This window comes from Pseudomonas duriflava (assembly GCF_007830155.1).
GTDB classification, from domain to species: Bacteria; Pseudomonadota; Gammaproteobacteria; order Pseudomonadales; family Pseudomonadaceae; genus Chryseomonas; species Chryseomonas duriflava.
The window spans coordinates 173015-218282 of the sequence record NZ_VLKY01000010.1; the positions used below are offsets into that span (position 1 = coordinate 173015).

The following is a 45268-nucleotide window of genomic DNA, read 5'->3' on the forward strand; positions in this document are numbered from 1 at the left end:
AGAGCAGGAAGAGTTGTAATGATGGGTTTCCAGGGCCAAATGATTCTTGGCCTTGGGTTTTCCTGAAATTACTTGAGCTTTTTGAGTCGTTTCTTTGCCTTATCGACAACAGCCTTTCGCTCTTTGTCTTTCATGGCTTTCCAGCCCTTGATTTCTTCGCGGCTACGGCCGCATCCCTGACAAACTTCATCTTTAAGTTTGCACTGACTGACACAGGGGCTTTCAACCTTACCCACGTACGCACCTCATGATCTGAACGCAGCGGACAGTATATCCTCCACCCGCCACGTCCAGCACCGCTACCGGATCAGAAAACTGCTTGGACCTTTAAGCCGCCCACGATAGCGTTATCCACTTCTTTTACGCCGCCCGGATGACGCATGTACTGAATATTTGGACGTACGGTTAGCCAGTTAGTGACGTGTACGCCATAGTAAAGCTCGGCATCATATTCACTGTACTGCAGCGGAACATAGGCCGGATCATCATAATCCGTCGCGCCACTGGCCTCGTTGGCAGCACGCTGGGCGTCACGTGCATCCTCGTTGGTATGTATACGAGCAACGCCAAAACCAATGTCGTCCTTTGGACGTGCATCAAATGGCCCCTTATATACAACGCCCGCCTGGATGTAATTATCGACCTTATTGGTGTCCTTATCGTGTAGCGTGAAGTTAGCGAATACGCTTAGACCACGAGACGCGTCGCCATTACGAGTGGTCAATTGCTGCTTGGCCACGATCCAGTAACCGTGCTTACTGGAATGACTATCCTCGCCATTCACATCGTCAGCATCGGCTGTACTGTAGTAATAACCAAAGCGGTACTCGCCAGGCAGACTGTTGAACGTGGGTAACCAGACCAGCTCGACTGGCAAAATAGCGCCTTGTGATCCATGAGTATTCAGCTTGAAGCCATTTCCGGTTTCAAGCAGAGACGGATTTTGTTCGTAGGCACCAATTTGAGCGAACAACTCGGGGGTCAGGTTGTATTTGACACGCATTGCCCACTGACTGACCGGCCAGTTGTACCACTGATCGCCTACCCAGTTACCCACTTGGGAGCCGCAGAAGGCCAGGTTCTGGAAATCGCAATCAAACGAGTTGAAATCTTCACCTTCACCAAAACGACCAGCCTTGATGTCCAGTCGGCCGTCGAAAAAGCCTTTGCTCAACCATAACTGAGTCAACCGCCAGGTTTGGCCGCGCCCCCAAACTTCCTGTACCGAGGAGTATGTGCCTGAACGAGGGTCGCCGATGTTGTCGTTCGTAAGATTACGGCCGTCGCGTGAAGTGATGGCGACCTTGAATACCGAGTTCTCCCAGCCCAGGGTTTTGTTCATGTCAACCGCCAGGCCAAACATATACTGCGACGACCAGCGTGCCGTATGGTCTTTATCGTAGCCACCCCGAATATTGGTAGCGCCTTCCCCTACATACTCGAGCTTGATGTCATAACCTTTCTCAAGCAATTCGGTTCGCAATCCACCCCAATCACCCGTCATGGTATTGGATTCCGGATCAAAAGCATCAGCTGCATGCGCAGCGCTTATTCCACTTAGCGCCGTCAATGACAGGAACGGCAACAGCGCCAGGTGACGTGCTAGTTTGCCTTTGTGCTTATACATTTCCTCGTCCTTTATAGTTTTGATGGTTAACCCAGTCACACCCGGCGCCAATTAGTCATCAGCCAGACATCACGGCAGAACATTCAGCACCTCGTAACAGGCGCCCATGGTGTGGTAGTCGACCTTACCGGCCGGACTTTTTTCATCGGAGTACTTCCTGTTCCGACGGTCAAGAAGGCGCCACCAAGCGCCATATTCGTGATCAATGAAAAACTCCCAGCTGTACTGCCATAGCTGGTCGTAGTGTTTCCAGTAGCGCTCTTCTCCAGTACGTGCAGCCAGCAAAGCAGCAGCGGCAAGCGCCTCGGCTTGCACCCAGAAATATTTGTCCGGGTCGCATGGGCTGCCATCAGGTGCAAATCCATAGTACAAACCACCGTGCTCGATATCCCAGGCATTTTGCCAGGCAGCATCGAACAGTTCGGCAGCACGTGGTGCTAGCCAAGTCAGAGGGCGATGACGCTCAAGGATAAGAAGCAGCTTGGCCCACTCGACCTGATGGCCAGGCTGGAATCCCCACGGCCGGAAAAGATTGGCCGGGTCGTCGCGGTTGTAGTCCCAGTCGATGGACCAATCCGCATGATAGTGCTCCCAAATAAGCCCCTCAGGGACAGAGGCTGCGACAGGAGCCGTGCTCTTGGTCAGGGCTGCCTGCCGCTGGGTCATATTAAGGGCCAGGGTTTCGGCTCTATCCAGATAACGCTGCTCACCTGTCGCCTCGAAAGCAGCCAGCAGCGCCTCGCAGGCATGCATATTGGCATTTTGGCCTCGGTAAGAAGACACCTCGGACCAGTCAGGACTTATCTCATCACAATATAAGCCATCGGCCTCGCGCCAGAAATGCTGCTCGAACGTATCCCATGTTTCGGCTAACCATGCTCTAGCGTCTTCAACGCCGGCCATAACACCATGGGCATAGGCGAGGATGACGAAGGCCAGACCGTACGCATGATTGGTTCCGTCAAGTATTTCATCGCCCCGGAGCAGCCAGGCATAACTGCCATTAGGCTGCAAATGTTTCTCACGCAAGTAGCGCAAGCCGTGATACGTAGCATCTAGATATTCACGATTTCCAAACTGGCGGTACGCCATAGCGAAATTGAAAACAAACCGAGTACTAGAGACAAGATGGCGTGTCTCACGATCGTAAATGTCACCGTTATCGCGGAAAAAGTGAAAGAAGCCGCCTCGTTCATCGATGCAGCGCGGAACATAGAAAGCAAGCGTAGCGCGTATGTGATCAAGCAGCGTTTCACGCTGGTGAAAATCAGGAAAGCTCATATAAAACCTCAGGCAAGCAGTGAGGACGAGGCCATCATGGCGCGTACATCAGCCAATGTTGGGGCATAAGCACCTGCTACCAGGCAGGACACCGAAGCACACGCGGCCGCAAACAACAAACGCTCCTGGACAGTAGCTGTGGACAAAAGACCAGAGGCCAACCAACCCGCCATGCAAGCGTCCCCTGCGCCAACCGTATCCGTTACCCGAACTGGCAAGCCCGGCTGATTCCACTCCCCCTCGGCGTTAAATAAAGTAATACCGCGAGCGCCTTGGGTGTAGAGAAGATTTGCCGCTGGATTCAATGCTCTAAGCGTTGCCAGGCCTTTTTCTGGACTCACACCGGGATAGAGATGCCCCAAGTCTTCGTCAGAGAGTTTGATGTCGTCCGCTAACGTAACGAATGCAGGAAAGACCCGTTGGCGATAGTCGTCATTCATTAGATTGCGCCAATTAGGATCGTAACTGATGCGCTTTCCAGCTGCCTTAGCCTGCTCGGCCTGCTGAAGCAGACGCGTCGCCAGGGGCTCACGCGCCAGGCTGATACAACTGAAATGACAGAGTTCGGCCGCCTCCAGCCAGCCTTCAGGCAACTGATCCGGGTCAAAGGCCAGATCAGCTTCTCCGGCAAAGAAATAACGTGGCGGGCTGCTGGATGGAACCACCGCAACCAGCGGATCAGCGTCGACGCACTGGAGGAAGCGCAGATCCAAACCAGCCTCCCGGGTCTGTTGGTGAATATCATCACCCAATGAGTCTCGACTGATTGAACCAGCAAAACCACAAGAGACCCCCAACCGAGCCAAGGTTCTTGCCACGTTCCAAGGCGCGCCGCCTGGATAGCCGCGCCACTGACCAGGAGTATGCTGAACCAGATCAGTCAGGGCTTCGCCAAAAACCACCACGCGCGGCAATGTCATCTTGTTTCTCTCCTAAGCGATACGTGCGCCTGTTGTAGGATCAAATAATACGAGACGCTCTATATCAAGCTCCAGCAACATATTGGATCCAATGGCAGGCGTGTCGACTGGAGCAATTCGACAGCAAACCTGAACACCGTTCACCTCGACATAAACGAGCGTATCAGGCCCGGTGGGCTCGACGACCTGTACACGCGCTTCAAGCACCGGCCCTCCCGCCTCCTGGCCTCGCCCGAGACCGATCTGCTCAGGGCGCACGCCAAGAACTGCCTCTCGACCATCAGCCAGATTGGAAGCCAACTGAGGCAAGGGCAGACATACACTTCCACCAGCACTGTCCAGACGTACGCCGGGACGCCCTTCATGATTTTCCAGGGCCACAGGAATAAAATTCATGGGCGGCGAGCCAATAAAACTCGCCACAAAAAGGTTGGCCGGATTGTTATAAATCTCCTGCGGGGTACCAAACTGCTGCACGGCCCCATCTTTCATCACTGCCACCCGATCACCTAACGTCATGGCCTCAATCTGGTCATGGGTGACATAAACCGTGGTCGTCTTGAGCCGTTGGTGCATCAGCTTGATCTCGGTGCGCATCTCCACGCGAAGCTTGGCATCAAGGTTCGACAGCGGCTCATCAAACAGATAAAGCTTGGGCCGACGCGCCAGGGCGCGCCCCATGGCCACGCGTTGTTGTTGTCCGCCTGAAAGCTGGGACGGCTTGCGATCAAGCAAATGCTCGATTTGCAAAAGTTTGGCAACCCGATCGACCTCGGCCGCAATCTGTTCAGCTGGCGTCTTACGGATTTTCAGGCCAAACGCGATGTTCTCGCGTACGGTCATGGTGGGATATAGGGCGTAAGACTGGAACACCATGGCAATATCGCGATCTTTCGGCTCGACGCCGGTCAGGTCTTCACCGCCCAGTAAAATGGCTCCGCTGGAAATATCTTCCAATCCAGCGATAGCATTCATCAGGGTCGACTTGCCACAACCAGAGGGCCCGACGAGGATCAGAAATTGACCCGCCTCGATGCTGATATTGATGCCCTTGAGGGCCTCCTGAGCCGCGTTTCCATAAGTCTTGCGGACATTGCGTAGTTCGAGTGCAGCCATGATGCTTATCCTTTCACAACGCCCGAGGTAAGCCCACGGACGAAATACTTGCCAGCGAATATGTAAACGAGCAGGGTCGGCAACGCCGCGATCATGGCTGCTGCCATGTCAACGTTGTACTCCTTGGCTCCAGTACTGGTGTTAACCAGATTGTTGAGGGCTACAGTAATAGGCTGGGCCGAGCCGCTAGCGAATACTACGCCGAACAGGAAGTCGTTCCAGACCTGAGTGAACTGCCAGATCAGGCTGACCATTACAATGGGCGTGGATAGTGGCAAAAGAATCTTCCAGAAGATGGTAAAGAAACCAGCACCATCCAGACGCGCCGCCTTGATCAAGGCGTCAGGCACCCCTACGTAGTAGTTACGAAAGAACAACGTGGTAAAGGCCAGGCCGTAAATAACATGGACCAACACCAGACCGGCTGTAGTATTGGCCAGGCCCAGCTTGCCTAATGTGAATGACATAGGCAGCAGAATGACCTGAAATGGTATGAAACAGCCAAAGAGCAACAGGCTGAACAAAAGATTCGAGCCTTTGAAACTCCATTTCGACAGCGCGTAGCCGTTCAAGGCCCCAATGAAGGTAGAGATGATCACGGCTGGGACGGTAATCATGAACGAGTTCCAGAAGTAACTCTGAACCGTGTCCCATGCCTTGACCCAACCGATTAACGTCCACTCCACAGGCAACGTCAACAAATTACCGGCCCGCACATCATCGGGTGTTTTGAAGCTAGTAAGCAGCATGACGAGTAGCGGTACCAGATAAACCGCACAAGCCACCAGCAACGTGGCATGAATGGCGATACGGTTAAACGATAGGCGCTTGCGCGATAGGGAATCAGCCATGACGCTTACTCCGCAATTCGGAATAGAGATAAGGAACGAGCACCGCAAGCACGGCACCCAGCATTAGCACTGCACTGGCCGCACCCAGCCCCATTTGGCCGCGTGTGAACGTGTGCTGGTACATGAATACTGCGGGCAGATCCGACGCGTAACCGGGGCCGCCCGACGTCATGGCCATAACGAGATCGAAACTCTTGATTGCGATATGCGCCAGGATCATCACGGCGCTAAAGAAAACCGGACGCAGGCTTGGCAGGACGATCCGCCAGTAAATTGTAGGTAACGAAGCACCATCTACCTGTGCGGCTCGGATAATGGATGAGTCCACCCCTCTTAATCCTGCCAGAAACATGGCCATTACGAACCCAGAGGCCTGCCAAATTGCCGCGATCAGGAGGCAATAAATGACTCGATCCGGATCAACCAGCCAGTCGAAGCGGAAACCTTCCCAGCCCCAGTCGCGCAAGAGCTTGTCCAGCCCCAGCCCTGGATTGAGAAGCCATTTCCAAGCCGTGCCGGTCACGATCATCGACAGAGCCATGGGATATAGATAGATGGTGCGAATAAAGCCCTCACGGCGGATACGCTGATCCAGCAGAATGGCAAAGAACACACCAATCACCAGACAGAGCCCTATGAATAACCCGCCAAAAACAGCGAGGTTTTTGCACGCCATTAGCCAACGGTCGTTATTGAGGAGGCGCTCGTACTGGTCTAGCCCGGCAAACTTGTAAAGAGGCATGAAGCGGGACGACGTCAGCGATATGACTGCTGTCCACAGCATGTAGCCATACAAGCAGACAATCATCGCGACGGCAGTAGGTGCCAAAACCAGCTTTGGTAACCACCGTTGCAGGTGATCGGGCTTTCGGGTAGGCGTGACAGTACCTGTGCGCATAGTTTGCACTTCGCTCAAAGACATCGAGAACTCCTGATCCAACCGGGTCGGTTGGTCTTACTTCAGGGCAGGCGTGGCCAGTTCTGGGCCACTCTGCCCTTTACGGCGTTATTGGGCCGCCTTGATGGATGCGACCAGTTGCTCGGTTGCTTTTTTCGGGTCGGCGTTGGGATCGTTGAAGAAATTGGTTACCACATCAAAGATGGCGCCCTGAATGTAACTGGTATTCGCCATGCTATGCGCCAGGCTGGGCTCGGCCTTGCCTTCTTTATTGGCTGCTTGGAAGTCCTGCATGGACTGCTTGGCGCAGTCATCGAACTTGGCCATGTCGATATCATTCCGAGCCGGAATCGACCCCTTGTTCAAGTTGAAGACTTCTTGGAATGGCTTGTCGATGACGGTACGTGCCAGGTCATTCTGGGCCTTTTTGTTGGCTTCATCCTTGAGCTTGAACATTGCCAGAGAGTCGATGTTATAGATGAAGCTACCCTGCGTACCAGGCATCACAACACACAGATAGTCCTTGCCTGGTGTCTTGCCAGCTGCGGTGAATTCGGCCTTGGCCCAGTCGCCCATGATCTGCATGCCTGCCTTGCCGTTGATAACCATGGCCGTGGCCAGGTTCCAGTCGCGGCCAGCAAAATCAGGATCGACATAGCCGCGTATACGCTTGAGCGTCTTGAAGACCTCGACCATCTTGTCGCTGCGAATGGTGTTCTCATCCGTCTCGACAAAGACCTTGTCGAATGCTTCAGGCCCCATGATGGCCATGACTAAAGACTCGAAAATAGTGGTGTCCTGCCAGTTCTGTCCGCCATGGGCGATCGGGACGATGCCCGCCGCCTTAAGCTTGTCCGCAGCGGCAAAGAACTCATCGAGGGTGGTCGGTACCTTGGCACCAGCCTTCTGGAAGGCCTCTGGGTTTATCCAGAGCCAATTGATACGGTGAACGCCTGCCGGAACGGCTACGTAGTCACCGTCGTGCTTCATAGTGTCGGCGATCCGCTCGGGCAGAATGTCATTCCATTTGCCAGCTTCGGCAATACCGTTCAGGTCAGTCAGAAAGCCCATATCGGCCCACTCTTGAATATCAGGCCCCTTTAGCTGAGCTGCAGACGGTGGATTGCCGGAAACTGCCCGGGTTTTCAGTACGGTCATCGCGGCTTCGCCAGCACCTCCCGCTACAGCGAAATCCTTCCAGGTGTGCCCCTGTTTCTGCATCAACTGCTTAAGGGTGTCCACAGCACGCGCTTCACCACCGGAAGTCCACCAATGCAGGACTTCTACTTCCCCAGCCTGGGCGGCCAGAGGAACCTGACTCAGGCAGGACAAGGAAATGGCGAGGGCAAGACGATTCAATACTTTCATGATCGATGACCTTGTTGTTTTTATTGAGCTGGACGGAGTGTATGCCTCCGTTTCAAGCCATGGGTAACGAATAGAATCATGAATGTCACATACTCGTTACATTCACAGCTTCGATTCGTTACCTCATGCATGGAAATGTGATGAAGTCTTCAAGCCAGCGGACGCGGAAGGCTGAGCGTAGCTCTTAACCCTCCTTCGGCACGATTACGCAAGGAAACTTCACCACCATGGGCATGAGCAAGATTACGAGCAATGCCTAACCCCAGCCCATACCCTTGCTGCTGCGTAGTTAACCGGACATGAGGCTCGAACACCTGGACAAGATCTTTCTCTGGAACCCCAGGCCCTTCATCATCTACATGCAAGACAAAACAGCGCCCGTCATCTTCGACAGTAAGGTGCGCACGATGACCGTATTTCAGTGCGTTATCTAGAAGGTTTCCAATGCAACGTTTCAAAGCTAGAGGTTTGCCCAAAACAGGCCCCTGCGCTTCTCCAGACAGCGTCACACAAGGCGACCCGCCCGCCAGATAAGGCTCTACCAGATGTGCCAACAGCACGTTGAGATTAACCGGCTCGATGTTTTCATGAATATCAGTGTCCTTAACGCACTGTAAGGCACCCTTTACTAGCAGATCCAATTCATCCAGATCACGCGTGAAACGCTCCTGCAAGGCTTCATCTTCAAGAAGCTCAACTCGCAACCGCAGCCGGGTAATAGGCGTACGTAAATCATGGGAAATGGCACTGAATAATTGGCTACGTTCACTCAGATAGCGACTGATTCGCTCACGCATTGCATTGAAGGCCCGGGTTACCTCTTTAACCTCCGTCGCTCCATCCTCCGGTAAAGGTTGTGCATGTACATCCAAGGACAGATCGCGTGCCTCACGGGAGAGCTGCTTAAGAGGACGACTCTGCCAATGAATGAGTAGGCCAATGAACAAGAGCAAAAAAGCACTGCTGAACACGATGAACCACGCCTGCTGTAGCGGCAGGAAAGGCTGGTCGAGACTCAAATAAGGGGCAGGCATCAGGGTGCCGATGTAAACCCATTCTTCCGGCCCGATGCGAATCTGCGTTACTAAAATGGGAGGGTCCAAAGGCTCGAGACTAAGCACATAGTGCGCCCATGAACGCGGCAATTCACTTAATCCTAGATTGCCGTTGAACAACCTTAAATGCTCAGGGCTTACAAACTCCACATACATGGGCATGCTATTGCCTAGCCTTTCCCGTAATACAGCCTCTACGGTTTGTAGAACGGCCCGTTTGCTCGGTGAGTCTGGCAAAGGCTCCATGACCAGAGGCTTTTCATTCAAGGAAACGAAGAAGCGCGTCCCCCCCATGTTACGCAACTGTTCCAGCACCAACGGCCGATAACCAGGCGGTAGAAGACTGAAATAACGAACGCTGGCAGCAATGGAGTAGCCCAAGCTGCGCGATGCATTGAGCAAACCTTCCATCCGACTGGCGCGAAGGTGCGATAACCAGAACAGGCTCGATACCCCTTGAGCCAGTAGCACAGCCAATAAGGTAAGGAGCAACATACGGCCTAACAGCGAGCGCGGCACCACACGAGCGAGCAAGGTTTTAGAAAACATCGGCCATAGGCCCATGCACCTGCGCTGCTAGAAGATAACCACTGCCTCTAACTGTCCGAATCAAACGCGGTGACTTGCCTGTATCCCGCAGGCGCTGACGCAAGCGGCTAACACCCATATCGACAATACGATCTAATGGCATGACTTCACGGCCACGGGTCGCATTGGCAATAGTGTCGCGGTCGAGGATCTGCTGGGGATGATCGAGAAAAAGTTTGAGCAAGGCAAAGTCGGCACCAGACAGAACGACCTCTTCACCATCCTGATGAAACAGCCGATGACTAACTGTATCTAGACGCCATTCATCAAAGGCTACCATATGCCCTGAACGGGCCTCTCCAAAACTGGCACGTCGGAGAAGTGCCTTGACGCGCGCTTGAAGCTCGCGTGGGCTGAACGGCTTGCCGAGATAATCATCTGCACCCAGCTCAAGACCGATAACTCGGTCGGCCTCATCAGAACTGGCTGTTAGCATAATGATAGGGGTATGGGCTCGCTCGTTGGGAAGCGCTCTGACCCAGCGGCACAAGCTAAACCCGTCCTCATCGGGTAGCATGACATCAAGAATCAGCAGATCGGCTGGCTCATCCTGCAAGGCCAGGCGCAGGCTTTGCCCATCGGCTACGGCCCGCACGGTAAAGCCGGCACGTCGTAGGTAAGCATCAAGCAGCTCGCGGATTTCCTGGTCATCGTCGACCAGCAAAATAGATTTGCCCATCTGACCCATAGCGTCATTCCTTTTTATTATTGGAAGGATATCCCAGTGCCGAAGCATGCACGACACCGGGAAAGACGCCAAGTAGGCTAACGCGTTATCAACTGTCGATAGTCTGCTGAAGCGCTACACCTGCACCAAAGAGACCTGGATACTCAGCCGTTACGAGCCAGGCAGGAATATCCTTGAGGTAGGCACTGCTGGTTTTGCCCTTGTCAGCGAACGCCTGGGCAAAAGCGCCATTCTGGAAGCGCTCGACGAAGCGCGGCAGGATACCGCCAGCGATATAGACGCCCCCCAAAGCACCCAAAGTTAACGCTGCGTTGCCGGCGACTCGACCCAGCCAGACGAAGAATTGCTCCAGCACCTCATCGGCATAGGTGTCGCCTGATAGCGCGAGCTCGCAAATCTCGGCAGCCGTCACGCATTTCACATCCATACCGTCCAGTTCGCAGCTGGCCTTATACAGGTTAACCAGACCGTTGCCAGAAATGATGCGCTCGGCCGAGACATGATTGCCGTACTGGCGTTTGAGAATTTTCCATATCTCAAACTCACGAGGCGTACCGATAGGCAGATCCACATGACCGCCTTCACTGGATAATACCATCCAGCGCCCATTCTCAAGAGGCAACAGCCCCGCTACGCCCAGCCCGGTACCCGGACCGATAATCAAGCGAGCCCGATTGTCATGTGCCGTGCCGTTACGGACCTGTACACAATGCGCTTTGTCCAACTTGGCCACGGCCCAGGCCATGGAACTAAAGTCGTTGATCAGCAACAGGTGGGTCAGGCCTAGCTCTGAGCAAAAACGCTCGCGATTAATGACCCAGTGGTTATTGGTAAAGTGGAAATCACCCTCGCCTACCGGGCCTGCACAGGCCAGGCAAACAGAATGAATATCGTCAAGAGCGACACCGGTACGCTTCAGGTATTCCAGTACCGCCTCTTCGGGGCGCTCGAAGTCGGCACACGCCATAACTTCGATCGCGTCGAGCTGCTGGTCGCGCCACAACGCGAAGCGGGCATTAGTGCCCCCAATGTCCCCTACTAAAGCCAAACTCATTTCAGCGTCTCCAGGCTGGATGTAAATGCACTTGCGCCGGCCTCGGCAGTGCTCATTGCTTGACGCATAAACGCGAACAGCTCGCGTCCCGTTCCAATTCCCATTCCTTGCGGTGCGGAAGCCTTTTCACGTGCTTCCCACTCGGCATCGTCGACCAGAACGACGAACTCGCCGGTCTGACCGTTGACGCGAATGACATCGCCATCACGAACCTTTGCCAGCGGCCCACCATCGAGCGCTTCCGGGCACACATGGATAGCTGCCGGGACCTTTCCGGACGCGCCGGACATACGCCCGTCGGTTACCAGCGCGACTTTGAAGCCGCGGTCCTGCAACACGCCGAGGTAAGGTGTCAGCTTGTGCAGTTCCGGCATACCCAACGCCTTAGGTCCCTGAAAGCGCACCACGGCTACTACATCGCGGTCGAGCTCACCGGCCTTGAAAGCATCGGCCAGCTCAGACTGATCGGCAAATACCCGTGCAGGCGCCTCGACAACTTGGTGCTCTGGCGCAACAGCTGAAATCTTCATAACACCGCGCCCCAGGTTGCCGTCCATAACACGCAAGCCACCTTCAGGACGGAACGGACGTTCGACCGGGCGCAGAATGGTTTCATCCAGACTCGCTTCCGGTCCTTCGCGCCATGTCAGAGTGCCATTTTCCAAAAATGGCTCCATCAAGTAATGACGTAATCCACGACCCATGACGGTGTTCACATCTTCATGCAGCAAACCGGCATTCAGCAAAGTGCGAACAAGGAAATTAACCCCACCAGCTGCATGGAAATGATTCACATCGGCCTGTCCATTAGGATAGACCTGAGCCAAGGTTGGTACTACCGCCGACAAATCGGCCATGTCCTGCCACGTCAGTTGAATACCCGCTGCCTGGGCAATTGCAGGCAGGTGCAGGGTATGGTTGGTAGAGCCACCCGTGGCATGCAGGGCTACGACGGAATTGATAATCGCTTTCTCATCAACAATTTCACCCAGCGGAATGAAATTGCCGCTCTGCTTGGTAATCCGTGTCACCTGACGAGCGGCTTCACGCGTTAATTCGTCGCGCAGCGGCGTGTAAGGATTAACAAATGATGAGCCAGGCAGATGCAATCCCATGATTTCCATTACGACCTGGTTCGTATTGGCCGTACCGTAGAAGGTGCACGTACCTGGGCTGTGATAGGACTTCATTTCCGACTCCAGAAGCTCCTCACGCGTCGCCTTGCCTTCGGCGAAGCGCTGCCGCACACGAGCCTTTTCCTTGTTGGAAATGCCGGACGGCATCGGTCCGCCCGGAACAAATACGAATGGCAGGTGGCCAAAACGTAAGGAGCCAATCATCAGGCCGGGCACGATCTTGTCACAGATGCCCAGGCACAGGGCCGCATCAAACATATTGTGAGACAGAGCCACCGCCGTGGACATGGCAATGACTTCGCGACTGAGCAAACTTAGCTCCATGCCGGCTTCGCCTTGGGTAACGCCGTCGCACATGGCAGGCACCCCTCCAGCGAACTGCCCAACGGAGCCGATTTCTCGCAAGGCTTCCTTGATGATTTCAGGAAAATGCTCGTATGGCTGGTGAGCCGAGAGCATGTCGTTATAAGACGAGACGATGGCCACGTTGGCTTCGTCCATCAGGCGCAGGCGCTGTTTGTCAGTACCGCCACACCCGGCGACGCCGTGGGCAAAATTAGCGCATTGCAACTTGCCGCGCTGGGGACCGTCACTTGCAGCGGACCGGATCATGTCTAGGTAGCGCGCCCGCGTGGGGCGACTACGCTCAATCAGACGCTGTGTAACTTCAAGGACACGAGGATGCATGGTTCCGATTCTCCAGGCAGGCTAAATTTGTTGTTTTTTAGAACAAATTTGATCGAGGTGGGTATTATTCATCTCAAACTGAGCGATAGTGTAGTAGTTTTTACAACAAATCCTGCCAAAACGAGGTTTCACATATGAGCATTCGTATTGCCATCAATGGTTTCGGGCGTATCGGTCGCAATGTTCTTCGCGCGCTTTACACCGGGGACTATCGTCAACATATGCAGGTTGTCGCCATCAACGACTTGGGCGATGCGTCCATTAATGCCCACCTGTTGGAATTCGATAGTGTTCACGGCCGCTTCAATGCGGATGTTTCCATAGAAGACGGCAGCATTACCGTCAATGGCGACCGCATCGCCGTTTCTGCTATCCGTAATCCAGCGGAACTTCCCTGGAAAGACCTAAATGTAGACGTAGTGTTCGAGTGCACTGGTTTGTTCACTAGCCGCAGCAAGGCGGCTGCCCATCTAGACGCTGGCGCCTCTAAAGTGATCATTTCCGCTCCAGGCAAGGACGTGGATGCCACTATCGTGCATGGGGTTAACGACCACATTCTGCGTCAGTCGCACCAGATCATTTCCAATGCCTCTTGCACCACTAACTGTCTGGCTCCTGTTGCACAGGTATTGAACCGTGAGTTAGGTATCGAGAATGGCTTGATGACCACTATTCATGCCTATACTAACGATCAGAACCTGTCGGACGTGTATCACTCCGATCCCTTCCGGGCCCGTTCGGCCACTCAGTCCATGATTCCGACCAAAACCGGAGCTGCAGAGGCAGTTGGCTTAGTGCTGCCTGAACTGGTCGGCAAATTCAGCGGCATGGCCGTACGCGTTCCGACCATCAACGTGTCGCTGGTTGATCTAACAATCCAGGTCGCACGCGAGGCCGACGTGAATACGATCAACGCCTTTATGAAGGCGGCTAGTGAAAGCTCGCCGGTATTGGGCTATAACGATCGCCCTCTCGTTTCCATCGATTTCAACCATAATCCGCTGTCATCGATTTTTGATGCCAACCATACTAAGGTTAGCGGCAAACTGGTAAAAGTCATGGCATGGTATGACAATGAGTGGGGCTTCTCCAACCGTATGCTGGATACATGCAAGGCTTTGGTAAACGCCCCAGCTTGATCTATCGCTCCGCCTTCGAAACCGGTCGCTTATCCCGACCGGTTTCAGGGCTTTCCTGTTTAATGTCTGCCTGCATCGTCCACCGGATCGATGGCTTCCTCGGCTTCGTCTTCCCTATGTAAATCTTCAAAGTCCGTTTTCAAACCGGTCTCCATGGCATCCAATTCAGCCAGAAGTGTACGAAAGCTGGTTTCTTCGTGCGCAGTAACCGGAAGCTCCGGCACGACTGCTACAGTCTGCAAAAGCTCGTCTTCAGCCAGCTCCTGGTCCTCAAGCAAGGGCTCCGGCTCATAGTCCATTTCCTTGAGTGCAGCCAAAGGCGGCAATTCGTCCAGACTTTTCAAATTAAAATGATCGAGAAATCCACGTGTGGTCGCGAACATGGCTGGCCGTCCTGGCACATCACGATATCCAACCACACGAATCCACTCGCGCTCCATAAGGGTTTTGACGATCTGGCTGTTCACTGCGACACCGCGTACCTCTTCGATTTCCCCCCGTGTAATGGGTTGCCGGTAGGCGATCAAGGCCAGGGTTTCCAGTAGCGCACGGGAATAGCGCGGTGGGCGCTCATCCCAGAGGCGACCCACCCATGGAGCAAAACGCTCTTTAACTTGCAGGCGATAGCCACTAGCAACTTCTTTGAGCTCGAAGCCGCGCTTTTTGCAGGAACCGGCCAATACGGCCAAACCATCGCGCAGCTGCTTGGGCTCAGGACGCTCGTATTCGTCAAATAATTCGGCCAGGCGATCAAGGGAAAGCGGTCGGCCAGCGGCGAGGAGGATGGCTTCCAGCAAGGGGGCCAGTTCTTTAGGGTCGGCTACATTCATGGCGTGCATCTTAAAACGGTTCTATCCAGAGCTGAAGTGATGTCGATGACTTCCCGATGACAAGAAGTACTGTCTAGATCTGTGGGATTGATGTCATTGCTGCCATATGTAGCGATCTGCACACTAAAACAACTTTACCAAGGCCTATCGTTATGAACACCCTTCGAACCATTGCCAGCCTACTTTACCCGGACGTAATGAGTCTGGATGTAACAGGCCCGCTACAGGTATTCGCTTCGGCTAATGTCGAACGCCAGCGTCAGGGACTTGGCCCTGTCTACTGCCTCAAAATCCTGGGAGACGCCCCAGGCCCAATCGTGACATCTGCCGGGTTTCGCCTGCATGCTGACGAAGCATGGTGCGATACACCGGCGGGCATGCTAGACACTTTGCTGATTCCTGGTGGCGCTGGGGTGGAAGCGCAATGCCAGCATACCGCCTTGCTGAATTGGTTACGCGACAGTCAACCAACCATACGGCGATTAGGTTCGGTATGCTCGGGGGCTTTGATCCTGGCCGCAGTTGGACTGCTCAATGGCCGTCGCGCCACAACGCACTGGGCTGATGTAGGTGCACTGGCATGCCATGACAACGTCATTGTAGAGGGCGATCGCCTACACACTTACGATCCGTCAGGTAAAGATGGCTATCCAGATGTATTTACATCGGCTGGCGTGACGGCTGGCATCGATCTGGCTCTTGCACTAGTCGAGGCGGACCTGGGTCGGCCTATGGCATTACTGGTAGCACGACGGCTGGTCATGTTCTTGCGCCGCCCAGGCGGCCAAACCCAGTTCAGCGCCTGTCTTTCCCCTGATCCAAGCCATACGCCACGGCTGGCAATGCTGCTGGATTGGATTCCTGCGCATCTGAGCGAAACGCTCACACTAGAGCGCTTGGCCGAACAGGCGCACATGACGCCGCGTACACTTTCGCGTTTATTCATCCGTGAAGTTGGTATGGGGCCGGGCCGCTACATTGAACAGCTTCGCGTGGAAACGGCGCGTGCACTCCTTCACGACGCTCAGGCATCCATCTCGACCGTAGCCCGGCTGTGCGGCTTTGGACATCCGGAAAACCTGCGCCGTACGTTTCAAAAGCATCTTGCCGTCAGCCCACAGGCCTATATGGCGCGATTTGGCAGCTAAACCTTTTTTCACGATGAGGCTATCATCATGCTGGAGCTACGCCCTACGTGTGAATGTTGCGACAAGGATCTGCCTCCTCACTCTAGTGAGGCCATGATCTGCTCATTTGAATGCACCTTCTGCCAAACATGTGCACACGAGCGACTCGGCAACTGTTGCCCTAACTGCAGCGGAGAGCTAGTCCGCCGACCTATTCGGCCTGAGGCAGCCCTCATCCATACTCCTGCGTCAACGCAAAGGATCATCAAACCTTGCCCAGGAATTAATTGATGCTCCTGATCTAGAATTCGGCCTTGCGCTTGCTCTTTATCGGGCAAGCCCTTTACTGGTCCTGCTCGATGATCGGTATCACCCTGACCTCTCTGGTCGGTGCTCAGCTAACGTCAATCAAGGCCTTGGCCACCCTGCCTATGGCCTTATTGGTTGTTGGAAACCTAGGCGCTGTGCAGCCGTTATCGATGTTCATGCAGCGTCACGGCAGGCGTTTTGGCCTGATGCTGGGCGCGGCAGCAGGCATTGCGGGCGGCCTGATCTGTGCAGCAGGTGTCTGGTTAGCCGACTTCGTTGTTTTTTGTCTGGGCTCGCTGCCGATCGGCCTCTACATGGCATCCGTCATGTATTACCGGTTCGCGGCACAGGAAGCGGTAGGCCCCGAAGCCAAAGGGCGGGCAACGGCTTATGTCATCGGCGGAGGACTCCTTGCCGCTTTGATTGCACCTAGCTTGGCGCTTTGGTCTCAAAATGCATTGCCGATCCCCTTCTTGGGCGCCTATCTAGTTATCGCCCTGCTCGCCTTTATTGCACTGCTCTGCTTGGCTGGGCTACCTCAAGGTGTGTCAGCAGCCCCACGTACCGGCGGATGGCAGTCGGCTCGCAACTTGTTGGCTCGCCCGGCGATTCGGGTAGCCATGCTACTAACCGGTATCGGTCATGGCGTCATGCTGCTGGTAATGAATGCTACCCCCTTGGCTATGCAAATGTGTGGTTTTCCCTAACCCGTGCAGCAGGTGTCATTCAGCGGCATGTGCTGGGTATGTTTTTACCCGCTTTTATTGCAGGCCCTTTAGTCGATCGCTGGGGTAGCCGTCCGGTAGCCTGGCTGGGCTGTCTCCTTCTAACAACCAGCGCCACTATTGCCTTGAGCGGCCAGAGCGAAGTGTTTTTCCTGGTCAGCTCATTCTGCCTGGGACTCGGCTGGAACCTGATGTTGGTGGCTGGTACAACGCTGTTAAGCGAGGGGCATGAGGCTAGTGAGCGTGGGCAGGCACAGGCATTGATGGAATTAGGCAACGGTGGCCTGGCCGCTCTGATGACGTTTGCTTCAGGTGCCTTGTTAGTGAATATTGGGTGGTCGGCTGTCAATCTATTGGTTCTACCGATGTTGTTCATAGCCGCCTTGGCGCTCTGGAGTCTTCGTAAACCTCAGGCACAAACGGACTAGCACGGCAGTCGATGCTTTTTCCCAACCCTTATTCGACAGAATACCTTCCCTGCGGCCAGCCCTTTGTCAAGCGTCGACACACTGGCGTTGTCATTTACCACCAGAGCATATCCAGAGCGACTGTTCCAAAAACGACATTACCACTCAAAATAGTTGACCGAATGGTCAGATTTTTTGACTATTCTGGAAAGATGTCATTTTTGGAGAAGCCGCATGATTCGTTTTTTGCTCAATCGCGAGTTACGTGTCGAAGATCGGCTCGATCCTAACCTGACTGTACTGGACTACCTACGGCAACGGGCACGCAAGACCGGTACAAAAGAAGGCTGCGCTTCGGGCGATTGCGGCGCCTGTACTGTGGTAGTGGCTGAACCGCAGGGTGAAAAATTGCAATATCGCACGCTTAATGCCTGTCTGACGTTCGTCTCGGCGCTTAACGGCAAGCAGCTTATTACCGTTGAGGACTTGAAACAGGAAACGTTGCATCCTGTACAGCAGGCCATGGTGGATTGCCACGGCTCTCAGTGTGGTTATTGCACACCGGGTTTTGTCATGTCGCTGTTTGCCTTGCAAAAAAATACTTCAGGGCATGATCCTATAAAAACCCACGAGGCGTTGGCGGGCAACCTCTGTCGCTGTACAGGCTACCGCCCTATTCTGGCCGCAGCAGAGCAGGCCTGTGTTCAGCGTACGTCCGATCAGTTTGATGTAGCTGAAGCAGAAACATTGGCACGTCTTAAAGCTATTCAGCCAGAAACAACTGCCGAGTTAACGCATGATGAGAAAACAAGTTTTAGTCCGGTAACCGTAGCTGACCTTGCCAAGTTGTACGTAACCCATCCGCAGGCGCGTCTCCTGGCAGGCGGTACAGATCTCGCCTTGGAGGTCACGCAAGCGCACCGCCCTCTTCCAGTCATGATTTATGTTGGCCATATCGCAGCGATGAAAGGCATTGATGTCTTGGAAGACAGGCTGGAAATCGGCGCAGCTACGTCATTGTCCGACTGTATTGAGGCATTGAGTACGGAATACCTGGAATTCGGCGAGCTTTTGCACCGTTTCGCCTCCTTGCAGATTCGAAATCAGGCTACCTTGGGCGGCAATATCGGTAACGCCTCACCTATCGGCGATACCCCTCCACTTCTGCTCGCTCTTGGTGCACGCCTGCTCTTACGCAAAGGAGATAAAACACGCGTGTTGCCGCTGGAAGAATATTTCCTAGATTATCGTGTCACAGCGTGCCAACCGTCGGAATTCATTGAGCGAATCCTGATACCACGGGCTACGCCAGGACAACTATTCAAAGCCTACAAGGTGTCGAAACGACTGGATGATGACATTTCGGCTGTGTGCGCCGCCTTCAACCTTTGCATTGAAAATGGCGTCGTTACCCAGGCGCAGATCGCCTACGGTGGCATGGCGGCCATTCCCAAGCGCGCCGACGCTTGCGAAAAGGTCTTGCGCGGCGCTCAATGGAGTGAGGAAACAATTGAGCATGCTGCCGAAGCGCTGGCCTATGACTTCACGCCGCTAACAGACTTCCGTGCGAGCCGTGAATATCGCTTACTGACGGCACAAAACCTGCTACGCAAATGTTTTATCGAAACTACAGCCTCTGCTACTGAGACTCGGGTGACCGCTTATGTCTAATCATCTTCCGGTACGTACCCAAGCCGAGATGGCCGAACTGTTTGCGGCAGGCCTCACGACGGGCGTCGGCAAGCCGCTCAAGCATGAGAGTGCAGACAAACATGTCACCGGCGAGGCGATCTATATCGACGATCGCCTCGAATTTCCTAACCAACTTCATGTGTATACGCGCATGTCCGAACGCGCCCATGCTCGTATCATCCGTATAGACCTGTCGCCCTGCTATGCCATCCCTGGCGTAGCCCTTGCTATCTCCGCCCAAGACGTTCCGGGCCAATTGGACATCGGGGCGGTGATGCCCGGTGATCCACTGCTAGCGGAAAACGTAGTGGAGTATGTAGGTCAGCCTGTCATCGCTGTGGCGGCTAGCGATCTAGATACAGCCCGTCGTGCGGCGCTGGCAGCCATTATCGAGTATGAAGATCTCGAACCGGTATTGAGCGTGGAAGAGGCACTAAGCCGCGAACATTTTATTTCGCCCAGTCACCGGCATGTTATTGGCGACTCTACTACTGCGCTTGAAGCGGCACCTCATCGTCTGCAGGGTGAACTGCATATCGGCGGGCAGGAACATTTTTATCTGGAAACCCAGGTCGCCTCGGTAATGCCTACCGAAGACGGCGGCATGTTGGTCTACTCCTCAACACAAAACCCCACTGAAGTGCAAAAGCAGGTTGCCGAGGTGCTGGGTGTGCCGATGAACAAGGTCACTGTCGACATGCGGCGCATGGGCGGTGGGTTCGGCGGCAAGGAAAGTCAGGCGGGAATGCCGGCAGCCCTGTGTGCCGTGATTGCTCACCTAACTGGCCGCCCGACCAAAATGCGCTTACCCCGTTTCGAAGACATGCAGATAACGGGCAAGCGCCACCCCTTCTATGTACAGTATGACGTGGGCTTTGATGATGAAGGCCGCTTGCTGGGCATCCAGCTGGAGTTGGCCGGCAATTGCGGTTATTCACCGGATCTGTCCAACGCCATCGTCGACCGTGCGATGTTTCATGCAGACAACGCTTACTTCCTCGGCAACGCCACCATCACGGGCCATCGCTGCAAGACGCACCTGGCTTCGAATACGGCCTATCGAGGCTTTGGTGGCCCACAGGGCATGCTGGCCATTGAGAACGTGATGGACCATATCGCCCGTTATCTGGGCAAGGACCCACTGGCTGTTCGGACGCTTAATTATTATGGCAAGCACGAGCGCAACGTCACCCACTACCATCAGACGGTAGAAGACAACCTTCTGGACGAGATGACGGCTGAGCTCACTGAAAGCTGTGAGTACTTCAAACGCCGTGCCGAGATCCTTGCATTCAACCGAACCAGTCCCGTACTGAAAAAAGGACTCGCGCTGACGCCAGTGAAATTCGGCATTTCGTTCACCTCCTCCTTTCTCAATCAAGGCGGTGCGCTGATCAATATCTATACCGACGGCAGTATTCACCTGAACCATGGCGGCACGGAAATGGGTCAAGGGTTGAATACCAAAGTGGCTCAAGTAGTGGCCGAAGTGTTCCAGGTTGGCATTGACCGTATCCAGATTACGGCAACCAACACGGACAAGGTGCCCAATACGTCGCCTACGGCGGCCTCGAGCGGCGCGGACCTCAACGGCAAGGCTGCCCAAAATGCGGCGCAGACGATCAAACAACGCTTGGTCGATTTTGCAGCGCGACACTTCAACGTTAGCGAAGAGGATGTGACATTTAGCAACAGCCACGTGCGTATCCGTGATCACTTGATGACGTTCGAAGCGCTCATCCAAATGGCCTATATTGGCCAGATTTCGCTTTCCAGCACCGGCTATTACAAAACACCAAAGATTTTTTACGACCGTGAGCAAGCCTGTGGACGCCCTTTCTATTACTTCGCCTTTGGCGCAGCCTGCTCAGAAGTACTTATTGACACCCTAACAGGCGAATACAAACTGCTGCGTACAGATATTCTCCATGATGTAGGCGCCTCTCTGAATCCAGCTATCGACATTGGCCAAGTGGAAGGTGGCTTCGTTCAAGGTATGGGTTGGCTTACTACAGAAGAATTGATCTGGAACGATCAGGGCAAGCTGCTGACCAGCGGGCCGGCCACTTATAAAATCCCTGCGGTTGCCGACATGCCATGTGATTTCAGGGTCAAGCTGGTTGAAAATCGCAAGAATCCCGCGGCTACTGTTTTTCATTCTAAAGCTGTCGGCGAGCCACCGTTCATGCTGGGCATTTCTGTCTGGTGTGCCTTGAAGGATGCCGTTGCCAGCGTGGCAGACTATTGCGCTCATCCAACCATCGATACACCCGCTACACCTGAACGTGTCCTCTGGGGCGTCGAGCAGATGAAACGATTGAAGAAGACGCGCTCCCTGTCTACGGAAACAGATACAACCGAACAGGTGGATGCATGAGGAAGCCAATAGGTTGGATAGCCGCTCTAGCTGACTTCGAGGCCAAAGGTATTCCCTGTGTGCTGGTAACTATTATCGAGGAGAAAGGCTCAACGCCACGTAATACCGGCACCAAAATGCTGGTTAGCGCTGACAGCTTGAAGCTGACCATTGGGGGCGGTCACCTTGAGCACAAGGCCGTAGAGATCGCACGCCAGATGCTTAAAGAGGGCAGCCATCAGCCTAAGGTTGAGCGCTTCTCGTTAGGCGCAAGCCTGGGCCAGTGCTGCGGGGGCGCCACGGTGCTCTTGTTCGAGCCTCTGGTACAAAACAACATACCGGTTGCCCTGTTTGGTGCTGGCCATGTAGCCCGTGCCTTGGTCCCTCTGCTTGCCAGCCTTCCGTGCGAAGTACGCTGGGTCGATTCCCGCGCGCATGAGTTTCCAGAGCTTATACCCGCTGGCGTTACTCGCGTTGTAACTGACGATCCACTTGATGAAATCGATGCCATGCCGCCGGGCAGTTATTTCATTGTCATGACCCATAACCACCCGCTGGACCTTGAGCTCACCGAGCGTATTCTGGCACGGGGCGACTTTGATTATTTCGGGCTGATCGGCTCAAAAACCAAATGGGCCAAGTTTCGTCACCGTCTCATTGCCAAGGGCCATACACCTGAAGCGATTTCTCGTGTGCGCTGTCCGCTAGGTCTTTCACAAGTCAAAGGTAAACTTCCGGCCGAAATCGCGATCTCTGTAGCTGGGGAGATTATTGCAATTTATAGTGCTAAAGCCGACGCGCAGGAAGCGTCGACACTCCGGCTGGTGCAACCCTGACCTGATCTTGTAGTACTACCTCATAGCGCTGGCCAGCCGTATTGCCGTATTCGCTCAGAATCGAGGAAGCCCCTCCTCGAGCCTTTCGGCTGGCTGCACTGAACACTTTTAACCTTACGTCACTCTAGGACGAGAACGACATGACCACCCGAGCCTACCGCGCCTCGCTACTCCACAGCATCGCCAACCCTGACGATGTCGGAATCGAGGCCTCCTGCGAATACGTCGAAGACGGGCTATTGGTGGTTACAGATGGCCGCATCGAGGCTATGGGCAACTCCAATACGCTTTTGCTTGTTCTGCCCAAAGGAACCGAAATTGTCGAATGCCCGAACTGCCTGATTACACCGGGCTTCGTTGATACCCATATTCACTATCCTCAAACCGGTATCATTGCCTCTTATGGCGAGCAATTGCTCGACTGGCTCAATAACTATACTTTTCCTGCCGAAGGTGCCTTTGCGGAAAAAGATACTGCGGCTGAAGTCGCTGATCTCTTCCTTAAAGAACTGCTCCGCAACGGTACAACTACAGCCTTGGTCTTCGGAACAGTGCACAAACAGTCCGTCGAGGCCTTCTTCGAAGCGGCCCAGGCGCTCAATCTGCGCATGATTGCCGGCAAGGTCTTGATGGACCGTAACGCACCGGAATACCTGGTAGACACCCCTGAATCCGGTTATGCCGATAGCAAGGCCTTGATCGAACGCTGGCATGGCAAAGGCCGCCTACACTATGCCATTACCCCCCGCTTCGCCCCGACCAGCAGCCCTGAACAACTATCCTTGGCAGGCAAACTCTTGGCTGAATATCCAGACGTCTATATGCATACGCACCTGTCTGAGAACCTTAAAGAAATCGAGTGGGTAAAATCTCTGTTTCCCGAGCGTAGCGGTTATTTGGATGTCTATGATCATTACAAACTGCTTGGTCCACGCTCGGTATTTGCCCATGGCGTACACCTGTGTGACGGGGAATGTGCGCGGCTAGGTGAAACTGGCTCGGCCGTGGCCTTTTGCCCTACGTCCAATCTGTTTTTGGGCAGCGGCTTAATGAACCTGCCCCGCCTGGAGCAACACAAGGTTAATGTAGGCTTAGGCACAGATGTGGGAGGAGGAACGAGCTTTTCACTGCTACAGACAGCGCAGGAAGCCTATAAGGTCATGCAGTTGCAAGGTAAGAATCTGCACCCATTCAAAGCGTTCTACCTCGCTACATTGGGCGGTGCGCGAGCCCTAAGGTTGGACGACCGGATCGGCAGCTTTACCCAAGGTAATGATGCGGATTTTATTATCTTGGATTACCACGCTACCCCTCTGCTGAGCTACCGCTTAAAGCAGGCCAAAAACATAGAGGAAAGGCTGTTCGCCTTGATGATGCTTGGTGATGACCGCACCGTGAAAGAAACATACTCCATGGGGGTTAAAGTGCATCAGCGTTAACTCCTATAAACAGATAAAGCAAAAGGCCAGCTAAATTAGCTGGCCTTTTGCTTTATGGGCGTTGTACGCGCTATCTACTCACCCACGATCAACAACGGATTAAACCCACTACGGTCAAAGACTCCTTCTTTTGCCAAAGCCATATCCAAAGTAAGACTCGCCAAGTCATCAGCCATCGGTTCCGCCCCTAGATTGAACTCTTTTGAGACAATCTTGAGATAGCTATTGCAATCGCCACAGGTTTCCGCCTGAACGCTTACTGCCGACTTACCATTTTCATCTTCGAGGCTTAGGTATTTCACCTGCCGGCTCTGCTCGCACACACTGCATTTACTACGCTCAAGATGCCACTCCGTAGAGCACAAACCACAATGTAAATAGCGGATACCACTGCGATCACGGTCAGCATGGATAATACTGGCCACCGGCGCCGAGCCGCAGCAAGGACAGATAGTTCTCGCTTTGCCGGAGGGCCGCTTGGGTGTAGAGGGCAAGCATTGCGTCAGCCGCGCCCAAGCCACCTGTAACGCAGCCGAGACAAAGGGCAACAGAGCACGTTTATCTACAGGGCCTGGTTTACCGTCCAGCACATCGTTCGCCAAAGCCTCCAGAGTGTCGTGATCCAGCCCGCGTAAGGATTGCACAAGCGTACGCTGCTGATCCGAAATATGCAGTTCCAACGTATCAAGCAACCAAGCCAGCTCAGCTTGCCAATCGATATCCCTACGCAAGGCATTGATCCCTAGCGCTGGCATACCGTGCTCAAGCGCCAGATCAAATGCCCCAGGGTCGGGTAACCACGTGGCTTCATACTCGTTCAAGACAATATCCTGCGCCTTAACAAGCTGAGACATGAAGGCCAGAAAATCGCCTAAGGGCTCGACTTTCTCCGCCAAGTCCTTGAGCCGCTTGGCTCGTATGGCGAAAATCTGCTTTTTAGGTAGCACGACGGGAGGCGGATCCATGATTCCCGTCGGTGAGGTTCCATATTGATGAGTGGCTGTCACGATGTCCCCTTCGTTGGCATGTGATGCTCATTGACCGCGCCTGTACGCGAACCGTTTCCTGCCTTTTCCTGACGTTCCTGTTCGACGATCTCGTCATACCAGAGCCGATGGTGATGCTTAGCCCAAGCACGGCTAACCCGGCCTTGAGTCATCGCTCTGAACGAGCCCTTCACCCATATCGCCGAGTAGACGTGAATAATCAACGTAACGATGGCGACAAACGCGATGTAGGCATGCACCAGACTCGATACTCGCAGCCATTCACGCGGAAAATTATCCGCGAAATAGGGTCGCCAGATGACGATACCTGTAATCAAGAGCAGCGGCACACTCATGACCATAAGCCAGTACACCAGCTTCTGACCGGGGTTATTGATACCAATCGGCGGTGCCAGTTCGTCCCGGTTGCTCAATACATCACCAATATGCTTCATCCACTCGATGTCGTGACGCTTGAACAGATTCACTTTGAAAAAGCGAATTGCCATAACAAGGAAACAAACAGCCATGACCACCCCAATAAAAGGGTGGAGTATCCGAGTCATGGTCGGCCCGCCAAATAAAGCCGTCAGGTCAAAGAAGAACGGATGGAAAAACGCCAAGCCACTAAGTACAAGGCAAACGAAAGTGATTGCGATGACCCAGTGATTCAGACGGCTAAAGGTACTGTACCGCAGAATGCCTTTTTCAGTACTCGAAGGGGTCATAACCGATCCTCCTTTCTGGCCTCACGACGGATATCTTCATCAGGCGTCTCTTCAGGTTCCTCCTTGGGCCCTTTCATGACGTAATGAGCAAAGCCAGCTAGCGCTGTTAGTCCAATCATGGCTGACATGATCGGCTTGGTAATACCTTTCCACAAATCTACCAGTGGGCTGATCTGAGGATCACGAGGCAGATTGCTGTAGATCTCTGGCTTGTCGGCATGCTGCAACACATACATGACATGGGTACCGCCAACACCTGGCGGATCGTACAGGCCGGCATTGGCGTAGCCGCGGTCATTGAGTTGCCCTACCCGCATGAGCGCATGCTCGGTCATATCCTCTTTAGTACCAAACATGATGGCGCCGGTAGGACAAGACTTTGCACAGGCCGGCTCCAGACCGTGATAGACACGGTCCGAGCATAGGGTGCATTTGTAGGCCTTCTGATCCTTCTTGGAGATACGAGGAATATTGAACGGACAACCCGACACACAATAGCCGCAGCCAATACAATGCTCGGAGTTGAAGTCCACGATACCGTTCGCATACTGCACGATGGCCCCCGGTGCCGGACACGCTTTTAAGCAGCCCGGCTCGGCACAATGCATACAGTTATCCTTGCGGATCAACCACTCTAGGTTTCCGTCCTCGTTAACGTATTCATTGAAACGCATCAGCTGGAACGTTTCCGGGCTCAAGTCCGCCGGGTTGTTATAGCTGCCATCACAATGTCCAATCTCATCACGTAAATCGTTCCACTCCGAACACGCTACCTGACAGGCTTTGCAGCCAATGCAGCGAGATACATCGATCAGCTTAGCTACCTTCTCCACCCCACCCTCACGTACATGAGGTGAGGGCTCAGTAGTAGCAGAGCGTGCAACGATGTTTTGAAGGTTGATCTGGTCGCCTCTCATGAATCTCGCCTCCTCATGCCTTCTCAACGTTCACGAGGAACGACTTGAATTCGGGCGTCTGGGTATTGGCATCCCCTACTACCGGGGTAAGGGTATTAGTCAGGAACCCTTTTCTGGCTACGCCCTTGAAACCCCAGTGAATTGGAATACCAATCTGGTGCACTGTACGGCCTTCCACCTGAAGCTTGTGGATCCGTTTTGTGACCACTGCGATAGCACGAATAAAACCACGCTTGGACGTGACCTTTACCGTGTCTCCTGCCTTGATACCGAGTTCATTAGCCAAGTCCTCACCGATTTCCACAAACTTCTCAGGCTGCATAATCGCGTTAAGGCGAGCATGCGTTGTCCAGAAGTGGAAATGTTCGGTTATTCGATACGTCGTCGCAGCATACGGAAACTCCTTGCTTGTCCCGAACTGTGCACGGTCATTCACGAATACTCGGGCAGCAGGATTGTTTCGAGCGGCCGGGTTATTCGGGTGCAAGGGGTTATAATCAAGCGGTGACTCAAAAGGTTCGTAGTGTTCAGGGAAAGGCCCCTCGGCCATCATGCTGCCGCCAAAGAAGTGAGCAACGCCTTCCTGGTTCAGAATGAACGGACCTGCGCCCGCCGAAGGCGGTGATGTCCAGGGAAAATCAGGAATATCGGCACCGGCCCAACGCTCACCGTTCCACCAGATCAACCGCTTCTCGGGCGCCCAGGACGTTCCATCAGGGCGTGCACTAGCACGGTTGTACAAAATCCGGCGATTGAGTGGCCACGCCCAAGCCCAACCAAGGGTAATCCCTACATTGTAAGGGTCAGAGTTGTCCCTCCGATCCATCATGTTACCGCCTCGCGTCCAGCATCCTGAGAAGATCCAGCATCCGCAGGCAGTACGCCCATCATCGGTCAGGTAACCAAAGTCATCCAGCAGATCGCCTTTCTTATGGGTAATAGTTTTACCATCAGCGCTGGGCAAGTCAGCCAAGGCGCGTCCGTTGTACTCCTGGGCAAGCTCTTCTGGATTGGGATCTTCTGGATTGCTGTAAGGCCAGGTGAGATTGAAGATCGGATCAGGAAAAACGCCGCCTTCATCGCGGTACATACCCTGAAGACGATGGAAAATGCCGGCCATGATGGCAACATCAGGCCGTGACTCACCTGGAGGTGGAGCTGCACGCCAGTGCCACTGAAGCCACCGGCAACTGTTAACGATGGAGCCGTTTTCCTCTGCAAAGCATGTTGTGGGCAGGCGGAAAACTTCTGTCTGGATCTTTGACGAATCAACATCGTTGAACTCGCCATGATTCTTCCAGAACTCGGTCGTTTCGATATCCAGCGGGTCCATGACTACCAAATACTTGAGCTTCGAAAGCGCCTCGATGCTCTTGTGCTTGTTGGGGAAGGATGCCAGGAAGTTAAATCCTTGCGCCAAATACCCAGTCATTTCGCCGTTCTTCATCCGTTCTATAGTATGCAGAACGTCGTACAGCGGCTCAGTGAGTTTAGGAATCCAGTCATAACACCAATCGTTTTCTGCTGTTGCCGCATCGCCAAACCAAGCTTTCATGAGGCTGACATGGAACCGCTTAAAGTACTTCCAGTACGACACCTGTTCAGGCCGTAAAGGCTGTTTGGCTCGTGCCTCGATATACTTGTCAAACGACTGCTCCTCATGAGAGGGCATGCGTATATAGCCAGGGAACAGGTTGGACAAAAGGCCCAAATCAGTTAAGCCCTGGATATTGGAATGGCCACGAAGCGCATTGACCCCGCCACCTAGCTGACCGATGTTACCCAGCAGGAGCTGAACCATGGCACCAGTACGGATCATTTGGGCGCCGACCGAGTGCTGCGTCCACCCCAAGGCGTACAAAATGGTCATGGTCTTATCTTCAGCAGCGGTCTCGGCAATCATGTCCCAGACTTTCTGGACTTGATCGCGCGGCATGCCGCAGACGCTTTCCACCATTTCAATGGTGTAACGGCTGTAATGCTTACGCATTAGCTGATAGACGCACCGAGGATGCTGCAGTGTCGGGTCTTCTTTGACCATGCCGCTTTCATCGAACTCATAACTCCAGCTCGATTTATCGTAGGTACGTACATCATCCTGCTTGTAGCCTGAAAAAAGCCCATCGTGAAAATCAAAGTCCTCTTTCACGATGATCGCTACATCCGTATAGGCCTTTACATATTCATGGTTGATCTGATCTGTAGTCAGCAAGAAATTGATCAACCCGCCGAGGAAGACGATATCAGTCCCTGTTCGAATAGAAGCGTGATAATCCGCCACGGCCCCCGTTCGGGTAAAACGCGGATCAATCGAAATCAGTTTGGCGTTGTTCTTTTCTTTGGCCTCGACTACCCAGCGGAATCCCACAGGGTGAGCTTCAGCAGAGTTTCCGCCCATCGAAAGAATCAGGTTGGCATTACGAATATCTGTCCAGGCATTCGTCATCGCACCGCGACCGTATGTTGGGGCAAGACCTGCCACCGTCGGTCCGTGTCAAACGCGTGCTTGGTTATCGATTGCCACCATTCCCAGTGAACGAACAATCTTTTGAGTTAGGTAAGCCGTCTCGTTGGAGGTTGCTGAAGCTGCCAAAAAGCCGGTCGTTGTCCAATGATTGACCAAGTGCCCGTGCTGATCGCGGGTTACAAAGTTTTTGTCACGATCATCCTTCATATGACGCGCGATACGATCAAGCGCCTCATTCCAACTGATGCGCTTCCACTCGTTGGTACCAGGCTCACGTACCTCCGGGTGAGAGAGACGAGATTCGCTTTTGATAAAATCGAGTACGCCGGCACCACGTGGGCAGAGCGAACCGCGGCTAACCGGATGATCCGGATCCCCCTCAACGTGGTAGATATCCTCTACCGTATTGATACTGTTGTCGCCACGGCTATATAGCAACATTCCGCACCCTACGGAACAGTAGGTGCATGTATTACGGGTAACCTTGGCAGCGGTGAGCTTGAAATGACGGATGGATGCCATTGCGGGTTCGGGAGCAAAGCCCAGCATTGCCATGCTAGACGTTGCCACTCCGGTCGCGCTTAATTTTAAGAAGTTTCTTCGCGATACACGGATCGACATGGTTTTACTCCAGGCACAACTTCACGGATCAAAGTTTCGTCCCAGAGGTGCGCCGATTCGTTCCCGAAAGTTCCCATTATTTTACAAACGGTAGCCCGGCCCTCCAGCTAGAGCGTGATTTCATAGGTGTTTAGGTCAATGTTCCAAGACGCTTGAACAACCACCCGCCAAACACATTGACGATCAGTCCTGCCATTACCAACGTCGTACCCATTATCTGAATAACCGTGAGGTGCTCATCCGCCAGGACAGCAGCAGATGTAATACCGACCAAGGGAACCAATAAAGAAAACGGAGCCACTTGGCTTGCTGGATAACGGGACAGCAAACGGCTCCACAGGCCATAGCCCAACAGCGTCGCGACAAAGGCGAGGTAGATGATTGCAAACATCGACGACAGGCTGAGATGCTCCAGCGCTCCCATGATCTGCTCAGGCCCTTCGAGCCAATAGGAAAGCATAAAGAAGGGTATGGGCGGAATCAGACTTCCCCATACCACCAGCGCCAGCATATCTACCTTGCCAATCCGCTTGGTGACGATGTTACCCAAGCCCCACATTCCCGCTGCACATAATGTGAGCAGAAAACCGGCCAGGGTCATGCGTCCCTCGCCATGTAATCCAATGAGTAGCAAACCGCCGCCTGCGATAAGTAACCCGACCATGTTAGCCAAACGAAAGCGCTCGCCCAAAAACAACACGGCCATCAGCAGAGTAAAAAACGCTTGGGCCTGAAGTACCAGTGACGCCAACCCCGCCGGCATCCCCACATACATAGCCGAAAACAGGAAAGCGAACTGCCCCAGCGAAATGGTAAGGCCGTAGGCCAGCAGCCAGCGCCAGGGCAGCGCCGGACGCCGGATCAGAAACACGGCGGGCAACGCGGCCAGTGTGAAGCGCAATCCGCCCAGCAACATGGGAGGTACGCCATGCAAGCCAACTTTAATTACAACAAAATTCAGACCCCACGCCACGATCACAACCAAGGCCAGCAACAAGTCCTTTGGTGACATAATCATCCACTACCAGCCAAACAGAAATATGATCTCTTATAAGCCTTCACCTTATGCGCTGAAGAGGCTCTTCTGATAGATACAGTTCGGCGCATTTAATGCCGGACAGTGCCTTCCTGTAAGGCACTGTCCGAAGGCATGCCCTCCTCTAGTGCAACGATTAGCTGCCGCGGTAAGTGGAATAACTGTATGGCGATACCAACAAAGGTACATGGTAGTGCTCGTCTGGCGCAGCGATACCGAAGCGCAACACGACGTCATCCAGGAAAGCCGGCTCGCCCAATGAAACCCCTCTGGCACGATAGTAGTACCCAATCTTGAAGACCAGTTGATAGATTCCGACCCTGAAGGCGCCTCCCTGCAACAAGGGCTGATTGCAGCGCCCATCCTCATTGGTCCAGGCTTCACCGATCTTTTCAACCCCTTCCCCGACCCGATAAAGCTCGACATGAATACCTGCGCCTGGACAACCGTGCGCAGTGTCTAGTACATGTGTAGTCAATCGTCCCATTTTTATCCTCATGCGCGTTGATCACAGGCAGGCTTGAAGCAGCCCATTGTTAGAGCCTAGAGCAAAATCCTGACCAAACAGGCAGGTTTTTTGCTTTAAGCTAGGAGGATACATCACAGTAACAGGCGGGATGGTTGGCCCTCCTTTCAGACGGTATCGCTAAGGAATTGCTTTGTGAATAACCCTTACCCACGCAATCTGGTCGGCTACGGCAATACCCCACCTCATCCACACTGGCCCAATAATGCCCGGATCGCCTTGTCCTTTGTACTCAACTATGAGGAAGGAGGCGAGCGTTCCATTCTGCACGGTGACAGGGAGTCGGAAGCCTTTTTATCTGAAATGGTAGCGGCCCAACCTTTGGCCGGGGTTCGCAATATGAGCATGGAGTCGCTGTATGAGTACGGCAGCCGGGCCGGTGTTTGGCGAATTCTTGCACTCTTCCAAAAATACAATGTACCGCTCACCATCTTTGCCGTAGCCATGGCTGCACAGCGTCACCCGGAGGTGATTCGTGCCATGGTGAGAGCCGGCCATGAAATCTGCAGCCATGGTTATCGTTGGATCGACTATCAATACATGGACGAAGCCGATGAGCGTGCGCATATGCTAAAGGCGATCGAGATCCTGACCGAACTGACCGGAGAACGCCCGCTCGGTTGGTATACCGGTCGCACCAGCCCGAATACACGCCGTCTGGTCATGGAGGAAGGTGGATTCCTTTATGACTCGGATACGTATGATGATGACCTTCCCTATTGGGAACGGTCGCCTTCTGGCAAACCGCACCTGGTAATCCCCTATACCCTAGATACCAACGATATGCGCTTTACGCAGGTCCAGGGATTTCATACTTCAGAGCAGTTCTTCACATACCTGAAAGATGCTTTCGATGTGCTGTACGAAGAAGGCGCAACCGCCCCTAAGATGCTATCAATCGGCTTGCACTGCCGCCTGATCGGCCGCCCCGCCCGCCTCGTCGGTCTCAAGCGTTTCCTTGATTACGCTCAGGCTCATTCTGGAGTCTGGTTTGCACGTCGAGTTGATATCGCTCGACACTGGTATGCCACCCACCCCATGGAGACCCTGGCATGACCTATTTCCAGACCGTCACGCCGAGTACGCTGAGCCGCACTGCATTCATAGCAGCCTTTGGTAATATCTATGAGCATTCCCCGTGGATAGCCGAGCGCGTCTACGATCAGGGAGTCGATACCCACCTTGATAAGATTACTGGCTTGCATGAGCGAATGAGTGCCGTGCTGATGTCGGCCAGTCTCGAGGAGCAAATGAGCCTGATTAAGGCGCACCCGGATCTTGCCGGCAAGGCTGCCTTGCAAGGTGAGCTGACTGCGTCCAGCACATCCGAGCAAGCCGGAGCCGGTCTTGACCAGTGCACCCCGCATGAACTAGCCCGCTTTACGCATCTCAACAACGCTTATAAGACCAGGTTTGGTTTCCCATTCATCATGGCCGTGAAAGGTAGCAACCGTCACCTGATCATCCAAGCCTTCGAAGAACGTCTCCACCATACTCCCGAACAGGAATTTGCCCACGCACTTTCCGAGATCAATAGGATTGCCCTGTTCCGCCTACAACAGCTATGAGCTCACAATGAAAAGAACCTATAACGCTCCGTTCGAAAAATACTTGAACCTTGCTGATGCACGCCTGGGTACGCGAGTCATCCATGTTACCGATGACTGGTTCGCCGAAGCCAATCGTATGCTGAAACCCCACGAGCCGGAGTGGAAAGAAGGCGTTTATGATGACAACGGTAAATGGATGGATGGCTGGGAATCTCGGCGTAAGCGCTTTGAAGGCTACGATTATGCGATTGTAAAATTGGGCGTACCCGGCTCGATCAAAGGGGTGGATATTGATACTCGTTATTTCACCGGCAACTATCCGCCTTCCGCCTCGCTCGAAGCCTGCTTTTGTACGGAAGGAGATCCCACTGCCAGTACCGAATGGGTAGAAGTGCTATCCGCTGTAGAGTTACAAGGTAACAGCCATCACTACCATGCCCTGAATGGTGACCGCCCCTGGACTCATCTGCGTTTGAATATCTACCCAGACGGCGGCGTGGCTCGTCTGCGCGTTTATGGCATTCCCTACCGTGATTGGTCCACTCATGCCACGGACCAAGTTATTGATCTGGCAGCTGCACTCAATGGCGGACGAGCCCTCGCCTGTAACGACGAGCATTATGGCCGTATGAGTAATATCCTTAATCCTGGCCGAGCCGAAAGCATGGCTGACGGCTGGGAAACTGCACGCCGTCGTACACCCGGCAATGACTGGGTCATCGTTGCCCTGGGCCATCCCGGTGAAATCGAGCGAATCGTGGTTGATACCCTGCATTTCAAAGGTAATTACCCGGACAGTTGCTCGATCCAGGCTGCTTATGTTCAGGGCGGCACCGACAATCAGATCGAGACGCAAAGCCTATACTGGCGCGAACTCCTGCCGTCTCAAAAGCTGCAGATGCACCAGGAGCATGAATTCAGCGAGCAGATCAAGGCGCTTGGTCCGGTCACCCACATACGTCTCAATATCTTCCCGGATGGCGGAGTCAGTCGGCTGCGCCTGTTTGGCCGTATCGCCAGGACATGAACTATGCGCCATACACTTACGCCACGTCCTCTTACCCGCGAAGCCTTCGCCCCGTTCGGTGATGTTATCGAGACGGAGGACCGGGATCACTTTTTGATCAATAATGGTTCTACCCAGCGCTTTCATCGGTTGGCCGATATCGATACCGGCCCTGGTGCTGGCCAGGCGATTATCAGCATCTTTCGTGCTCAAGCCCTACCATTGCCGCTGCGCATTAGAATGCTGGAACGCCACCCCTTGGGAAGTCAGGCTTTCGTACCACTCAAAGGTAATCCCTTTCTGATAGTTGTGGCACCACCAGGCGAAGCGCCTGCCCCCTTCGACGTCCAGGTCTTCATCACAAATGGAGAACAAGGCATCAATTACCACCGAGGTGTGTGGCATCACCCTGTTCTGGCCGTATCAGCGGTTGATGATTTCCTGATCGTCGATCGAGCCGGCGAGGGTCATAACTGCGACGAGTACTTTTTCAACGAAGACATTGAGCTCTGGCTGGAGTGCGACCGTTGAATACCACGACACGATCAGCTGCAGAAATGCATACTGATCGTGTCTGTCATATCTCCAGCATCACACTCTCTAAACCCAAAACCTGTATCAAAATCCGGATGACTAGCCAGGCATACTGTTAACGCTTCTCGCGATTGGTCTTCATGCCCAGCAACAGGACGAGGACTTGGCAACAACAGCACAGCCCATTATTTTTCACGGTCAATTTCCACAGTTACGCCGCTAGCCAACGTTAGACAACGACCCTATACGAACGCGATACAGTGGGACGCCGAGCTTCCAGCACTCAATGAATATTCTGTAATCTTCGCCGCATTTGTTTGCGCAGCAGGCGCGCGCTGTCCAAACATACCAGTACTACAGCTATCCCAATGGGAACATAAGTCCACAGCTGAGACGGCAAGAACGTCTCATCCAGCAGTAGAATCGCTACAAAAAAGAGCAGTGCGGGTTCGATGTAGCTCAGGATGCCAAAGAGGCCCATAGGTAACAGACGACTTGCCGCCATCATCGCACCAAAGGCCAACGCACTAAGTAACCCCAACCCGGGCAGGAGAATCCATAACAGGGGTGAGACAGCCAGTGCCGGTGCAGGATTGAAGAAATACATCAGCGCCACGGCTAGAGGAGTCATGCATAGCATTTCCAGAACAAAACCGGACAGCGCATCGATTTTCATCCAGCGCCGCAACATGAAATACGGCGGATATCCCAGCGCCGATACCAGAGTAACCCATGAAAACGCACCCGTAGCCCACCACTCGTGAATCACGCCTAGCAATGCGAATACCACTGCCAGCCGGTACAACGGTCGCATTTTTTCGCCATAAAACAAGCGTCCGACCACCACCATGATCAAGGGCAGTAGAAAATAGCCCAGCGTGATATCCAGCGTGTGCCCTGCCATCGTAGCCCAAACAAACACGCCCCACTGCGAGCCAACCAGGAGAGTACTGCCTATCAGAGCTATAATCAGTCGAGGCTCATGAGCCAAGCGGATAATAGCCTCTCGGAGTAAAGCCCCCTGTCGTGTCATGACTACTAACAACAGGACTATCGGAATGGACCAAACGATACGCTGAGCCAATACCTGCACACCACTAAGCGGCTCCAGATAGTTGAAATACACTGGCATCACTGCAAAAAGCACTGAAGATGCAACCGAAAGGAACACGCCTCGTCCAGATAACATCATGCTCCTCCCCTACGTCCCAGGCGGTTGATCAGAAGCGAGGCGACTATTACGCCTCCCCCCAAGAGTAGCCGTTGCAGATCGGCCTCTCGATTCCAGATCAGTAGATTCACGAGCAGCCCTGCTGGCACATGCAGCTCATTCATGATAGCCAGCGTTCCACCATTGACCCTGGTCGCACCAACAGTCCACCCATACATGCCCAGCGCTGTAGCAAAGACGCCCATCCAAAGCAAAACACCCCACTGAACGGAAGTGGTAGGCAGAAGAGCCGTGTTACCAAACAGGAAGAAAGAAGGCACAACGATAAGTAGAGCCCCCAGGAAGAAATAGCCGAACCGTCGATACAACGGTACGTCCGACGGATACCGCTGCACCAGATGCTTGCACATCACTTGCCCGGCGGCGAATGTAAGATTAGCTACCTGAAGCAGTAGGAAACCCCACAGATAATCGCCATCCAGGCGCTCGAATCGGATAATGGCTGCACCAGAGACGGCTACTATCGCGGCCATTAGTGACCAAGGGTTGAACCGCCGACTTAGAGCATCGTCTAGCAACGTGACGTAGATAGGCGTCAACACAGTAAACAGCAGGACTTCCGGTACGGTCAGTACGGTGAAACTTCGATAAAGACAGAGATAGGTCACCCCGAATTGCAACGCCCCAGCCAGCATCAAGCCTGCCACGAAGCGGGGAGCGACGTTTTTCCATTGAGTGAACGGTAGAAAGATAAGTGCAGCCAACAGCACTCGAACCAGCACTGCAAAGTCGCTATCGACACGGCCAGCAATGTATTCCCCGATAAGGCTAAAGGAAAAGGCCCAGAGAACGGTAACGGCTAACAAGTACGGCATGGCTTCGGCTCAGCAAAAGGCCCCGACAGTAGCCTGCTTTTGCTGGCCTGGATAGTCTGAAAACTCTCGCTTAGCGGTTCTTTATTCTAAGATTATTGCCTCTTGCTAACGAATAGAGCCTCGCGAAGAGGCCCTATTTAAGCGCTAGCGGACGACCTTATACGACTTCCTCAATCAGTGCCGTAGCAGCCTGGACTCCCTGCGCTAATGCTTCCGGCCCCATCGCTACGCCTTCGACATGAATAAAGGTCACGTCAGTGATACCAATGAAGCCCAGCACCTGACGTAGATAAGGCTCTTGATGGTCGAGAGTACTCCCCGCGTAGATTCCTCCACGCGCGGTCAGTACAAAGGCTCGCTTTCCGTTCAACAACCCCTGCGGACCTTGTTCGGTATATTTGAAGGTCACGCCTGCACGCATTACATGGTCGATCCAGGCCTTTAACGTACTGGGAATGGTAAAGTTATACATCGGCGCTGCCAAAACCAGTACATCGGCTGCTAATAACTCCTCGGTCAACTCATTGGAGCGCGCCAGTGCCGCTCGCTCGCGCTCACTATGGCTTTCCGCCGGACTCATCCAACCATTCAACAAAGTACCGTCGAGATGTGGAACGGGATTTTCCGCAAGGTCACGCATGATGATCGTGTCCTCAGGATGTACAGCGTGCCAGCGCTCAATGAAATGCCCGGTAATCTGGCGAGAAATCGAACCGTCTTGACGTGCACTGCTTTCAACAACCAGAACCTTCGACATAATCCGCTCTCCTGTAGCGTCATGAGTAGTGCGCTAAGGCTAATAGCTAATCAGCCGATAAAAAACCGGAATCTCCCACTTAAACATATCTATTATATTGATAATAACGACAGCATCACGTAGCGTTCTGCAAACGCTTAAAAGGATTCTGCATGAAAGCCCCCCGAGTTACTCTGGATCAGTGGCGCACCCTACAAGCCGTAGTTGATCATGGTGGCTTCGCTCAGGCAGCAGAAGCACTCCATCGCTCACAATCCTCCGTGAGCTATACGGTAGCTCGTATGCAGGAGCAGTTAGGCGTCCCTCTGTTACGAATTGATGGTCGCAAAGCTGTCTTGACCGAGGCAGGAAGTGTTCTGCTACGCCGCTCACGTCAGCTACTCAAACAGGCAAGCCAACTAGAGGAACTGGCCCACCACATGGAGCAAGGCTGGGAAGCGGAAGTCCGCCTAGTGGTAGACGCTGCTTATCCCACGACTCGCCTGGTACAAGCTTTAACTGAGTTCATGCCCCAGAGTCGTGGATGTCGGATCCGCCTGCGGGAAGAAGTTTTGTCTGGCGTGGAAGAAGTTTTATTGGAAGGCATTGCCGATCTTGCTATCAGCGGATTGAATATTCCGGCACATTTGGGGGCCGGCCTTGGAACGGTCGAGTTCGTGGCAGTTGCGCATCCGGAGCACTCATTGCACCGATTGCAACGTGAACTCAACTTTCAAGATCTGGAAAGTCAGATGCAAGTTGTCATTCGTGATTCAGGACGTGCTCAACCACGTGACTCAGGCTGGCTAGGTGCCGAACACCGCTGGACAGTAGGCAGTCTGGCCACAGCTGCTACATTCGTCCGTAACGGGTTGGGCTTCGCCTGGTTACCTCGTCATCAGATTGAACGAGAGCTGAAAGAGGGAAGCCTTAAACCGCTCCCCTTGAATCAAGGTGGAAATCGCTTCCATCCCTTCTATATGTACCAGAGCCGCGAGCGCCAACTTGGGCCAGCCTCACAAATTCTGGTGAACCTAATCAAGAAGCATGGTACAGGGCAAGGTTTGTCCTGACACTTCCTGAGAAACCATCATATTCAATATACGGAACGTAACCGTTAGGCTTATTTTCCCACTCTGCTATAAGGATTCAACATGCTTAAACACGTACTGACTGCTTGCGCCTTTCTCTTCATGTCTTCAACGTGGGCAGCCGATAATCCCCATGTTGTGTTGACTACCAACCAAGGCGAAATTGAGCTGGAACTCGACGCTCAAAAGGCTCCTATCAGTGTTAAGAATTTTCTTGGTTATGTAGAGTCAGGATTCTACAAAGGCACGATTTTTCATCGGGTCATACCTGGTTTTATGATTCAGGGAGGCGGCTTTAGCGAATCCATGGAGCAAAAGCAGACTCAGCCTCCTATTCGCAACGAAGCTGATAATGGCCTCAAAAATACACGCGGAACGCTAGCAATGGCGCGAACGGCTGCTGTCAACTCAGCCACGAGCCAGTTCTACATCAACTTGGCCGACAATGCCTTCCTCGACCATGGCAGTCGAGACTTTGGTTACGCCGTATTCGGCAAGGTTGTTCGCGGAATGGAAGTAGTTGACAAGATCGCCAGCGTTCCGACAGGAAACCGAGGAATGTTTCAGAACGTTCCGCGCGAACCGATCCTGATCCTGGCGGCCAAACAATTATAAGCCTGCTCTCAATCATTCGAGGCCTGCTACCTTGCATGCCTCGAATCGGCATGCTTGGACTCTCTCTGCCGTCTAGAACTACCTGTCACCAGAAACGGAAGCACCTATGGTTTTTCGTCTGTTTGAACACATCATTGATCCTTTCAAGCCTGCTCCTGACGAAACTCCACCTAGTACTGTTCCCCGTTTCTACATCCACTACCTGAAACAGGCTTGGCCAGCATTTATTCTTTTACTGTTTGTTGGTTTGATAGGTGCCCTAATCGAGGTAGCGCTTTTTGGTTTTCTGGGGCGTATCGTGGATCTTGTTCAGGCCTCGACCAATAGCCAAACCTTTTTCCAGGCCCACGGGTGGGAGTTGTTCTGGATGGGCGTTGTAACACTGGTATTGCGCCCTTTATTTATCAGTCTGCACGACTTATTGGTTCATCAAACCATTACACCAAGCCTGACGACCCTAATCCGCTGGCAAAATCATCGCTATGTTCTTAAACAAAGCTTGAGCTTCTTCCATAACGACTTTGCTGGCCGTATAGCCAATCGCATCATGCAAACCGGTACGTCGTTGCGCGACTCTGCCGTACAAGCTGTTGATGCCATCTGGCATGTTCTAATTTACTCTGGTAGCGCTCTGATTCTATTTGCCCAGGCGGATATCAGGCTCATGTTTCCCCTGCTGCTCTGGATCGTTGCTTATATCGCGACGCTTTCCTACTTTGTTCCTAAAACAAAGCAACGTTCGGTCATCTCCTCTGAAGCACGTTCCAAGCTGTCTGGCCGCATCGTCGATGGCTATACCAACATCATGACACTCAAGTTGTTCGCTCATACACGCCAGGAGGAAGAATACGCCTGCGATGCCATGGCCGAGCAAACCGAAAAAGCCCGAATGGCTTCGCGTCTAATTACAGCCATGGGCATTACCGTCAGTCTACTCAATGGACTTCTCATTGTCGGCACGACTGGCTTGGCACTTTGGCTCTGGCACAACGGACTTATTTCAGTAGGTGCCATTGCCTTGGCGACCGGACTCGTCATCCGGATCAACAATATGTCTGGCTGGATCATGTGGGTTGTAAATGGAATCTTTGAAAATATCGGTATGGTTCAGGATGGCCTCGAGACAATCTCTCGCCCACGTACAGTAATCGACCCACCTAATGCAAAGCCCCTGTGCATCGAGCAAGGTAGCGTTTGCTTTGAAAATATTCATTTCCACTATGGCAGCGGCCGCAGCGTTATTGAAGGGCTTTCCCTAACTGTAAGACCGGGCGAAAAGATTGGATTGGTAGGCCCGTCTGGCGCTGGCAAATCAACCTTGGTCAATATCCTACTTCGCCTTTACGACCTGGAGCAGGGGCGCATTCTGATTGATGGACAGGATATATCGCAAATCAGCCAAGAAAGCCTTCGCTGTCACATCGGCGTTGTAACCCAGGATACTTCCCTACTTCACCGATCTATTAGGGAAAACCTGGTTTATGGCCGACCAGGCGCAACGGAGGAAGAAATTCAAGCCGCAATCCATAAAGCACGAGCAGATGAATTCGTCCCACTGTTGACAGACGCACAAGGACGCTCTGGCCTAGAGGCACAGGTAGGCGAACGAGGCGTCAAACTATCCGGAGGGCAACGTCAACGTATCGCCATTGCTCGAACTCTTCTGAAAAACGCTCCTATTCTACTGCTCGACGAGGCAACCTCGGCGCTGGACTCCGAGGTCGAGGCCGCGATTCAGGAAAGCCTCGAGACCCTTATGCAAGGAAAAACTGTTATTGCCATCGCTCATCGCCTGTCCACTATTGCTAAAATGGACAGGCTCATCGTGATGGACAAAGGCAAGATTGTAGAAACCGGCACCCATGAAGAACTCATTGGCAAACATGGTCTTTATGCCCGTCTCTGGCAGCACCAAACGGGAGGTTTCGTTGGAGAAAGTTGATCAGCCGGAGCTGGCTGCTTGGCAATATTGATCAAGCAGGGCCTTTTGTCCTGTAACATCCAATCCTGGGTAAAACCCTCGAACCACCTCAAACCCACCTAACCACCAACGCCGCTCTGTAACGCATTCGTAAGAAGGGCATTGGGTACTGCGAGCTGCACACTCCTGAAAATAAGTAAGCGTCTGGCTCTTATCTACCGTTCCTTGAAAGCTTCCCTTGCGATCCTTTAAGGAGAAAAAATCAATAAAAGCTGGCCCTTTATAATGGCGGACCTGTACCTCCAGAGCGGAAGGATAAAAGATCACCAGCATCGTATTAAATAAAAGCCACAGAATAGCTGCTGTGATAGGTATGGGAAGACGTGAACGATAACGACTTCCTGCCTTGATTAAGGCAGCGGTCACGGCAGTTGTTAGCGACAGGGCAAACAGCAGTGACGGAAGCCCGTTTACAATATAACCCGATGTACCTGTCTCTAATCCATTGGGTAGCGTTACTGTTAAATAACCCCACTCCAGCGTTTCCCAACCCAAGCGACTCCCTAACGCCGCTATCATGACCAAACACGCGGATAGGCCAATCAATATCCAAAAAGTAGGCCGTATGTTTGCTTGCATAACAGTATTCCTTACAGGCTCGAAACCCTAAAGCACAATCAAGCCCGGAAGACTGCCCTTTGAGCGCAAACAACGCAATGTTTGATGAGAAGAACCTCTCTACTTCGTGCGCCTCTCATTACATGAAAATGACAGCTTCATGGAGACTGTTATGTTTGTTCAGCTTAATCTGGAGGAGACCATACAGCTTATAGAGCATGCCTTCCTGCCTTATTAGTGCATCGTTACGCCAGACAAAAGCGATGCTAGCTTTTCTATATCAGTAGATGACGGTAAAGCTGAGTTACTGTCAATTTCTTATGCAGGACGAGCTCAATATAGTAATCCCATCCACATGGCAGCCCTAATTGAGCAATCGCTAAAAATCACGTGTGACGGCTATCCTATCGGACCATGGCCTATGCCTTTTCTGATTTGACTATTCATCGATCAACGTACGGAACAGTTAGAGATATTTTCGACCTTTGTGAGAATTACTAGCGGTATCGACCTATAGGCTGCATTCCCTGTAAAACTATTTGAGCAGCTAAGGCAAACAACGCCGTCTCAACTGAGTAAATAGGTTACCCAGCTGCATGAGGGCATAAAAAACATTACGAAACTGTTAAACTCCGTAGCCATCAGAGCCGCATGTCGCGGTAGTTCGAGCTGATCACGTGGAAATTTTTAAAGAGTTTATATTCGAAGCAGCCCACTTTTTGCCAAACGTTCCGCCAGGTCATAAGTGCGGTCGTCTCCATGGGCACTCCTTCAAGGTTGCACTTCATATTGCAGGTCCAGTTGACCCACATACTGGATGGGTACGAGATTTTGCTGATATCAAGGCAATCTTCAAACCCTTATACGAACGGCTTGATCATCACTATCTGAACGAGATTCCTGGCCTAGAAAATCCTACAAGCGAGAACCTATCCATTTGGATATGGAATGAGCTGAAGCCCTTATTACCTGAACTATCACGGGTTCGTGTTCATGAGACCTGCACTAGCGGATGCGAATACCGCGGTACGTGACCACATCCATATCCAACAAAGGGGTAGTTGTCAGCCTTATCGTTAAACAAGCGTGGCTACACAACTACCAATGAAACAATATGTTTGATCTTTTCAGCGGGCTTGATGCCTGGGTAGGCATCAGCTTAATTCTCGCGCTGACATTTGTGCTCGCATTTGAATTTATCAATGGTTTTCACGATACGGCGAATGCAGTCGCTACGGTAATCTATACCAAAGCTATGCGTCCTCAATTAGCCGTCGTGCTTTCTGGCATTTTCAACTTCCTAGGAGTTCTTTTTGGGGGAGTCGGTGTCGCTTATGCCATTGTCCATTTGCTGCCTGTTGATTTGTTAATTAATGTCAACACAGGTCATGGGCTTGCCATGGTCTTCTCGTTACTAGCAGCTGCCATCGCCTGGAATCTAGGCACTTGGTACTTCGGTATTCCAGCCTCTAGCTCTCATACCTTAATCGGCTCCATTTTGGGAGTCGGGCTAGCCAACTCCTTGATTAACAATATACCGCTTGCTCAAGGTGTGAACTGGCAGAAGGCAGGTGATATTGCCATGTCACTGATTGCCTCACCTTTAGCTGGCTTTGTTATAGCAGGTGCTTTCTTGGTTATTTTGAAGCGCTGGCGCCCGTTCTCAAAAATGCACAAGACACCCGAGCAGCGCCGAGAAGTTGACTCTAAAAAGCACCCACCTTTTTGGAATCGCCTGATGTTAGTCTTGTCTGCCATGGGCATGAGCTTTGTGCACGGCTCCAACGATGGTCAGAAAGGGATCGGCTTAATCATGCTGGTTCTTATTGGTATCGTTCCAGCCAAATTCGTTCTTGACCTCAACAGCACACCCTACCAGATCGAACGTACGCGTGATGCGGCCGTTCACCTCGGTCAATTTTACGAGCGTCAATCTGACACCCTCAAAACTGTTCTCGATTACACCTCTGGAAATCGCGACTTACCCAAAGAATTTAGTTGCGATAGCAAATTTACCCTCCCTACCTTAAATGCGCTGCTTCGAACACTCGACGGTGTATCCGATTACCGTAGCATGAAGGAAGAGTCACGTATTCAAGTACGCCGTTATTTACTGTGCTTAGATGATACAGCCAAGCGCGTTAGCAAAATCCCTGCGCTGGATAGTAGGGATGTAGCAGACCTTAACCAGCTACGTAAAGACTTAACAGGTACTACAGAATACGCACCTTTTGAAGTAATCATTGCCGTGGCGCTTGCGTTAGGCCTAGGCACCATGGTAGGATGGCGACGTGTCGTCTTGACTGTTGGTGAGAAAATTGGCCGCCAAGGCATGACATACGCCCAAGGAATGAGTGCGCAGTTTACTGCTGTTCTCGCAATAGGCATGGCAAATATCTACAGTCTTCCCGTCTCTACGACGCATGTGCTTTCATCAGGCGTAGCAGGTACAATGGTCGCAAACAAGAGCGGCCTACAAGGCGGGACAGTACGTAATATTCTTTTAGCCTGGATATTAACGCTCCCAGCTGCCATGGCACTTTCTGCCGGCCTCTTCTGGCTGGCTACACGCGTACTCAGCTGACAGACGAGGCAGGGTGCTTTCTGTGCCCTGCCTATAAAACGCTCAGCTACGTTCATCGCCTGCACATAAGTGGTCTAAAACGCCCAGTACTTTCTAAGGTCTATCGTTATAAGTCTGCAAAAGACGTCACGATAGCAACGCAGTACGGTGACACCTATGAGCCCAGCAACCTACATCGCCCTGTTAATCATCGGATGGCTCGCCTTAGCAGCTACGATGCTATGGGCTATGCTCAGAATAAGTCGCTCTCCTCGCACGTATCAAAGACATGCATCGCCGCATTCAACTAATTATAAATCTTTAATCCAGACCAAAAATAACTCCAAACATAAAATCAACCTGACGCGCCATAGAATTCGTACATCAAACGTCTAGCTGTAAAGGTTAGCTAGCAAAAGTGAAAAAACCCGACAATGTCGGGTTTTTTGTTTTATAACGTTGAAACTAGCATAGGGGTGATTTCAGCCGGCCCCTTGTCAAAATCTCTTTCTATCATTGTCGCTAGCGTTTGGAGAGCCTCTTTAGAGGTTGGGCGCTCTAACAGCGGCACGTGAGACGTCAATAATCCATTCAACCAAGCAGCCAACTGCTCGGCTACTGCTGACTGATCCTGTCCTTTCACTTGAAAAGCATACCCAGGTGAGTCTGTACACCACACCAGGCCTGACCCTATTGCTGAAAACATATAGCTCAACCTCATTAAAGAATGTTAGCTCTAGGTTGAGTCTGAAAAGGTGCTTTGAGTTCTCTTGGAAACCTTAGCAAATCTTTTTCATACGATAGGCCATCTTTGCCACGCTGTCTTGGGCCCTAAAAAGACAAAACCCCCGGACCGCTAGGCCTGGGGGTTTTGGGTATAGGTGCTTGACGATGACCTACTCTCACATGGGGAGGCCCCACACTACCATCGGCGATGCTTTGTTTCACTTCTGAGTTCGGAATGGGATCAGGTGGTTCCAGAGCTCTATAGTCGTCAAGCAATTCGGGTGAGGAATCGCTATTACCCGCTTCCTCGAATGGGTATGTGATCAGGTAATTGCGGGTTCGCAAGCTTTCGGCTTTAGGCGTCTTCCCGTAGGCAATCTTTACAGATTGTTTGGGTGTTATATGGTCAAGCCTCACGGGCAATTAGTATCGGTTAGCTCAACGCCTCACAG

At 52.9% G+C, this 45268-nt stretch carries 40 protein-coding genes, 1 rRNA gene and 1 pseudogene (1 of these 42 only partly in view); 18 read left to right on the plus strand and 24 right to left on the minus strand.

Features of this window, described 5'->3' with window-relative positions:
* Positions 1-19 carry the 3' portion of a MurR/RpiR family transcriptional regulator gene (locus tag IQ22_RS15490; RefSeq protein WP_145143598.1) on the plus strand. 857 nt of this gene lie to the left of the window's left edge, so the window shows 19 of its 876 coding nt (coding positions 858-876); its start codon lies beyond the left edge, outside the window; the stop codon is at positions 17-19.
* Between the two features lie 49 nt (positions 20-68).
* Here IQ22_RS15490 and IQ22_RS15495 read toward each other — a convergent pair whose 3' ends face one another.
* The 12 genes from IQ22_RS15495 to edd form a co-directional block, all read right to left on the minus strand.
* The gene (locus tag IQ22_RS15495) at positions 69-236 is read right to left on the minus strand and encodes a DUF1289 domain-containing protein (RefSeq protein WP_145143600.1); all 168 of its coding nucleotides are present in this window, start codon (positions 234-236) and stop codon (positions 69-71) included.
* A gap of 71 nt (positions 237-307) precedes the next feature.
* Positions 308-1627 (minus strand): carbohydrate porin, encoded by a 1320-nt coding sequence (locus IQ22_RS15500; protein ID WP_145143602.1) that lies wholly within the window; start codon positions 1625-1627, stop codon positions 308-310.
* A gap of 69 nt (positions 1628-1696) precedes the next feature.
* Positions 1697-2908: an AGE family epimerase/isomerase gene (locus tag IQ22_RS15505; protein ID WP_145143604.1), complete on the minus strand. Its 1212-nt coding sequence runs from the start codon at positions 2906-2908 to the stop codon at positions 1697-1699.
* Between the two features lie 8 nt (positions 2909-2916).
* Positions 2917-3828: a carbohydrate kinase family protein gene (locus IQ22_RS15510; RefSeq protein WP_145143606.1), complete on the minus strand. Its 912-nt coding sequence runs from the start codon at positions 3826-3828 to the stop codon at positions 2917-2919.
* A 12-nt stretch (positions 3829-3840) separates the two neighbouring features.
* Positions 3841-4944 (minus strand): ABC transporter ATP-binding protein, encoded by a 1104-nt coding sequence (locus IQ22_RS15515; protein ID WP_145143608.1) that lies wholly within the window; start codon positions 4942-4944, stop codon positions 3841-3843.
* Between the two features lie 5 nt (positions 4945-4949).
* Positions 4950-5795 carry a carbohydrate ABC transporter permease gene (locus tag IQ22_RS15520; RefSeq protein WP_145143610.1) on the minus strand — a complete coding sequence of 282 codons (846 nt, stop codon included), beginning with the start codon at positions 5793-5795 and terminating at the stop codon, positions 4950-4952.
* Positions 5788-6693 carry a carbohydrate ABC transporter permease gene (locus IQ22_RS15525; RefSeq protein WP_425298870.1) on the minus strand — a complete coding sequence of 302 codons (906 nt, stop codon included), beginning with the start codon at positions 6691-6693 and terminating at the stop codon, positions 5788-5790. Before IQ22_RS15525 ends, IQ22_RS15520 begins: the two co-directional genes overlap by 8 nt.
* 108 nt (positions 6694-6801) lie before the next feature.
* Positions 6802-8061 (minus strand): ABC transporter substrate-binding protein, encoded by a 1260-nt coding sequence (locus IQ22_RS15530; protein WP_145143614.1) that lies wholly within the window; start codon positions 8059-8061, stop codon positions 6802-6804.
* A 149-nt stretch (positions 8062-8210) separates the two neighbouring features.
* On the minus strand, positions 8211-9665 hold the full coding sequence (locus IQ22_RS15535; protein WP_145143616.1) for an ATP-binding protein: 1455 nt from the start codon (positions 9663-9665) through the stop codon (positions 8211-8213).
* Entirely contained in the window at positions 9655-10392 is a 738-nt protein-coding gene (locus IQ22_RS15540) for a response regulator (RefSeq protein WP_145143618.1), read from the minus strand. The genes IQ22_RS15535 and IQ22_RS15540 overlap by 11 nt, the downstream gene beginning before the upstream one ends.
* 88 nt (positions 10393-10480) lie before the next feature.
* On the minus strand, positions 10481-11446 hold the full coding sequence (locus tag IQ22_RS15545) for a glucokinase (protein WP_145143620.1): 966 nt from the start codon (positions 11444-11446) through the stop codon (positions 10481-10483).
* Positions 11443-13269: a phosphogluconate dehydratase gene (edd, locus tag IQ22_RS15550; RefSeq protein WP_145143622.1), complete on the minus strand. Its 1827-nt coding sequence runs from the start codon at positions 13267-13269 to the stop codon at positions 11443-11445. Before edd ends, IQ22_RS15545 begins: the two co-directional genes overlap by 4 nt.
* A gap of 134 nt (positions 13270-13403) precedes the next feature.
* Between edd and gap the strand changes: the two genes are divergently transcribed.
* The gene (gene gap / locus IQ22_RS15555) at positions 13404-14408 is read left to right on the plus strand and encodes a type I glyceraldehyde-3-phosphate dehydrogenase (RefSeq protein WP_145143624.1); all 1005 of its coding nucleotides are present in this window, start codon (positions 13404-13406) and stop codon (positions 14406-14408) included.
* 59 nt (positions 14409-14467) lie between these two features.
* On the opposite strand, the gene scpB is transcribed toward gap, so the two are convergent.
* Positions 14468-15238, minus strand: coding sequence for an SMC-Scp complex subunit ScpB (scpB, locus tag IQ22_RS15560; protein ID WP_145143626.1), 771 nt, complete (start codon positions 15236-15238; stop codon positions 14468-14470).
* 152 nt (positions 15239-15390) lie between these two features.
* On the opposite strand from scpB, the gene IQ22_RS15565 reads away from it, so the two are divergent.
* From IQ22_RS15565 to guaD, 7 genes and pseudogenes are all read left to right on the plus strand, one after another.
* Complete coding sequence (locus IQ22_RS15565) at positions 15391-16386, plus strand: GlxA family transcriptional regulator (RefSeq protein WP_145143628.1); 996 nt, start codon at positions 15391-15393, stop codon at positions 16384-16386.
* A gap of 27 nt (positions 16387-16413) precedes the next feature.
* Positions 16414-16656, plus strand: coding sequence for a DUF1272 domain-containing protein (locus tag IQ22_RS15570; RefSeq protein WP_145143630.1), 243 nt, complete (start codon positions 16414-16416; stop codon positions 16654-16656).
* 23 nt (positions 16657-16679) lie between these two features.
* A pseudogene (locus IQ22_RS15575) lies at positions 16680-17827 on the plus strand (MFS transporter).
* Between the two features lie 213 nt (positions 17828-18040).
* Positions 18041-19477, plus strand: coding sequence for a xanthine dehydrogenase small subunit (gene xdhA, locus IQ22_RS15580; RefSeq protein ID WP_145143632.1), 1437 nt, complete (start codon positions 18041-18043; stop codon positions 19475-19477).
* The gene (gene xdhB, locus IQ22_RS15585) at positions 19470-21875 is read left to right on the plus strand and encodes a xanthine dehydrogenase molybdopterin binding subunit (protein WP_145143634.1); all 2406 of its coding nucleotides are present in this window, start codon (positions 19470-19472) and stop codon (positions 21873-21875) included. The genes xdhA and xdhB overlap by 8 nt, the downstream gene beginning before the upstream one ends.
* Before the next feature lie 8 nt (positions 21876-21883).
* Positions 21884-22690, plus strand: a complete 807-nt coding sequence (gene xdhC, locus IQ22_RS15590) for a xanthine dehydrogenase accessory protein XdhC (protein WP_167654175.1) — start codon at positions 21884-21886, stop codon at positions 22688-22690.
* A gap of 140 nt (positions 22691-22830) precedes the next feature.
* Positions 22831-24129, plus strand: coding sequence for a guanine deaminase (gene guaD, locus IQ22_RS15595; protein ID WP_145143638.1), 1299 nt, complete (start codon positions 22831-22833; stop codon positions 24127-24129).
* Positions 24130-24203: 74 nt separating this feature from the next.
* Here guaD and fdhE read toward each other — a convergent pair whose 3' ends face one another.
* From fdhE to uraH, 6 genes are all read right to left on the minus strand, one after another.
* Positions 24204-25094: a formate dehydrogenase accessory protein FdhE gene (gene fdhE, locus IQ22_RS15600; protein WP_145143689.1), complete on the minus strand. Its 891-nt coding sequence runs from the start codon at positions 25092-25094 to the stop codon at positions 24204-24206.
* A gap of 38 nt (positions 25095-25132) precedes the next feature.
* A complete protein-coding gene (locus tag IQ22_RS15605; protein ID WP_145143640.1) occupies positions 25133-25843 on the minus strand; it encodes a formate dehydrogenase subunit gamma in 711 nt (236 codons plus the stop codon).
* Complete coding sequence (fdxH, locus tag IQ22_RS15610) at positions 25840-26760, minus strand: formate dehydrogenase subunit beta (protein ID WP_145143642.1); 921 nt, start codon at positions 26758-26760, stop codon at positions 25840-25842. Before fdxH ends, IQ22_RS15605 begins: the two co-directional genes overlap by 4 nt.
* Before the next feature lie 13 nt (positions 26761-26773).
* Positions 26774-29842, minus strand: coding sequence for a formate dehydrogenase-N subunit alpha (gene fdnG / locus IQ22_RS15615; protein WP_145143691.1), 3069 nt, complete (start codon positions 29840-29842; stop codon positions 26774-26776).
* A 136-nt stretch (positions 29843-29978) separates the two neighbouring features.
* Positions 29979-30860 carry an EamA family transporter gene (locus IQ22_RS15620; protein ID WP_145143644.1) on the minus strand — a complete coding sequence of 294 codons (882 nt, stop codon included), beginning with the start codon at positions 30858-30860 and terminating at the stop codon, positions 29979-29981.
* Between the two features lie 160 nt (positions 30861-31020).
* Positions 31021-31371 (minus strand): hydroxyisourate hydrolase, encoded by a 351-nt coding sequence (uraH, locus tag IQ22_RS15625; protein ID WP_145143646.1) that lies wholly within the window; start codon positions 31369-31371, stop codon positions 31021-31023.
* A gap of 174 nt (positions 31372-31545) precedes the next feature.
* Here uraH and puuE point away from each other — a divergent pair, with 174 nt between their 5' ends.
* Genes puuE through IQ22_RS15645 form a run of 4 tightly spaced genes read left to right on the plus strand, consistent with a single transcriptional unit; the run spans position 31546 to position 34497 of the window.
* On the plus strand, positions 31546-32466 hold the full coding sequence (puuE, locus tag IQ22_RS15630) for an allantoinase PuuE (protein ID WP_145143648.1): 921 nt from the start codon (positions 31546-31548) through the stop codon (positions 32464-32466).
* A complete protein-coding gene (gene uraD / locus IQ22_RS15635) occupies positions 32463-32978 on the plus strand; it encodes a 2-oxo-4-hydroxy-4-carboxy-5-ureidoimidazoline decarboxylase (RefSeq protein ID WP_145143650.1) in 516 nt (171 codons plus the stop codon). Before puuE ends, uraD begins: the two co-directional genes overlap by 4 nt.
* A 7-nt stretch (positions 32979-32985) precedes the next feature.
* Positions 32986-33987: an allantoicase gene (gene alc, locus IQ22_RS15640; protein ID WP_145143652.1), complete on the plus strand. Its 1002-nt coding sequence runs from the start codon at positions 32986-32988 to the stop codon at positions 33985-33987.
* A gap of 3 nt (positions 33988-33990) precedes the next feature.
* Positions 33991-34497, plus strand: coding sequence for an ureidoglycolate lyase (locus IQ22_RS15645; protein ID WP_145143654.1), 507 nt, complete (start codon positions 33991-33993; stop codon positions 34495-34497).
* Between the two features lie 286 nt (positions 34498-34783).
* Here IQ22_RS15645 and rarD read toward each other — a convergent pair whose 3' ends face one another.
* The 3 genes from rarD to IQ22_RS15660 form a co-directional block, all read right to left on the minus strand.
* Positions 34784-35692 carry an EamA family transporter RarD gene (gene rarD, locus IQ22_RS15650; RefSeq protein WP_145143656.1) on the minus strand — a complete coding sequence of 303 codons (909 nt, stop codon included), beginning with the start codon at positions 35690-35692 and terminating at the stop codon, positions 34784-34786.
* Positions 35689-36546, minus strand: a complete 858-nt coding sequence (locus IQ22_RS15655) for a carboxylate/amino acid/amine transporter (RefSeq protein WP_145143658.1) — start codon at positions 36544-36546, stop codon at positions 35689-35691. Before IQ22_RS15655 ends, rarD begins: the two co-directional genes overlap by 4 nt.
* A 157-nt stretch (positions 36547-36703) precedes the next feature.
* Positions 36704-37303 carry an FMN-dependent NADH-azoreductase gene (locus IQ22_RS15660; RefSeq protein ID WP_145143660.1) on the minus strand — a complete coding sequence of 200 codons (600 nt, stop codon included), beginning with the start codon at positions 37301-37303 and terminating at the stop codon, positions 36704-36706.
* Positions 37304-37455: 152 nt separating this feature from the next.
* On the opposite strand from IQ22_RS15660, the gene IQ22_RS15665 reads away from it, so the two are divergent.
* The 3 genes from IQ22_RS15665 (at position 37456) to IQ22_RS15675 (ending at position 40930) form a co-directional block, all read left to right on the plus strand.
* The gene (locus IQ22_RS15665; RefSeq protein WP_145143663.1) at positions 37456-38355 is read left to right on the plus strand and encodes a PA3225 family LysR-type transcriptional regulator; all 900 of its coding nucleotides are present in this window, start codon (positions 37456-37458) and stop codon (positions 38353-38355) included.
* A gap of 81 nt (positions 38356-38436) precedes the next feature.
* Positions 38437-38988, plus strand: a complete 552-nt coding sequence (locus tag IQ22_RS15670) for a peptidylprolyl isomerase (protein ID WP_145143665.1) — start codon at positions 38437-38439, stop codon at positions 38986-38988.
* A gap of 106 nt (positions 38989-39094) precedes the next feature.
* Positions 39095-40930 (plus strand): ABC transporter ATP-binding protein, encoded by a 1836-nt coding sequence (locus tag IQ22_RS15675; RefSeq protein WP_145143667.1) that lies wholly within the window; start codon positions 39095-39097, stop codon positions 40928-40930.
* On the opposite strand, the gene IQ22_RS15680 is transcribed toward IQ22_RS15675, so the two are convergent.
* Positions 40931-41464, minus strand: a complete 534-nt coding sequence (locus tag IQ22_RS15680) for a hypothetical protein (RefSeq protein WP_244309183.1) — start codon at positions 41462-41464, stop codon at positions 40931-40933. It lies immediately after the preceding gene.
* Between the two features lie 740 nt (positions 41465-42204).
* Here IQ22_RS15680 and queD point away from each other — a divergent pair.
* Together queD and IQ22_RS15690 are read left to right on the plus strand one after the other, a co-directional pair.
* Positions 42205-42561 carry a 6-carboxytetrahydropterin synthase QueD gene (gene queD, locus IQ22_RS15685; protein WP_145143672.1) on the plus strand — a complete coding sequence of 119 codons (357 nt, stop codon included), beginning with the start codon at positions 42205-42207 and terminating at the stop codon, positions 42559-42561.
* An 80-nt stretch (positions 42562-42641) separates the two neighbouring features.
* Positions 42642-44111 carry an inorganic phosphate transporter gene (locus IQ22_RS15690; protein ID WP_145143674.1) on the plus strand — a complete coding sequence of 490 codons (1470 nt, stop codon included), beginning with the start codon at positions 42642-42644 and terminating at the stop codon, positions 44109-44111.
* 862 nt (positions 44112-44973) lie between these two features.
* Here IQ22_RS15690 and rrf read toward each other — a convergent pair.
* Positions 44974-45089 (minus strand): 5S ribosomal RNA (gene rrf, locus IQ22_RS15700).
* Positions 45090-45268: the final 179 nt, after the last annotated feature.

Coding starts and splice junctions, on each gene's coding strand:
- IQ22_RS15500 (WP_145143602.1), bottom strand. CDS start 1,627: ATGTATAAGCACAAAGGCAAACTAGCACGTCACCTGGCGCTGTTGCCG.
- IQ22_RS15505 (WP_145143604.1), bottom strand. CDS start 2,908: ATGAGCTTTCCTGATTTTCACCAGCGTGAAACGCTGCTTGATCACATA.
- IQ22_RS15510 (WP_145143606.1), bottom strand. CDS start 3,828: ATGACATTGCCGCGCGTGGTGGTTTTTGGCGAAGCCCTGACTGATCTG.
- IQ22_RS15515 (WP_145143608.1), bottom strand. CDS start 4,944: ATGGCTGCACTCGAACTACGCAATGTCCGCAAGACTTATGGAAACGCG.
- IQ22_RS15520 (WP_145143610.1), bottom strand. CDS start 5,795: ATGGCTGATTCCCTATCGCGCAAGCGCCTATCGTTTAACCGTATCGCC.
- IQ22_RS15525 (WP_425298870.1), bottom strand. CDS start 6,693: ATGCGCACAGGTACTGTCACGCCTACCCGAAAGCCCGATCACCTGCAA.
- IQ22_RS15530 (WP_145143614.1), bottom strand. CDS start 8,061: ATGAAAGTATTGAATCGTCTTGCCCTCGCCATTTCCTTGTCCTGCCTG.
- IQ22_RS15535 (WP_145143616.1), bottom strand. CDS start 9,665: ATGTTTTCTAAAACCTTGCTCGCTCGTGTGGTGCCGCGCTCGCTGTTA.
- IQ22_RS15540 (WP_145143618.1), bottom strand. CDS start 10,392: ATGGGTCAGATGGGCAAATCTATTTTGCTGGTCGACGATGACCAGGAA.
- IQ22_RS15545 (WP_145143620.1), bottom strand. CDS start 11,446: ATGAGTTTGGCTTTAGTAGGGGACATTGGGGGCACTAATGCCCGCTTC.
- edd (WP_145143622.1), bottom strand. CDS start 13,269: ATGCATCCTCGTGTCCTTGAAGTTACACAGCGTCTGATTGAGCGTAGT.
- gap (WP_145143624.1), top strand. CDS start 13,404: ATGAGCATTCGTATTGCCATCAATGGTTTCGGGCGTATCGGTCGCAAT.
- scpB (WP_145143626.1), bottom strand. CDS start 15,238: ATGAATGTAGCCGACCCTAAAGAACTGGCCCCCTTGCTGGAAGCCATC.
- IQ22_RS15565 (WP_145143628.1), top strand. CDS start 15,391: ATGAACACCCTTCGAACCATTGCCAGCCTACTTTACCCGGACGTAATG.
- IQ22_RS15570 (WP_145143630.1), top strand. CDS start 16,414: ATGCTGGAGCTACGCCCTACGTGTGAATGTTGCGACAAGGATCTGCCT.
- xdhA (WP_145143632.1), top strand. CDS start 18,041: ATGATTCGTTTTTTGCTCAATCGCGAGTTACGTGTCGAAGATCGGCTC.
- xdhB (WP_145143634.1), top strand. CDS start 19,470: ATGTCTAATCATCTTCCGGTACGTACCCAAGCCGAGATGGCCGAACTG.
- guaD (WP_145143638.1), top strand. CDS start 22,831: ATGACCACCCGAGCCTACCGCGCCTCGCTACTCCACAGCATCGCCAAC.
- fdhE (WP_145143689.1), bottom strand. CDS start 25,094: ATGGATCCGCCTCCCGTCGTGCTACCTAAAAAGCAGATTTTCGCCATA.
- IQ22_RS15605 (WP_145143640.1), bottom strand. CDS start 25,843: ATGACCCCTTCGAGTACTGAAAAAGGCATTCTGCGGTACAGTACCTTT.
- fdxH (WP_145143642.1), bottom strand. CDS start 26,760: ATGAGAGGCGACCAGATCAACCTTCAAAACATCGTTGCACGCTCTGCT.
- IQ22_RS15620 (WP_145143644.1), bottom strand. CDS start 30,860: ATGTCACCAAAGGACTTGTTGCTGGCCTTGGTTGTGATCGTGGCGTGG.
- uraH (WP_145143646.1), bottom strand. CDS start 31,371: ATGGGACGATTGACTACACATGTACTAGACACTGCGCACGGTTGTCCA.
- uraD (WP_145143650.1), top strand. CDS start 32,463: ATGACCTATTTCCAGACCGTCACGCCGAGTACGCTGAGCCGCACTGCA.
- alc (WP_145143652.1), top strand. CDS start 32,986: ATGAAAAGAACCTATAACGCTCCGTTCGAAAAATACTTGAACCTTGCT.
- IQ22_RS15645 (WP_145143654.1), top strand. CDS start 33,991: ATGCGCCATACACTTACGCCACGTCCTCTTACCCGCGAAGCCTTCGCC.
- rarD (WP_145143656.1), bottom strand. CDS start 35,692: ATGATGTTATCTGGACGAGGCGTGTTCCTTTCGGTTGCATCTTCAGTG.
- IQ22_RS15655 (WP_145143658.1), bottom strand. CDS start 36,546: ATGCCGTACTTGTTAGCCGTTACCGTTCTCTGGGCCTTTTCCTTTAGC.
- IQ22_RS15660 (WP_145143660.1), bottom strand. CDS start 37,303: ATGTCGAAGGTTCTGGTTGTTGAAAGCAGTGCACGTCAAGACGGTTCG.
- IQ22_RS15665 (WP_145143663.1), top strand. CDS start 37,456: ATGAAAGCCCCCCGAGTTACTCTGGATCAGTGGCGCACCCTACAAGCC.
- IQ22_RS15670 (WP_145143665.1), top strand. CDS start 38,437: ATGCTTAAACACGTACTGACTGCTTGCGCCTTTCTCTTCATGTCTTCA.
- IQ22_RS15675 (WP_145143667.1), top strand. CDS start 39,095: ATGGTTTTTCGTCTGTTTGAACACATCATTGATCCTTTCAAGCCTGCT.
- IQ22_RS15690 (WP_145143674.1), top strand. CDS start 42,642: ATGTTTGATCTTTTCAGCGGGCTTGATGCCTGGGTAGGCATCAGCTTA.